This window comes from Sphingobacterium yanglingense (assembly GCF_004363245.1).
In the GTDB taxonomy this organism is placed as follows: Bacteria; Bacteroidota; Bacteroidia; order Sphingobacteriales; family Sphingobacteriaceae; genus Sphingobacterium; species Sphingobacterium yanglingense.
In genome coordinates, this window is record NZ_SNYV01000017.1 from 230,687 (window position 1) to 288,357 (window position 57,671).

Below are 57,671 nucleotides of genomic sequence, written 5' to 3' on the forward strand. Positions count from 1 at the left end.
CAATAACACCTGGCTTTGAAGGTGGATTAGCATGATGAATATTGTAAGTTAAAATTTTCACCGTCTGAGCTTGCAGAAAAAAGACAGTAAGTAGGAATAGAAGGGTAACTAAATAGCGCATAATTCGATAATTTATGTGAATATAGTTATCTTTAGTTGGAAAGACTAAACTAATTTCAAACCGAAGAGCTAAGCAATAACCAACATATTAGATTAATCGCATCAACAAGAAATAGGTATAAGAAATATTAAAAACAACACAAATAAACAAACCCATACATTATGATCAAACATCTTTGGCTATTTGTAGTCGTTTCCTACACCATGGTAGGTTGCAGTACGCCACAGCGCACTCATAATCAAGATACACAAACTTTCAAAAACGGAGCTGTAGTTACAGCCCATCCCCTGGCCTCAGCTGTAGGGGTAGAGATATTACAAAAGGGAGGTAACGCAATAGATGCTGCTATTGCAGTCCAATTTACACTAGCTGTAGTGTACCCCAATGCAGGAAACATAGGAGGAGGAGGCTTTATGGTATACCGTGACAAAAATGGAGAAGTAGCAGCGTTAGATTTCCGCGAAAAAGCACCTGCTAATGCTAGCAGAGACATGTATCTAGACAAAGACAATAACCCTATAGTAGATCTGAGCCTATATGGTCAACTGGCAGCTGGTGTCCCTGGATCAGTGGCAGGAATGGACGAGGCCTACAAAAAACAGGGTAGCTTACCCTGGAAAGAACTGTTAGCTCCAGCAATACGCCTAGCAAAGGAAGGATTCCCTATTACGGCTCAACAAGCGGGCGAATTCAATCGCTACAAAGAAAGGTTCCAACGGCACAACCAACAAGGAGCCGCCATCATCAAAGAGACGGAATGGAAAGAAGGTGACCTATTTGTTCAAGTACAGCTAGCGGAGACCATAGAACGTATTGCCCAACACGGTCGTGACGGCTTTTACAAAGGTCCAACTGCCGACTATATCGTAGCTGAGATGAAACGAGGAAATGGTATCATCTCTTACAACGATCTCGAGGATTACCAAGCTATTTGGCGTACTCCTATAGTAGGTTATTATAAAAATAACAAAATCATCTCGATGCCTCCTCCATCAAGCGGCGGGATAGCCTTACTAGCGTTGTTACAATCCGTAGAGAATTATCCTTTAAAACAGTGGGGATTCCAATCCGATAGCACAGTGCGTGCTATTGTTGAAGCGGAACGCAGAGTCTACGCAGACCGTGCGACCCATTTGGGAGACCCCGACTACTATAAAGTCCCTGTAGCTGAGCTTACGGATGCAACTTTCAATAAAAATAGAATGGCTAGAGTTTCATTAGCCAAAGCAACAGATAGCGAACAGATTAAAGCAAGTATATTCCCGGGATATGAATCCGAAGAAACAACCCATTTCAGCATCGTTGACAAAGATGGAAATGCTGTTTCTCTTACTACCACGATAAACGGATCATATGGATCTTGTGTATGGGTCGACGGTGCAGGTTTTTTATTAAACAATGAGATGGATGACTTCTCCGTAAAACCAGGTTCGCCAAATATGTATGGCCTATTAGGGGGGAAAGCAAATGCCATAGAACCAGGCAAACGTATGCTCTCGGCTATGACTCCCACCATTGTAGAAAAAGATGGAAAGCTAAGGATGGTGGTAGGTACTCCCGGGGGATCGACCATCATCACTTCGGTATTGCAGACTATCCTGAATGTACTAGAGTTCGATATGACCGCGCAGGAATCGGTAAGTGCGGCACGTTTTCACCACCAATGGAAACCGGATTATATCGACGTTGAGGAACAAGCAATTGACACAAAAACCCGTGCTAGCTTAGAACAAGATGGATACAAAATCAATAAACGCGGTGCGATAGGACGCGTAGAGAATATTGTAGTACTGCCTAATGGGCATCTACAAACAGGAGCAGATCCTAGAGGCGATGATAAGGCTATGGGCTATTAATTTAGCCCTCACCTAAAAACCGTTCGTCGATTTGCTTGTTTGCTTTAGCACCTAGGACTTTTAGGTTCTCAACCTTCCGGACTATATTCCCTGGTCCGGAGGAAAGTTTACGCATAGCCTCATTATGCTTTTCAGAAGCTTTATCTAGATGGTTTTGTATCTGTTCCATATCCCCCAAAAATCCGACAAATTTATCATACAGTAATCCTGCTTCTCGGGCGATATCCAGGACATTTCTATTCTGGCGTTCCTGCTTCCAAATAGCTGCAATAGTACGTAAAGTCGCCAACAACGTCGACGGACTAACAATTACGACCCTTCTATCCCAAGCATCCGAAAACAGGTCTGGCTTATGCATTACCGCCACACTTAATGCGGACTCTATAGGCATAAATAGCAATACAAAATCTGGCGAATGTATACCATAAAGGCTATGATAGTTCTTGACGGAAAGCTCACGCACATGGTTCTCTACCGATTGAACATGCGCCTTGAGATACAGCGCTCGCTCTTCATCCGTATTTGCATTCACAAATCGATCATAGGAAACCAGCGACACCTTGGCATCCACCACTAGCTGCTTGTCATCAGGCAGATCAATTACGGCATCTGGTTGTAAGCGTCTCCCCTGCTCATCAGCAAGAGCGACTTGCATACGGTACTCTTGATCCCGATTCAAACCAGAGCGTTCCAATACCCGTTCCAAAACAACCTCTCCCCAATTTCCTTGCTTCTTAGAGTCTCCTTTTAATGCTCGTGCAAGATTTCCAGCTTCATTCTTAATTTCCAAGCTCTGCTGCATCAATTGCTCAACAACCCCTTTCAGCACATTACGCTCAGCAGCTTCTTGATTATAGGTCTTCTCCACCCGCTCCTCAAAACTCTTGATTTTATCTTTTAGCGGATCTAATAACTTACCAAGCTGTTCCTGATTATAAGCCGTAAATTTCTGTGTCTTTTCTTCTAGAATCCGATTAGCCAACACCTGAAAATCAGCATTAAATTTCTCTTTGATTTGGGCTATTTCTTCTTTCTGCTCCGCATACTTTTCTTGTTGTGCCTGTAGGTACGCATTCGTCCCTTCCAACGTTCGCTCCAGCGCCTGTCGCTCTTGACGTTCTTTCTCTAATAAACTTTTTAGCGATTGCGTTTCAACGGTCAACAGCGATACATGATGCGCTGCAGTCGAAGCTTTAACTTCCATTTGCTGTCTCGCGACGAGCGCCTCCTGATAATCTCCTGCCGATACGGCTCTGCCATTACGCCATATCAGATAAGCACAGGCAATAATAAGGACTGCTAATATAAAAAACAAAATATACTCCATAGTATCAGAAATACAAATAGCTATTGTAGTTTTTGATGAGTCCGCCACCAAAGATCGGGCATCTCCCCAGCTACCGCAAGCTGGTAATCTTCATAGCGGCAAGGCACCAGATAATAACGTTCATTGATCGATTTAGTACCAAAATAAGGAACCTGCATCCACCAACGATCCGACTTTTTACTTTTCACAAAGACCAACTCATGCTCTTCGTTTTCTAACTGTGTGCGATAAATGATATAAGCTGACTTTGGAATCAGTGGAGCATCATTTTTACGGTTATAATAACCGTCTACAAAGCACCATATCATTTGCGAGACCAACATTGCTGTCTGTTCCATAGGATCAAATGTAGGGTTGAATTCATAGAAACCAATTGAACTACATTTGTCGGACATTCCAGCGTATCGCGCCAATTGACAGGCTTCGTCGCCAAACAGTCCATTAGGCACTGCATTGGCATTACCAGGAGCCTCAGAAGCGCGAATCGCACCGATATCAAAGCTTATAAGGTCTGCCGCTCTGATAATAGGTTCTGCCTGATCCAGCTTACCTGCAATCATGCCGACCCGCTGTGCATTAAAGAAGAGTTTATCGTACATATTAATAGACTCTTTACTAACCAAATAAGTCTGATAAGCCACATTATTTAAATTGAACAGGTAATCTGGCTGATGTAAGATAATATGATTCAGGTAAGTCTGTGAGTTTAATGGTGTCTCCTGGGTACTCGCCTGATCAAGGTCAAACTTTGCATCTACAATAGCTACCTCCACACGTTGCTCCAAATCTTCATAGCCCCTATACTGCGCATAAGTGAGATCCTGTCCTCCTCCAATAATGATCGGAACAATATCAGATTTAACCAGTTCTTCTACAACCAACCGAAGAGCGGCATAGGTATCTTCCACCCGGTTCCCCGGCTTAATATTCCCTAAGTCCGCAATCGCTATCGGGTAATCACCTTGGTACAACTCATATAAATGCTTCCTTACCGCATTAGGAGCCTTTGCCGCTCCTTTGTTACCAATGGATTGCCTATCTTCCTCAACCCCTACGATAGCAAGATGTGGTCTGCTTTCGGGATTGTCCAACACCGGAAACTCATCCGTATATGCCTGGATGGAATGCCCAAATTGAGAATTGAAATATTCGCCGTTGACTGAAAAATCAGTAATAGTGAGGGGAGAGAAAAAGTCTGCTAATGACATAGATTTAAGTGAAAGATCAGAAGTAAAAGTATAAAACCACATGCATTCTGCTGCAATCAGGTCTAGCTAAATCTCGCTATATTACAAAAATGCATTAATTAATATAGGAAATGGCTAAAAAATATCCACAAAATGTGGGAAAGTTGATTAATTTGCATAGGAATTAGCAATGGGTTATCTTTGAGAACATCAAGTATTTCAACAATAAAATAGCACGTGATATTAGTAACAGGAGGAACAGGTTTTTTAGGCTCGGCAGTGATAAAACGCCTGGTTGAAAAAGGAAATGCGATAATAGCCCTAAAAAGGGAAAGCTCATCTATCCCCGATAGCCTGAAAGCATCATCCCTGATTGAATGGATAGACGCTGACATTACCGACTATTTCGCTCTAGCGGACATCTTCAGTCGGGTTACCCATGTCTATCACTGTGCTGCCAAGATTTCCTATCAGAAACAAGATGCCGAACAAATGCTTCATGTCAATGTGCAGGGTACCCAACATATTGTCAATCTATCATTAGAATATAAAGCCAGACTGGTCCACGTCAGTTCAATAGCTGCATTAGGCACAAATAAACTCGGCAGACCCGTAGACGAAGAGGACAAATGGGAATATGACATCAACATGTCCAACTATTCTTTATCAAAATATAAAAGTGAACTTGAAGTATGGCGCGGTATTACTGAAGGGCTAGATGCTGTAATCATAAACCCTTCTGTCATCATGGGGGTCAATCCAGCTAAATCTGGCTCTGCTGTCATTTTTGACTTGGTAGACAAAGGAATCAAGATCTATCCTCCCGGTTCTGTAGGGATTGTGGATGTAGATGATGTTGCAGACATTATGATCCTGTTAATGGAGCGTACGGACATCACGGCCCAGCGATATGTATTAAACAGTGAAAATATCTCCAATAGACAATTGTTAACAGAAATAGCAGAGCTACTTGGGAAAAAAGCTCCAACAATAGCTGCAAAACCATTTATGCTCCAGATTGCATGGCGCGCTGCAAAACTCCTGGCTAAACTAAAGGGAAAGCAACCTACGTTAACAAAGGAATCTGCGTATGCCGCGGCAGCAAAGCTAGCCTACTCCAACGCAAAAATTGTCAAAGAAACAGGATATACCTTCAAACCTTTGGCCCAGACACTGCAAGAAATAGCAAACACATATTCATAAAACACATACAACAACCTAAACCCAATGAGACCTAAAGGAGTTTAGTCAACAGGCACCTAGAGGTATCATTCTAAAACCGTTTATTGCAATGAAAGATTATTACATCATTGATTTTGACAGTACCTTCACACAAGTAGAGGCTCTTGATGAGCTTGCCCGGATATCTCTGGAGGGTGATCCCGAACAGGAAAAAGTATATCGGGAGATCGAACGCTACACCAACCTGGCTATGGAAGGTAAGATTTCATTCCGCGAAAGCCTAGCTGGTCGTATCAGTTTACTGAAAGCCAATAAAGGCCACCTGAACAAGCTAATAACCCACCTTAAAAAAAAGGTTTCCAAATCATTTGATCGCAATAGAGAATTTCTAAAGAATAATACGGACACCGCATGGATTGTCTCTGGTGGCTTTAAGGAATTCATTACCCCTGTCGTATCCCCTTACGGAATAAAAAAAGAAAATATCTATGCAAATACGTTCCTTTTTGACGATGAGGGTAATATCATAGGGTATGACGAGACCAATCCCTTATCAGATGAAGGAGGAAAAGTCAAACTCCTTCAGGAACTTAAAATTCAAGGACGCCTTTTTGGAATAGGCGATGGCTACTCTGATTTCCAGCTCAAAGAATCTGGTTTGATAGAGAAATTTTTTGCCTTTACAGAGAACATATCTAGACAGAGCGTGACTGAAAAAGCTGATCATGTAACCCCAAGCTTTGATGAATTCTTGTATGTCAACGATCTCCCCCGCGCGATTTCCTATCCTAAAAACAGGATTTTATGCCTCATTGTTGGCGATGTACCCGAAATATCAAGCCATATACTAAAAAGAGATGGCTTCTCCATTAGAGTCAAAGACACCTTTGAGGAAAAGTATACAAAAGATGTAGGGATGTTATTGCTGGGTCCAGGAATCGATATTGCGGACGAACAACTGGAAAGAGCGGCAAAACTAAAGACTATAGGTTACTTGGGAGATGTAAAAGGCCACATGAGTAAGCACATCTGCAGCCAAAAGGGCATTGTTGTCTTTGATGACAAAAAAAACAAAACCCACAATGCGGAGTTTATTCCAAGACGTATGGCCGAATTTATCAATAATGGGGATACGGACCAAAGCCGTAATTTCCCTAACCTTATACTTCCCAAAAAGATAAAAGGTCACCGTCTGCTTCATATCCATAAAAATGTACCGGGAATAATGGCACAGCTCAACAGCGTTTATGCAGAAAATGAAATCAACATTTTAGCTCAATTCCTGATGACCCGAGGCGATATCGGCTATGCTGTAACGGACATTGACACGAATTACGACAAAGGTCTGTTAAAACAATTAAAGCAGATAGACGACACTATTAAATTCCGGGTGTTATATAAATAGCTAGCTACTTTATGCTAGCTATACGACTATTTACATTAACATGATTACATCCATGTGAATTGAAGAAAGTTTTTTTGTAAATTCACATCAACAATTAACACTAAAAACATTTGTATATGAACAAGATAATTCTTTCAATAGCAACAGCAGCATTGCTTTTTCTTGGAGTAGAGCAAAGCACTGCGCAGGTTAAGCTACCTCCATCAAGTAGTAGTCAGACTATTACCCAAGGGCTAGGTATTAAAGACATCGTATTGAGCTACCAGCGTCCCAATAAAAACAACCGTGTGATTTTTGGAGGACTTGTTCCTTACGGAGAGGTGTGGCGTACCGGAGCCAACAATATTCCTAGTATTACATTTGCTGAAGAAGTATCTATTGAAGGGAACAAGGTTCCAGCTGGTACGTATGGACTATTCACAATACCTAACAAAAATGAGTGGACGATTATCCTAAGCAAGAATGTAAAACAGTGGGGCGCGTATCAATATAAAAAAGAAGAAGATTTACTTCGTTTCAACGTCAAGCCACAGGTCCTGACAAACAATGTAGAAACGTTTACAATTGCATTTGAAGATGTAACAGTAAAATCTGCAAAAATCACATTAGCTTGGGAAAAAACGAAGGTAGGCTTTAACATAACGACCGATCAGTCAAAAGAAATCCTTGCGAATATCGACCAAGCGATGTTGGGCGAAAACAAACCCTACCTCCATGCCGCACAATACTATCTGAACAATGGTTTGGATATCAACAAAGCGGTAGAGTGGATCAAAAAGGGGGACGAAGGAAACACTTCTGCTCCACATTTAAAATATTGGAAAGCTAAAATATTAGATAAAGCAGGTGATAAAGCAGGTGCACGAAAAGCTGCACAAGAAGGCATCGAAATGGCAACTAAATTAAACAACCCGGAGTACGTTAAAATGAACACGGAGGCTTTAAAAGCTATTAAATAAACTATCGCATATAGCTTATTTGACGGTCATCGTATTATATTCATACGATGACCGTTTTTTTACTAAACAAGCGCTTGATATAGTACTTCGATAGGATGCACAGCACTGACTCCTGTACCATCTTTAATCTGATGTCGACAGCTCGTTCCTGGTGCGATTACAATCTCTTGCTCTTCTTTTCGATTTACTGCAGGAAACAGGACTAGGTTTCCAACCTGCATCGAAAGGTCATAGTGCTCGCGCTCATAACCAAACGAGCCAGCCATACCACAACAGCCCGACGGTATTACTTTCACCCTTGCTCCTTTCATAATCTTCAACACGCTTTCCGTATAACCTTGCAACTTCCATGCTTTTTGTTGACAATGCGTATGGAGCAAAATATGACGCTCACTTTCGTCAAACACTTCCGGAGAAATATTTCCCTGCTCATACTCCCTGACGAGAAATTCTTCAATAAGCATCGCATGCGGAGCAATACGTCTAGCATCAGCTTCCAGTTCAGGAGAAACCAAATCTACATACTCATCACGGAAAGTCAGTATTGCTGAGGGTTCTACCGCCAACAACGGCGTATCTGCCGACAAGCGGGAGGAAAATATCTTAACATTTTTATCAGCCAGTTTTTTAGCATCGCGCAATAACCCCTTGGATAGTAGCGCCCTTCCACTCGGCTCGTGAGGAATAAGCAACACCTCATACCCTAGTTTTTCCAAAAGCAACACCGATTTCTGTCCGATTTCTAAATCATTATAATTGGTAAACTCGTCACAGAAAAAATATACGGTTCCTTTTAACTCATTTTCTTTCCGCGATGGTTTATCTCTGTTCAGAAACCATTTTCTCAGGGGTACTTTTCCAAGTAAGGGTAATGTTCTATCTGTAGCAAAACCTATCATACGTTTGGCCAGCTTTCCAACAATAGGATTCTGAACAGACCAATTATAAAAGCTCGGAACATAAGCCATCAAGCCCATCATCTTATCCACATTCCCAATCATCCGACTACGCAACGGCACACCATGTACATCGTGATATTGCTGCAGAAAATCAGCCTTCATCTTGGCCATATCAACGCTAGAGGGGCATTCAATCTTACACCCTTTACAGCTCAGACATAAGTCCATGATCTCTTTTATCTCCGGGTGATCAAAAGGATTGTCCTTTGTTGAATGTGTCAAAAACTCCCTCAGGATATTCGCACGTGCACGCGTGGTATCTTTCTCATTCCGACTCGCCATATAAGAAGGGCACATGGTACCGCCTGACAATTCCGATTTTCGACAATCACCAGAACCGTTACACTGCTCTGCATGCCCTAATATATCTTGACCTGGATATCTGAAAACCGTTTTCAGCGTTTTGCGTACCGCCCCCGGTTCATAACGCAGAAATGTATTCATCGCAGGGGAATCCACAATCTTACCCGGATTGAAGATACATTGGGGATCCCATTTTTGCTTAATATCTTTGAGTAATTGGTAATTGCGATCACCGATCATATAAGGAATAAACTCACCACGTAACCGTCCATCTCCATGTTCGCCACTCAATGAGCCTTTAAATTTCTTGACCAATTTGGCAATCTCCAAGGCAATCTCTCTAAAAAGTCTATTCCCCTCTTCAGTCTTAAGGTTCAAAATAGGGCGGAGGTGCAACTCTCCGGTTGCTGCGTGCGCATAATGCACAGAATATAATCCATATTTTGCCAAAATGGTGTTGAACTCTGCAATATAGGCAGGGAGGTCTTCGACAGCCACAGCTGTATCTTCAATCACAGCAACAGGTTTCTCATCCCCCGGCATATTGCTCAATAGGCCTAAACCTGCCTTGCGCAAATCCCACACCTTCTTTCTATCGCTACCAAAAATAACCGGGAAATAATACCCGACTCCTGCGTTTCGCATAGCAGTCTCCACTGCTGTTACTTTTGTACGGATATCCTCCTCATTCTCTCCTTCATATTCTACAATCAAAATAGCCTCGGGTGTCCCCTCTACAAAAAAACGGTTATGGCGTTGTTCCAAATTACTAGCCGTACATTCCAAGATATAGTGATCCATGAGTTCACTCACCAATGGTTTATGCTCTAATGCAATCAGGTTGGCCCGCAACGCCTGATCCAATGTCTCGAAATGAACACATAATAAACCCGTAGGCCGCGTAGGTAGTTTATCAACATGCACCTTAATCTCAGTCATAAAGAACAGAGTACCCTCAGAACCACAAATAAGCTTACAGAAATTAAATTGATCCCCGCCAACGGTAAATGGATCAGTCTCGAGCAATAGATCAATTGCATAGCCTGTATTCCGTCTATTGATACTTGGCTTTGGGAATTGAGCCCGTATCTCCTCTTGATTATTATAATCGCCCAATATCGTTCGGACTTGCCTATACACCTCCCCCTCCAACGACTGTAGATTACATTTTGCAATAAAATCATCAAAAGACAAGGCTTTGAAAGAGGTTTTCGTACCATCCGAAAGAAAACCGTGAACCTCCAGCGTATGCTCCCGTGTGCTGTGATAGATCAGTGAATTCGAACCACAGGAGTTATTTCCGACCATCCCCCCTATCATAGCCCTATTAGCTGTTGACGTTTCTGGACCAAAATAAAGCCCCAAAGGCTTTAAGAATATATTTAGCTCGTCCCGAATCACCCCGGGCTGTACCCTCACCCATTGTTCTATAGCATTCACCTCCAAAATATTGGTAAAATGCTTGGATACATCGACAACAATGCCAGCTCCTACTACTTGCCCAGCCAAAGATGTTCCTGCTGTGCGCGGGATAAGCGACGTTTTATTCGCTAGTGCAAATTCAATAAGATGTCGAATATCAGCTTCGCTCCGCGGCAATGCTACGGCAAGGGGCATCTCTCTATAAGCTGAGGCATCGGTAGCATAGAGCGTACGCATCATCTGATCGCTATACAGCTCCCCCTCCATCAAATTCGCTAATTCCTGCAACCTCTCTTCCACAATCAAATTTCTTAAGATCCTTTTATCTGTGTTGTATATGTACTTTCGAAAATCTTATCCGCATTATTGGTCTCGAATCCATCTCTGCGGTGTACGGGACGAATTTCTCCTTTGGACAATCCCTTAAACTCAGGCAACACGCTACGCTCGGCAAACTCGACATAACTACCGGCTATCTCCAACGTTTTTGCATCAGAGAACGTGGCTTTATACAAAGCAGACACCGTACTACTCTGTCTCAACAAACCATCATCGCTCGTCTTGATAACCCCTCCTGAATTATTTAACTTCACACCTATACTCGTCAGAAATGCGTTGAACTCTTCCAAGGTGTTATACCCGTCTTTAAGCTCATGAATACTGATGGTATAATGATTTAAATAATATCTGTTATAAATTACCCAAGCTGCGTACTCACTCTCCGCTAGCAATAATTTATAGTCCTCTGAAGTCGGCAAATCCCATAAAGGTTTCTGAAGAAAATCCGCTACTTCTTGTCCATTCTCTAGGTTGATCGAATCGACGGGGTCTTCGACAATAGGTGAGGTATATTTTTGAATAACTTTCTGTACCTCGGGGCTCAGATCCTGAACACGCAACTCGGAAACGAATATTCGTGGATATCCTTCCTGGGGAGGGGCAAACCAATAAGCGTCCAACTTTTTACCCTCAAAATAGAAATAATCTCTTTTCTGATAGCCAAAAGCCAAAAAGATCTTTTCAAAAGATTTGATTCCCAAATGAGGTACACCTAATGTCCGAAAAGCAATATGGTCATTGACAATATCATCCTGAGAGCTAACAACTCCTTTTTCTAATAAGGCTTGGGTGATTTTATTGACATCTGAAACATTTTCTCTATAATGATCGAATAGATCATTCAACACAACATCTAGCGGTTTATTTTCATCAAAATGCATATGATCAAAATTTAAAGTTTATACTACAGTAAATTTAGCAAATAGATTCTAATAAATCACGAGAACAAAAGATTTATCGAACAAAAATCAGCAATATCAATATTTCTTAGAAAAAAATTCTAAAAAAACAACGTAAGGCAGAACATTACAATTCTTCCTTCAAGAGTTCTTCTAATTCTTCCGGGCTCAGATTCATATTTACATTTCCGTCTTTAGCAAATGAAATCTCTCCGGTTTCTTCAGAAACAATCACAGCAATGGCCTCAGAAACCTCTGTAACGCCGATTGCTGCCCGATGCCTTAACCCAAACTGAGGGGGAAGATCCTCACTATCTGACAAAGGTAACACCGAACTGGCTGTCATAACACGAAAATCAACAATAACTACAGCACCATCATGCAAGGGACTGTTCTTAAAGAAAATACTCTCCAGCAATCTTTTTGAAACCGGCGCATCGATGTACTCTCCGCTGGATTGATAATATTCTTCATCAAAATACTTCGAAAAGACCAGCAAGGCTCCTGTCCGTGAGCGGGACATACTTCTACAAGCATCAATGATAGGTTTTATTTTTTCAGAATGGTCCTGTTGTGCTGTTTTCTTGGCTCCTAGAAAAGTCCAAAAAAACTTCTTTCTACGCATGGATATATTTTTACCTACATGGAGTAAGAAACGTCGTATCTCCTGCTGGAAAACAACAATCAGAGCTATGGAACCTACCGAAATAAATCCCCCAAATATCTCCGTCAAAAGACGCATTTCCAGCTGCTTGACAACGAGGTATATTCCATAGAACAATCCCACCCCCAATAGGATATTGACAGCTATCGTACCCTTTATCAAGCTATAGACATAATAAACAATGACAGCTACCAAAAAGATATCGATGATATCCAATAAGCGAAATCCTTCTAGGAGATTAAAACTTAGTCCTTCCATTTGTAATGCAATTTAAAAAATTTAACCTAAGATTTCTTGCTATTCTATAGTTTTATAAAGATAATGCCTCGATTTCCATCGTCTGATCCTGATATCGTGTAAATATTAGGGAGTTTCTTAAAAAAGAACAATCTGTCAATAGTAAAGAAAGAATTTTCTTTTGCGCCTCTATGCCGGCGCAGGGCATGTTACTTTTGACCGTAAAAGTAACCAAAACTCCTCGCTCGAACATTTTGGCTGTAAGGGTAGTGCTTCCTCCTGCTAATGCCAAAATCTTCACAGGCGAGATTTAGCTAAGATGTGCATTTTATGCCTATAGTATTGGAGCTATTACTTTTGTAGACAAAAAGTATGAGCCTTATGGTGGCTAAAGCGACAAGAGATGTGTTTAGCATAAACCTTCCTTTTTTAATTATCTTTGTACTAAACATACATGGCAACCATGACAAAACTATCTGTAAATATCAATAAAATAGCGACCCTTCGTAATTCACGAGGCGGTAACACACCTAATGTACTTTCAGCGGCTTTAGCCTGTGAACGTTTTGGCGCCGAGGGGATCACTGTTCATCCACGTCCTGACGAAAGGCACATACGTTATCAAGATGTCTATGACCTAAAAGCTGAAATCCAAACCGAATTCAATATCGAAGGCAACTGTCAAGAACAAAAATTCATTGACTTGGTTTTAGCCAATAACCCAACACAAGTAACCTTGGTTCCCGACGCAACTGGACAATTGACCTCTAACCACGGGTGGGATACGATTACACACAAAAACTACCTCAAAGAGATGGTCGGCCTATTCCAGAATGAAGGAATACGGGTCTCTATATTCGTAGACCCTGTTGTAGAAATGATAGAAGGAGCGGCAGAAACAGGAACTGACCGTGTAGAGTTGTACACGGAAGCGTACGCTGCGGAGTTTGGTTTTGACAAGGATAAAGCTATAACACCATATTACCAAGCGGCAGTAAAGGCACGCGAACTAGGCCTAGGTTTGAATGCGGGGCATGATCTGGATTTAAATAACCTTGCTTATTTCAACCAACACATCCCTAACCTACTGGAAGTAAGCATAGGACATGCGTTAATCTCTGATGCTTTATATCTCGGTCTAGAAGAAACAATCAAACGTTATCTCGCGGCGTTGAAGGCGTAATAAATAAAACCCTGCAAAAGCGTAAAAAAGAAAAGCCGTAAAGATATCTAACGAAATCTTTACGGCTTTTTTATCTAACTCTTCTTTAACTATTTTATTCCTCTAAAGATTCTGTTCCAACGGATTTTACTGAAGAACGTTCCATCTTTATCCCAGCTTAACCAGGTGAACAAAGCTTTACCAACGACGTGATCTTCTGGCACAAATCCAAAGTCACGAGAATCGAGCGAATTATCCCGGTTATCTCCCATCATCCAATAATAGTCCATTTTGATTGTATATGTATCTGATTTTACACCATTGAGATATATACCGTCAGCCTGTTTTTCAAGTTTATTACCTTCGTATACCGTGATTAAGCGTTGATATATAGGATAAGTTAAGTCGTTCAACTGAACTACATCTCCTTTCTTAGGTACCGTAAGCGGTCCAAAGTTGTGAAAATTCCAATTATACTGTGCGTCCTTCGGAAATGCAGCGCTATCATTATTATAAGGTACAACCTCAGTCACTGTAGACCAACCTTTCACTTCTTCAATCTCTTCCTTCGTGACATGTAGCAAATAAGCAACAATACGCCCATTTTCATCTGGCAGTTCCATATATTCAAAACGTTTGTCCACTAGAATATCTGGATTCAGACCGCGCTCATCTGTATACACAATATACGCTGACTGTACATCCGCAGATCCAAAGCCAGGTTTACCATTCACCATCAGATTGCCCCCTTTCATTTCGACTACATCACCAGACACACCAACGGCACGCTTGATATAATTCTCACGCTTATCTACGGGACGGTTGAAAGGAGCATCTGCTTCCATAGGGAAGTTAAATACCACCACATCATTGCGTTCTATTTTTTCAAATCCAGGCAATCTTTTATACGGTATCTTAATCAATTCAGAATAAGCCTTTCCTCCCGTAACTGGCATGGTATGGTGTGCAAACGGGAATGCCAATGGTGTATTGGGAATACGTGGTCCGTAATTCAACTTACTCACAAAAAGGAAATCACCAACCAACAGGCTGCGCTCCATAGATCCTGTTGGGATCATATAAGCCTCAATCAAAAAACCTCTAATCAACGACGCTGCTACAGTAGCAAATATAATAGCATCGGCCCATTCCCTCGCCACAGTCTTTTTGTACGGATACTTTTTCTTAAACTCCTCCGTGTTAGATTGCCCTAAATACTTTACTGTGGTATCTCTTCCCCACATCGGAAGAACGATAAACGGAACCAGAACCGCAGCTGCATTTTCCCAAAAACGGCGCTTACCAAAGGACTTGATCAGGTCAAGGTAAAAACCATAAAATATAAATATATTTACAATAGGTATAAAAAGCCAAACAATCCACCATGTGGGTCTGCCTACCAATTGTGCCATCACATACTCTCTGTAGAATGGGACTATCGCTTCCCATCCTTGCTTCCCTGCTTTTTTAAACAATAGCCATAATCCGTAAAGCGAAATGACTGTTAGTAATCCAAAAATGATATACCACATAATAGTAAAAAATTAAAAGTCAGAAATTAAAAACCCGACCGAAAGCCAAAAGTTATTATCATGACTTTATTATATGTCGACCGATCAATTTATATGTTACAGTAATAATCGTTATTTATTAAAATCAAAGATCTCTGTGACTTGAAAAAAGCCTTTGCGGCCCTTAAGCCATTCGGCAGCCACGACAGCCCCTAACGCAAAACCATCTCTGTTATGCGCGGTATGTTTGAATTCAATCTGATCTACTTCAGAGCTATACAATACAGTGTGTGTCCCAGGAACCTCTTCTATTCTAAGACTCTCGATTAATAATTCGTCAGGCTTATTGATGAGACCGGTATCCTCCCCCACCACTTCATTTACCCAGGAAGACTTAGAAGAACTATTTTCGATAATCCCCTCTGCAATGGTAATAGCTGTACCGCTAGGTGCATCCAATTTGTGTATGTGATGGATCTCTTCAACCTGCACATCATACTGCTTATACGGATCAACTGCTTGAGCTAAAAGCCTATTGACATGAAAAAAGATATTCACCCCTATACTGAAATTAGAGCCGTACAACAGGGATTGTCCTGCTTCCAGACAGGTGTCCCGCACTTCCTGCATATGTTCATACCAGCCCGTAGTTCCCACTACCAGCGGCAAGTTAGATTCAAAGCAAAGGCTGATATTAGACAAGGCTGCCTCAGGTGTACTGAAATCAATTGCGACATCGGCACCCTCTAGATCCTCTGCCGTAATACTGTCTCTATTATGAGCATCGACAATAAGAATAATCTCATGTCCTCTCTTGAGCGCAAACTTCTCAATAAGCTGCCCCATTTTGCCATATCCGAGTAAAACAATCTTCATATCTTATGGTTTAATAATTGCCAAATTAGCATTAATTATTTAATAGTAAGGGTCAACTTCACCCCTGGTGTAAAATAATTTGTAAGATTAGGTTGATAGGCCATTGTCGGCACTGTAGGCATCAAGGTTGGTGTTATCTTAAGGCCCAAGTCATCTCCGATATTGTAACGATTACGCAACATCGAATCACTATATGCTTCCACGACATTACCGACCCACCAAACGGCTGTGACCAAAATAGTCATATCGCGGTTCCGTCTAAAATTATCCTTTTGCCGGATTATTCCTTCTGTACTTAAGGTTAATAGATCGGGATTATCTTTCCCACCAGAATGGTCTATACGATATGCTGCCTCCTTGGCAAACATCTTATAATAGTAATTCCAATAATCGAATACAAAATAAGCTGTGATGAATCCTCCATAAATAATCGGTAGCTTTACCCAGACCCAACGGCCACCATTGGTTATTTGCCCCCAGCCTGGTGCTATCGCCGAGCGTCTCCATGCGACACGCGAAATATGCTCGATGGCTAGACGCGTAGAATCTTTAAGTATGTCTTTATAATAGTACTTAGCCCGTTCCTTTTCCGCTTTTTCTCTTTCTTTACGTTCCTTCCTTGTTTCCTTTTTCACCGAGTCCTGAGCTGCAACAGCATCTAGACTCACTTTTGTTGAATCTCTGAGCTGCTGTAAGGAATCTATCTGAGCATAGCTCCCTTGTATTGACAACAAAAAAAATATAACGACTAAGATTTTAGGCATTACCAATCAAGTAATTCTAATATACGACTTAAATCATCCTCGGAGTCAAATGGAATCTCAATTGCCCCCTTGCCACGACTATTTTTTAAGTTGAGGCGCACTCGGGTAGAAAACCGTGATGCCAGGTCATCTTCTATTTTTTGGTACTGGAAATCCAGTTGCTTACCCACATCCTGATTCTTTTTGGGCTTCAATTGCTCCTGGATATTGCGCACAAGAATCTCAGCCATACGCACTGAAAGTCCTTTATCTATAATCTCCTGGAAAACATACAATTGCTTATCTACTTCACCCACGTTAATGAGCGCACGTGCATGGCCCATAGAAATCTGTCCGTCCCGGATACCAGCTTGAATTACTGGTGGTAATTTCAACAAACGAAGATAGTTAGTTACGGTAGAACGATTTTTAGAGACCCGGTCACCAAGTTCTTCCTGTTTCAAATTACACTCTTCAATCATACGTTGAAAACTCAATGCCACTTCAATCGCATTAAGATTCTCCCGCTGTATATTTTCGATCAGCGCCATTTCCAACATCTGTTGGTCATTGGCCGTACGAACATATGCAGGTATATCTACAATACCTGCTAATTTTGAGGCACGTAAACGACGCTCACCACTAATTAATTGATATTGATTTTTACTGACCTGACGTACAGTAATAGGCTGTATTAACCCCTGTAATTTAATCGAGTCCGAAAGCTCTTGCAACGCCTCCTCATCAAAATCTGTACGTGGCTGAAACGGATTGACAGCGATATGTTCAACTTTAATAAAGTTGATACTTCCCGCTGCTGCTCCTCCTAAATCGGCAGTCTCTTTTTGTGACGATGCCGACGAAACACTCATTTCATCCTGCAACAAAGCACCTAATCCCTTGCCTAGCCCTGTTTTACGTTGTAATGCTGCCATTTCTTATACGATCGCTTTTTCTTTATTCTGTTCTACTAAACCATTTTTCTGTAATATCTCACGAGCCAGATTCAAATAGTTCACAGCTCCCTTACAGGATGCATCGTGCATAATTACAGAAATACCAAAACTAGGAGCCTCACTCAAACGGGTATTCCGCTGAATGATAGTCTCAAAGACAAGCTCTGTAAAGTGTGTACGCACCTCTTCTACCACTTGATTAGATAGGCGTAAACGTACATCATACATCGTGAGAAGAATTCCCTCGATTTCTAAATTGGTATTTAGTCTATTTTGAACAATTTTTATAGTATTCAATAATTTACCGAGTCCTTCCAGAGCGAAATACTCACACTGTACAGGAATGATTACAGAATCAGAACCCGTAAGTGCATTAATCGTAATTAATCCCAGCGAAGGAGAACAGTCAATGATGATAAAATCATAGTCATCTTTGATTTCATCCAACATTTTTTTCATTTTGTATTCGCGTTCATTGAGATTTATCATCTCAATCTCTGCTCCTACCAAATCAATATGTGCCGGCAAAAGATCTAAAAAAGGAGTTTCCGTCGCTTGGATTGCCTCCCGAGGAGGTAAATCATTGACTAAGCACTCGTAAACGCTAGCCTTGATATTACGCGGATCGAAACCAATTCCAGACGTAGAGTTTGCTTGTGGATCAGCATCCACTAGAAGCGTCTTATACTCCAAAACAGCCAAACTAGCCGCTAGATTTATCGAAGTAGTTGTTTTTCCTACGCCACCTTTTTGATTTGCAATTGCAATTATTTTTCCCATGAGATACCGAACCTTTTACAATTTTTGTTTACAAGTAGTGTCCTCCATCCAAAAATACATTTCCATTGCTAAGGAAATGCTTAAATGATGTTAAAATTACTAAATTTGAGAACTTCCTGATACTATTACTCAGGATGCTAAGATACAAAAAATTGGTTTACGATTTGACAAACTCGTTCATTGATTATTATAAGTAGCAACATTACAATGAATTTAATTATATCAGGGACAAATCGACTGGGTAGTAACTCATTAAAAGTCGCAGAATATTATAAAAAAGAATTGAACAAGAAAGGTGAAGACTGGCGAGTACTATCACTAACTGATCTACCGCACGACATCTTATTCACAGACCTGTATGGCAAGCGATCTACAGCATTTGCACCTATTCAGGAATTGGTCGCTAAGGCCCAGAAATTTGTATTTATTATCCCTGAATATAATGGCAGCTATCCGGGCGTACTCAAGACATTTATAGATGCCTGTGCGTATCCCGTCTCATTCTACCACAAAAAGGCTGCACTCGTTGGCGTTTCCACAGGAAAATACGGAAATATTCGGGGAGTAGATCATTTTACAGGGGTATGCAATTACATGCGTATGCATGTAATGCCCTTAAAAATCCATATCCCAAGTATACAGGGAGAGTTAAATAACGAAGGAAATCTGCAAGAGGACAGTACCTACAAGTTCGTGCAGGAGCAACTGGAAGAGATTATCCGTTTTTAAGAAGAATTTAACGGCCCACTTTAATGCGGTCCAAGATACTATCTAGGGTATAGGACAAAGGAGACTCATGCAATGGGTATTTACCCAATCTATCCTTCTGCTCTTCATAATGGAACATCGTCCATTCCTGATTGTGGTATTCTAGCGCGGAGAGATTTTCAATCCAGTCACCGGAATTCATATACACACATTTGCCCTTTTTTGTCTCAACCGTACGGATCTGTGGCTGATGGATATGTCCACAGATTACATAATCATAATGACTTTCTATTGCTAACTCGGAAGCCGTCTGCTCAAAATCACCTATAAATTTAACCGCTTTCTTGACCGAATTTTTTATCCTTTTCGACAAAGAGTACTTTTCACGCCCCATCCTATTCAAGCCCCAATTAATAAGGTTATTTACCCGGATCAGCATATCATATCCCCATCCTCCCAATTTGGCAAGCCATTTAGAATGTTGTACGGAAGCATCAAAAACATCCCCATGGAAGAACCAGGCTTTTTTGTCCCCTAAATGAAGTACCAACTTGTCTACCAATTTGATATTACCAAAACTGATATCGGAAAACTTGCGCAACATCTCGTCATGATTTCCGGTAATATAAATCAGCTCTGTCCCCTGATAGGCCATATCAAACAGATATTTGATAACACGGAGATGCTGGTCTGGAAAATAACTTTTCTTAAACTGCCAGATATCGATTATATCCCCATTCAGAATCAATTTTGAGGGCTTTATCGAATACAAATAATGTAGCACCTCTTTGGCTCTACACCCATAGGTTCCTAAATGAAGGTCGGACAAAACGACCAAGTCTACTTCTCTCTTCATAGCTGATATAATACAAATAAAAAGAACGAAGATTAACTTATCATTTTCAGATAGTTAAGAAAATTTTAATTATAACACTATTTAAACAAGTTCTACCGTTGCTTTTCCACTTCGGGGACGGCGTTTCTTTTTAGACTTCTTTTTCTTTCCCCACCATACATAAAAACCTGTAATCGGTAATGAAGCACAGATCAGACTCGCTATAAAATAAAGTATCTTAGTCCATATACCACCGATAAATCCTGTATGCAATGCATAGTTTGACCGTGATATCCATTCTGCAGTTCCTGCTTCACGGACAGGCTTCTGCGAATTTGGTAAAAGCTCAATAGTATTTCTATCGAATCGCAAATCTCTCCACCTTCCAGAATGCATATCTGTACAGGCATATATCATCTCCTCTCCCTCTTCAGGAATGTGAATAATGACCGCTTCCTTATTCAACAAGGCTATCTCTTTACGCACCTTGTACCATATCTTATCTGCGACTACAAGCGCATCCTGTAGTACAGGATCTGTCAATACAGGTTCAACCTTTTCCACCTTAGGTCTTGGAGGCATACCACCACTAAGCCACATCACAGATTTACGCATCCAGGGGAAGGCCATAATGAGCCCTGTCAGTGCCATCAATAATGCCAACAACAAGGAATAGAAGCCGAGTACATTATGCAGATCATAATTCACTCGTTTCAGTTTTGCCTTCCAGTTGATCATAAAACTTTGCTTTGCCGCGCGTCTTGTCCATCTTTTTGGCCACCATAGGACGACACCTGACAGCGTCACCAAGAAGAAAACAAACGTTCCCCAGCCTACAATCTGCCTTCCAAGCTTACCCTCTATCCATAAATGCCGGTGTCCCTCATCCATGAAATGAAATATATCCTCGTGATCTACCTCTGCCAGAACCTGACCTGTATAGGGATTAACGTAGAGTAAGGTATCACTATGATCAAGGCTTACCTTTATAGACTTATCTAGCCCATAATACCAGAGACTGGACACCTCAGCATCAGGAAACGACTCCTTTATCTTTTGATGAATTACGCTCGGTGGCAATTGAGCATCCGATGCCTGGGCCTCCACAGAAATATAATTAAAGACCAAATCTTTGATATCATGTTCAAAGACAAGGACACAGCCTGTAATGGACAAAATAAAAACGATAATCCCTGATACTAATCCCAACCAGAGGTGTAACCAAGCATTTATTTTAAGCAAAAAAGATTTCATATATAGGAAAGTAAAATGACAAGTATGGTCTAGAATTGAATCGTATATCTACAAAATACATCATAGACATAAGCTGAGTTCAGTGCTTTCACCTGAACCCTAAAAAATGTAGTCTTACAAATGAACAGACTAGGAGTAAGAATAAATTCCAACAACATTATTTAGATTAATTACACATAAGTATGTAGCTTATCTGCAATTAAACCGAAGGCGGTCAAGAAGAAAAAGGGAAATTTATTTTAGAAAACCCAGACGAAGAATATAACTAGCTGAATTAGACACAGAAGATATTCTCTCTACTTGTCCATTATCAATGGCATATCTCCATATTTCGTGTTTATTACCCTCACTATCAATTGCAAAATAAACATCATTCCCTTGGACCAGAACATTCTCTTTACGGGTCCCTTTATCCAATGGGATGTTTATTTTCTCTAGCTTTTTTGTGGAAAGGTCCACAAGGTAATATTCGAACTGAAAAGTTAAATGGTGATTTGAAAAATCAGTATATAGATTCCGTTGCTCACTCCTTATGATTGCTTTTTGGTCGCCAATGTACCAAAAACCATAAGCATGATTATGAATGATGCTGGAGATATCCAACATATATGAGGTATCGACCTCATGCATTCCTTTTTTCTTACGAAAAATAGCGGTAGGTTTTGTTAGATTATTACCAAGTGCTACGCCAGGGCAGCTCATAAAATAAAAATCTCCCTGCTCATTCCGGGCGCTATAGCTTTGTACCGTGTTGATCCCCCCGGGATAAGAAGAGCGCGTATCCTTCTGCAGATTCAAGACTTCCAATGAAGAAAAATCAAGGGTAGCATAATACATTGTATCTGATGTCGTGTAATCGTCGGCCGTCAAAAACTTTGAGTAGCAATAGGCAATCCATAACTTATCATCGACAAAGTCGACCACCCCAATACTCAAAAGGTTAAAATCCACTATGGAAGAAGGAAACGGCAACGGTTCTTCCCTTAATAGGGTAAAATTTTTGGTATCCACTACATACATCCGAGCATGAGCTGTAGTTTTCTTCTCTACCGTAAAAAGCAATAGGGTATCTGTATCGTTTTTCCAAAGGTAGTTCTCCAGATAGCCATCCTTGAATAAAATAGAATCTGTCGCTACCATCTGATTGTTGGCATCGAGCTGATACCGGATGAAATAATCGTTCCTCTCCTTAAAATGATAGAAAATTCCCTTTTTTTGGATATACTCTCGTGTAAACTCTTTTGAAGGCACGTCTATTTCGAGACTCTTTCCTGTATCCTGTAAGCTCTCCTTCAGAAAAAATGTATTAGATCCATCTTCATTCAAAAGGTACAAAGCATATTCAGGCAAAATTTCTTTTGAAGAATCTGGAGATACACACGAAAAAAGCAGGCCTAAAACAGACAGCAAACCAAAGTATAAAGAAGGGCGGAAAAGCTTCATGAATAACTAGGAAATATGAAATTGTTGCTTAATTCTACGTTGCATAACTGGTGGCAAAAAAATCATTTCCCGTTTTGACAAAATAATGAGTTTTTTCTGTTCCTCACGCTCTGAGACAAAATACACCTCGCCCTGTTTGAAGTTAAAGGACTCGTTACTCCGTCCATCCTGCAGCACAAAATCACGTTTAGGTCGCAGTATAATATTCCCTGTCAAAGAGATATTTCCTGATTCGAAATCAATATTCGCTTCGCTATTGGGGCTTAGCACAACATCAAAATGGTCTTTGGAAAAAGAAATCACATCTGGCTCCACATTGGTTGCCTGAAACACGGCAAGGTCCTCTTCAGGCGAGTAATAATAACCTCCTATTATCGCAACGATACAAGCTGCGGCAACAGTAAGCCAATATTTTTTAATAGTAGATATCCGAGGGGTCGACAACACAGTCTGAGCTATTGGTGCAGTACCTACAGATGACGAAATATCAGCCCACATTCCATCCTTGATCGCTTCATTAACATCCTTCTCCATATCCAGATCCCCCCAATCCTCAGCATCTAACCAGGCATGGACAGCAGCAAGCTCTTCGTCATTACATTGACCAAGTTCATATTTTTCCAAAAGTGCTTTATTGATATCCATTTTTACCTTATATGCAAAAATACAAAATATAAAACTATCCTGTTAATTATCTATTGTTCTGTCACTCCTGTTCTGCAAGATTGGTCCGTAATACAAACAAGGCTTTACTAATATGATATTCCACTGCGCGTTCAGAAATAAGTAGAATTTGTGCTATTTCTTTGTTAGTTAGTCCCTGCTCTCTACTCATTTTAAACACATTTTTACATTGCTTAGGCAATCCCTCAACGATAGCATTCAATTTAAAAGCCAGTTCCTTAACCTGTAGTTGTTCATCTTCATACATAACCTGAGACTGTGTCTGTATCACGTCGTGATGGCGTTGCCGGGTACATTTATTTCTAATGTGCTCCAACGATTTCAATTTGACAGATCTTAGCAGGTATCTTTCGACATCTTTAATGTTTAATGTCTCTTTTCGTTCCCACAACGATTTAAAAACATCCTGAACGATCTCTTTCGCTTCATCCTCATCTTCCATGGTTTTTAAGGCAAATACATACATCCTTCTCCAGTATTGCTGAAAAAGAAGCTCGAATGTCTCTGCATTGATCGATATACTTGTATTGCTATGAGGGGGTTCCAAATCATCGCAAATATACATTTATTTAGATTTATTATAAATAATATTTACGATTCAATTCCATAGCTGCCACTATTGATCCTAAAATATTTTCGTCGCTCGGACGGCCGTGTTTCACTCACAATAATTCCCTTTTGCTTCAAAGTCCGCACACTATGGTATACTGCCGCATAGCTATAACATTTACTTGCTGGATTCAACAACAAAAAAATCTCCTCTACATCCATAAAGATGTCTTTCTCTTGCAACAATGCAATTACTGCTTTTTCTGTTTTACTCATACTCTATCGAATTTCCGTCCACACACACTACGCTCCAAAGCGATAGCTAAGGGACAATAAAACCTTTCTATTATCAGGATAGCTTGAATGGGTCATTATCAGATTGTCATATATACTGGTCAATCGAGGATTTCCATTTCGAATAAGACCATTGACCGCTAGCTTGATCATAGCCCGATCTCCCAACAGCTTTTTTTCGACCCCAAGATCAACTCCATAGGTAGCTTCCTTACGCTGTACTCCAGTCGTCACCCCTGAGTTATAATACCCCAACATTTCCGATCTCATCCCCCATTTCAACTGTAGGGTATGTTTTGAATTGAATGCCCAACTAGCCCCCTTTGAATCCAGATCAATTCCATCTACCTCACCTGTATACTTATTGTGAAATATATTGACATAATGGCTGCCTGACCACCATGAGGTAAATGAACTATTGTACATCACACTCGCACTATAATTAATGAAACGGCCTATATTTTCTGGAGTACTAAAGGTCACATTTTCGTCCTCAGCCGCTCTAGTTATCCATGTAATCACGTTCTTGCCATAACTAGTCGACAGTGTCGTAAACAACTTATTCTTAAATCCATGCCCAACCTCAACAATATAACTTCTCTCCGGCTCTAAATCAGCGTTCCCTTCATAGTAAGAGAAAGCATTCTCATACACCCGAAAAACGTTTACATCGTGATCTCCCGGTCGTTCTATACGACTTCCAAAAGAAGTCCTTAAAAAATTATTGGCATTGAAATGATATAGCGCAAAAGCATTAGGGAAGACATCCATATAATTGTTTCGATTCTTCTTATCTAAAGTCTTCTGTACAGTTTCTATATAGGCATATTCACCACGCAATCCAGCTTGATATTCAAATTTGCCACTCTTACCAGAATAGATAAAATAAGCTGCTTGCACATGCTGTGTATATTGAAAATCGTTAGAACTATTATTGTCAACAGTCCACTTATATTGATCCAGCGTATCGTTCTGAACACTATTATCAATAAAGAAATGAGTGAACTTATAACCTAGCTCTAGCTTAGAGTTAGCATAGGGCTTACTGTAATCCATACGGGCTGTGTAAGTCGTATTACTTAGATCCTGGACATTCTTCCTTGCCGATATCTTTTCTGCCGCTCCAGCATGATTCAAAAACTCTGTACGGTACATATTGTCATACCTATTCGTATGTGGTGCATAGTCAAGGTTTACCTTCAGAAAATGATCATCACCTGAATATTTCTTATTGTAGTTAACATTAAACGTGAGGTTATTGTACCCTTCATCAAATGTGTTTGAAGTTTGAGCATCAGTAGTTACACCTACAGCCTCAGTCCTAGTGTTCACGGCTGAGTTTGAAATAAACGTTCCCTTAATCCAATTTATACTTGCCTCTATGGTACTATTCGTGTCAATTTCATAGGTTGCGCCTGTACGTACGCTATGATATCTCCCTGGTGATAGTCTTTTTTCCTCTTTCTGGGTTTGAATTCGAGTCAATTCGCCATTACTATAGAACCTATTTTCAGTGACGCTGTTCTGTTTAGATTCTTCCCTTCCCACTGATGCGCTGAAAAAAGTATTAAGTCTATTATTTTTAAAGTGGATTCCGCCGCCCAAGCTGCCCTCCGGTCTGCGTGACTGCCCCGCTCGGGCAAATAAATCACCTCCAAAACCTAACCTGCGATTTCTCTTGGTTACAATATTAATAGAGCCTGCTGTACCAGAAGCATCCTCTTTCGACGAAGGATTGGCCATCAGTTCCAATTTAGCGATATCAGAAGCCTGCATCCCACGTAACAAAGCGGCAAGCTGCGTTCCAGAAAGGTAAATATCCCTTCCATCTATTTTCACTTTTGCACCAGTCCTTCCTTGGATGGAAAAATTACCTTTACCATCCGAAACAATCCCAGGGGTCTTTTCGAGAAGCTCCAGCACATTGTTACCCTCACTGACTACACTCTCGGCAACATCAACCACCATCTTATCGATGTACTGCCGAACAGCAGGAGCCCTCCCTTTGACAGAGACAGCGTCAAGTTCTACTGACTGAAGTACAAGCATGACTGGAATAGCCGTAGCTTTTTCTCCTGACACCAATCTATAGTTTTTACTCAATAAAGTTTCATAACCAACGTGCGAATAGCGTAGTGCATAATCACCTGGCTTATTCAGATTAAAAGAGAAGGCTCCGTCTTCGGTAGTCTTCCGTTCCATAAAAATGGAAGAATCCGGCAGGGACAATAATTGCACATTCACCTGATCCAAAGCTCTCCCCTGAAGGGAATAGACTTTGCCTGATAAAGATACCTGAGCCGTAAGGTTCGAAGAATAGATAAAGGATAAAAGAAATAAAAGATAAAGCCTCATGTAGCAAACTAAAAGTCTTAAATTTAGACTGAGTATAAATTAACTGTTTACCTATAAGTTGCTCAGTAAGGTCTTTACCGAACCTTTTCAAAAATTATTCCTTCAAAAAACATTGGGTGTTTATTATTCTAACAGAAAAGGAGCATGGGATTTCAGAAGTCTTTTCCCGACGTCATTGCCAGAGGTAAGTTTTTTAACAAACACAGAGGAGGTTTGATGACGGTACGTAACTTTAATCCGTCTTTGCGAGGATCCAGCCAGTAGGCGGAGACGAAGCAATCTTAAAAAGGGCTTTACGATATATGGCTCATAGATCGGTTTGCTAAGCATCTGCCTTCGGCGGTCGTAGGCTCGCGATGACGGCATCGTTTGTAAACCGAGCTTGTGAGCTCATCATAGGTAATCTGTCATTGGTAGGAGAAAGAATGACAACAAAGCAATCTGATCATATCAAAGCGAGATCAACAATAGTAGTAATCCAGTGTGACTGAATAAAGAATATATACGGTAAACATAGAAAGAAAAAATTGGTCAATAATAAAAAAGCACCAGTAAACTGATGCTTTCAAATCTTGTGGGAATTACTGGGCTCGAACCAGTGACCACTCCCGACTAGTCGGGATGCTCTAAACCAAACGTACGAATCAGCTTTTCAATAAGGACACGGCTCTTCCAACTTTTAATCTCTTTCTCTCGACCCATGGCGGTCGCTTTATCTTCATAAACTTCACGATACACAACGCACCAATCCTTAGCACGACCGGTATACCCCTTAGAATATGAATTGTGCCTACGCAAGCGATCTTCGAGATTAACGCTAAACCCAACGTAATAACTATCCAAAGTCGAGGAATAAAGAATATATACGGTAAACATAGAAAGAAAAAATTGGTCAACAACAAAAAAGCACCAGTAAACTGATGCTTTCAAATCTTGTGGGAATTACTGGGCTCGAACCAGTGACCACTCCCGACTAGTCGGGATGCTCTAAACCAAACGTACGAATCAGCTTTTCAATAAGGACACGGCTCTTCCAACTTTTAATCTCTTTCTCTCGACCCATGGCGGTCGCTTTATCTTCATAAACTTCACGATACACAACGCACCAATCCTTAGCACGACCGGTATACCCCTTAGAATATGAATTGTGCCTACGCAAGCGATCTTCGAGATTAACGCTAAACCCAACGTAATAACTATCCAAAGTCGAGGAATAAAGAATATATACGGTAAACATAGAAAGAAAAAATTGGTCAACAACAAAAAAGCACCAGTAAACTGATGCTTTCAAATCTTGTGGGAATTACTGGGCTCGAACCAGTGACCCCTACCTTGTCGAGGTAGTGCTCTAAACCAACTGAGCTAAACTCCCGGTAAAAAAAAAGCATCAATCACTTGATGCTCTATGTGGAGGATACTGGGTTCGAACCAGTGACCCCCTGCTTGTAAGGCAGGTGCTCTGAACCAGCTGAGCTAATCCTCCGGGCTTTGGTGGAGAATACTGGGTTCGAACCAGTGACCCCCTGCTTGTAAGGCAGGTGCTCTGAACCAGCTGAGCTAATTCTCCATTGTATTATGTTTAAGAATGAAGTAACTCTTTTACCAGTGACACTTCCGACAAGTCGGAATGCTCTGAAGCAGCTGAGCTAATTCTCCATTTTTAATTTTTATCTTCTCTAAGAACTCACAATCTCTTTCCCTGATTGCGTGTGCAAATATAGGTCTAAATTTTAATTTTCAAAATATTTAAGCAATATTTTTCATCAACACTATCACAATATACTATAAAACAATCAGATAATTTTAATCATAAAATTTCCAGGAAACCCCAAATCTGAAATTGGCAGGGTTCATAGGGTATCTTCTCACTGTATAATATCCTTTAGGCGCTATGTACTGATTTGTAAAATTGCTACTTATAAACAAGTTTACACGTTGGATATTCGCGGTGATCCAAAAATCCACAATCGGGTACGTTGAAAATTCAATACCTGTATTATCATAATAAAACTGTCCTGCATTTATAGCATAGGAAGGGCTTCTGAACGGCGTATTAAATCGAACATCCGTACCGATCCTAAAATCCAACACATTATACCAAAAACCACTATAGTACAAACTATGCCACGTATACAACTCTGGAGTCATCAATACCGCCATTGCATCAGATTTCTGATACACGACTTTATTATCCAATGTAAATTCTCCGAATTTAAACTTCTGGGCAGCAGTTACTTTTAATAAATTCAAGTTTCCTGATTGAGTAGGTTCGATAAGTCGGTCCAAGCGTTCATTATTTTCCGGGTTGTCTACTTCTTTAAAATACAGATACTTATTCATCAGAAAGTACTCAACTTTCCCACTGAATCCTAGCACTTTATTACTATACATAAAAGAAAGATTCTGCGTTTTAGTCTTATCAAAGTCGTGTGACCACTGATGATAAGTGTAATTCATCCGATTGAATACCATTTCTGGAGACTTATTCTGTGTATAAGCCCCTAATGAAATCACACCTATCTTATCTCCCATAGCGATATCAGCATTTGCTTCATACAAGAAATCGCCAAAGTTCTTGCCCACTACAATCTGATCCCCAGACACCCTTACATCAATACGGTCGCTAAACTTATAAGTCAACTCTCCCTTTATCGTACTATTCTGAAAAAAATCACTTGTCAAGCTATCCTTATACCAGATTAAATCATTTTGAAATCCCAGATTCAATTTAGCCTCATTTTTCAATAACGATTTATTTCTAAGGTAGAAAGAATAAGTAAATTCATTGCTTATCGTTGTGATACTGGTCGTATCATTTACAAGCTCTGCATTCCCGAACGGAAATGCCTCGTTTCTATCCGTTTCATTCTTAAAAAAAGTATATTTTCGCTGGCGAAACGAAGAGTTATGGGCAATTGCATTCGTAGGATGTATCTCCATCTCTGGCTGTCCCTTATGCAACGTATCTAAACGTCCTAGATAATAAGATTGCCTCAAAAACAAACCATAGTCCGTCCATTTCGTATAAGGTCGATTCTTCTGTTGGCCAGTAAGACGCACTGGCACACTGTATAAAGCCCCAACTTTAGGGTCCCTAAATAAGCTATCGTTAGTTACCGAACCGTTTTCTGTAGCATCCAATTTATTGAATGTAAAGTTTGTAAGCATATTATAACGCTTACTGGGCGACTCATACCAAGAAAATACGGCACCTTTCCTATCAGCATAGTTTTGGTTCATGTAATACCCTTCTGTATTCGCGGCATGATACTCTGCTCCTATATTCCACTGTGGATTTATGTTCTGCGCTAATTTGGCTCTAAAAACCTGATCATCAAAGAAGAACCCGACAGCATACAGCTCCGAATACCTGGCCCTGGCACGATAATAATTTACAGAATCTGAGGTGATAAGATACCGCTCTAGCCCATGGAAACCAGGTTGGAAACCAATACGCTTATCCGGGGTAAACAACAGATCCCTTGTCGCCAATCCATACGACCCGAGGTTTATGCTTGGATTCCAAGGAAGGTTCTGCTTATTGAAATATTGAAAATTATGATGTGTAGTATCGATTTGCTTCGTGTAGGTTGCATACTTCAACATATCAAGCGTTGCGTAGCGCACATACTTAGCCGAAAATACAACAGAGTCCTTTTTATTATCTTCTAAAGCCCTCGCCGAGTCTAAAGCACTACTAAACCCTTCTTCCTCCTGCGCGACGCCCCTGAAACTGAAAGCCAAGAACATCAAGACAATAAAAACACTACGTAGACTACTATTCATGAATACTTTTTAAATATACCTGCAAAAATAAAGGATAAATTAGACTTTACTGCATGCCGATTAATTCTTTTAGAATAGAAGTCATTTTTGGTTCCGCCTCTGCAGCTACCCGAACAATTTCCTGAAGCGAAACAGGCTTCAAATCCCTATGAAACCCCTCATCGGTGATTACAGACAGCGCAAAAACGGGCAATCCCATATGGTTAGCTACGATAACCTCAGGCACCGTACTCATTCCCACAATGTCTCCTCCTATAATACGCATATAGCGATATTCAGCTCTAGTCTCCAAATTCGGCCCGAGAGTGGACACATATACCACTTTATGCACCCTAGCTCCAAGTTGTGCCGCAACTTTTAGGCCTTGCTCCACCATCATTCTATCATAGGGTGCACTCATATCCGGAAACCGTGGACCAAAGCTAGCATCATTTGAACCGCGCAATGGATTATCAGGCAATAGATTGATATGGTCATCGATAATACCGATATCCCCTTTTCTAATGTCAGGATTCAAAGATCCCGACGCATTCGACACAAACAGCTTTTTTATACCCAGTACTTTCATCACCCTTACCGGAAATGTTACCTCCTGCATACTGTACCCTTCATAATAATGCAGTCTACCTTGCATTGCTACCACATTTCTTCCATTCAACGTACCGAATATGAGTTTGCCAGTATGAAATTCTACTGTTGATATCGGAAAATTAGGAATATTAGCATACATAATCTGATGTACAATCTCAATTTCGTCGACCAGGCCTCCAAGACCTGTTCCCAATATAATTCCAAACTCTGGTGTAAAATCTCCAATTTTGCGGCGAATTGAAGCAACGGTGTCGTCAATCAAATGATACATATCGTATAATATAACAGTTAATATAGAATAAAGATACTTATTAAATCGAAGTTTTCTTTGTTGTACATGTTATTTAAGGTTAAAAACAACCTCCGTTTACTACATCCCCCGGCTAAACAAAAAAACCTTCAAAAGAAGGCTATGATCGCCACCTTTTGAAGGTCTCTTATATCCCTAAATGAGATAAACTATTTGTGTGAAAGCGCTTTCTCGCTTGCTTGTCCCGGTGATGTTACGAATAACAGCAAGAACGTGATCAACCCATTGTGGATAATTAAATCCAGCCCTATCACATAGGAAGTATGCACTGAAATCACGTAAGTATTAACCAAGAACAACAACAAAGGTGATATGATACAGATGTAAGGCACCAATTTATCATTTACCGCTTTCTTCGTCAACATTCCGAATGCGAACAAACCTAATAGAGGTCCATAGGTATAACTTGCCGCAGTAAATATTGCATTTACAACCGAATCGTTATTGATAAGTTTAAACACTAGTATGACCAATAACATCACTACCGAAAAACCAAAATGCACATAATTTCTCTTCTTGACCAACGCTGGATCGTTAGGGTTTTCCTTCTTGTTAAAGTTTAAGAAATCGATACAATACGAAGTAGTCAATGCGGTCAAAGCCGAGTCTGTCGTCGCAAAAGTTGCCGCAGTCAATCCCATCATAAAAATAATAGCAGGTAATACTGCGAGATGATTTAAAGCAATCTCAGGATATAAGTAATCCCGCGTAGCCAATGCCGAAATATCAATACCATTCTTCTCTGCATAGATATACAACAAAGCTCCTACAGCTAGGAAGAAGATATTAATTACCACAAAGACACTGGTAAACGTAATCATGTTTTTCTGCGCTTCCTTTATGGTTCCCATCGACAGATTCTTTTGCATCAAATCCTGATCTAGCCCCGTCATTGCAATGGTAACGAATATACCGCCCAAGAACTGCTTCCAGAAGTTGGCTTTACTTCCTACAAAATCCTCCCAGAAGAAAATCTTAGAATAAGAGCTTTCTTTTACTGCTTCAAAGGTATCCACGACACCAAAATCAAGACCTTTGGCCATAAAATAGATCGAAAGGATAACCGCAGTAATCAAGAACGTAGTCTGAAGAGTATCTGTCACAATAATTGTTTTCAAACCTCCTTTATTTGTGTACATCCAGATAAGCACCAAACAGATAATCACTGTTACCGCAAAAGGAATATTCCAAGCATCAAAGATAAAATGCTGTAACACGATAGCAACAAGATACAGACGAAACGCCGATCCGATTGTTCTTGACACCAAAAAAATAGCAGCTCCTGTCTTATAGGTCATATGCCCAAATCGTTCTTCCAGATAGGTATAGATCGACGTTAGGTTCATTCTGTAATATAGCGGCAATAATACATAGGCAATAATCACAAAGCCTACTGCATTTCCTAGTACAAACTGAAAGTAGCTAAAATTAGAAGCTCCTACAGCACCTGGCACCGAAATAAAGGTCACCCCGGACAAGGCTGTCCCAATCATACCGAAAGCAACCATATACCATTTCGAATTGCGGTTTGCAACGAAGAAAGTAGAGTTGTCGGACGATCCTTTTGAGGTAAAGTGAGCCACCGCCAGCAAGACGCCAAAGTAGATCACTAAAAAAGATAATAAAATAATAGGTGACATAGTTTAGGTTTTTAGAGCTGCTGTTTTACTTTAAAGGCTTCGATTGCTTTGCGCACATTACCGAATTCCTCAAGCAATGTTGTTGCAGTTTCTTCACTTGCTCCCGTCTCGGCCATTACCATACGTACACCTCTTGCTACCAATTTGTGGTTAGAAAGCTGCATATCTACCATCTTATTCCCTTTCACTCTTCCCAACTGAATCATCACCGAGGTACTGATCATATTCAACACCAATTTCTGTGCAGTACCTGCTTTCATCCGGGTCGATCCTGTTACAAATTCCGGTCCTACGATTACCTCTACAGGGTACTGCGCACGTGCTGCTATTGGAGAATTTGCATTACATACAATACATCCCGTAGCAATTCCCATCTCATTTGCTTTTTCCAAACCTCCTATGACATAAGGCGTACCACCAGAAGCTGCTATACCAATCACGACATCATTTTCGTTGATCGCATACTCCTCTAGATCAATCCAAGCCTGCTCCATATCATCTTCGGCAAATTCGACTGCTTTACGTATTGCAATATCTCCTCCGGCGATCAAACCAATGACCCAATCAAAAGGCACACCATAAGTTGGAGGACACTCCGAAGCATCCAATATCCCTAAACGGCCACTAGTACCAGCACCTATATAAAATAGGCGACCACCTTTTTTCATACGCTCTACTGCTACCTTCACAAGAGCTTCGATCTGCGGTATCGCCGCTTCTACAGCTAAGGGAACAGTTTTGTCCTCTTTATTGATATTATTAAGTAACTCAAGAACCGACATTTTGTCTAGGTCTTGGTAGTTAGAATCTTTCTCTGTTGTATTTATCATCGGTTCCGAAAATATATTATCACTTGGTAACATTTCGTAAATATGCTACTTTTTTGAAAAACATGCAAAAAAACGCAGTTATAATTTTTCCAATGTCACGAATTTATAGCTTTTTGATTGAATCTCATCAATAAATTCTTCCAGTCTGTTATACAATTTATCCTCACGTCTGGAATCCGTTCCAATATGCATCAAAATAACATACCCATTAAGATTGTTAGCACGTTCATAGTCCCATAATTGATTCATAATCTTACTTGCAGACCAATACCGATCTCCCATTCCAGGAAAAGTATAATCGGCAGGTGTCCTCAATCCTGGAGTATAGTTATAGACTTTTAGTCCCAGCTCCTCAGCCCACTGTACAATCTCCACGTTATACCATTCATAAGGCGGAATAAACGCCTTAATATTCTTCGCTCCCAGCCCTTCCAACCGCTTTATATTTTTTTTGAGATCTTTAGTAAACCTCCTTTTACTTAAAAGTAATTTACTACGATCCCCCCATGGCATATATAACAAATGTTCATCAGAATGAGGTCCTACATAATGTCCTTCTTCTATTAATTGCCGAACTAACTTGGCACTAGCTTCGTCTTTTAAGAAATTTCCGGTAATAAAAAAAGACGCCTTTATCTGCTTTTTACCCAATACATCTGCAATAACAGGCAGTCCTTCCCTAAATTCATCGCCCGTAAAAACCAAACTCACCTGAGCTTGTGTACTATCTCCTTGTACAATCGCTCCATATTTATCAGATACCTGTTGTTTTTCAGATGCTACTTTTCTTTTTTTTTTACGGCTTTCTTAGCTGAAGCTTCTTTAGCTGACATTAGGTAGATCAAGGAAGCAGTTCCATCCATTGTTGGTTCATTGGTACTATAATCTCCAAAATCATCATGATAAACCACCAAATCACTCTGAAATTCGGCATAGTCATCCGGTTTTGTTAATGTAATACCTATTAAGTTTTTATACGTGTTAGTATATACAGGTCCATCAACAAGCCCACCATCAATAGGGAAGTTGTGCAAATACGTGAAAGCAGAATGCGGGTCGATAGGCGTATCGCCATCCGCCGGCAAACCATACACCATACTCGTACCCCACGGATTTACACCAAATAGCCAATCAAAATTGGCTTGCTCCAACTCTTCGTACCTCTTGTCTCCGGTAAGTTCCCTATACCATAAGCATTGAATAACAAAAGAGGTAGTCAGATTATTACTACACCAAATAAAAGGTACACCACGGTAAAACACATTTTCTTTAGCCCTCTCCCATACTTCGTCAATACCCTGACGATAATACGCTGCAAGTTCCTCCTTCCCTTTCTTATCTGCTACTTTTGCCAACTCGTAGTGTCCTAGGTTTATAAATGGATAATATTGATAATGATTTGCCGTATCCCGAGTCATCCAAGGTGTCACGGGTTCTTTTCGCGCATAGTCCAAGCCCCGCTTCAAATGTCGATTATCCGTATTCAGCCTATACATCCAGGCTTCTGCCAACTCCATATCATCTACCCAATTATCTTCAGCATAGATATAGGGAGACTTTACAGATACTGTCTGTGTTACACCCGGTATAATATGCGCATAATCATAAGCCGTCTTAGCTTTGGATTTCAGTATTTCAGCATAGTCCTTGTCCTTCTCATAGAATAAATCAAATCCAAGTCCGAATGCACTTGCAAACTTTGCCGCCGTAGAGCTCGTCCCGGTGGTATTATTCATAAACTTTCCACGCTGTTGGGGTTTTCCATCAATAAAATACACAGGACGTTCGTGCCCTCTTCCATACAGCGAGTCCTGCCCTGGAAGCCGCAATGTAGTGTGATCTCGATCATCAGCAATCTGATTGAACATCACATGAGGTTTGGGATGCATTTTAAGCAGCCAATCCAGTCCCCATTTTGCCTCATCCAGCACATCAGCGATACCATTTGCTCCTTCCAAACCATTTGCTTCTTTCTCATCCTGAAATACCTCTGGAAAATCCCTATAAGCAGCCAAAAGATGATAAGTAGCATTAGCCGAAGTTGTGGCATATTGCAGATAATCAGAAGCATCGTGCCATCCACCCGCTACATCAATGCGCGTACTATCAGGCATACCTACCGAAGAAGCATACATCGTAAATCCATCGTGCGTATGACAACTATCTTTTAGATAAGGATTAAATAATGTTCTTTGCTGCCGCATGTATCGTAACACAAAATCTGCTGTTCCTTCATAAACTCCTTTGTGTATTTTAAAACGAGGGGACTCTGTCCCATCATCCGATCTCAGATAATACTCTCCCTCGGTATTAAATTTAGAAAAATCAATCCGATACCCCTTAGAAAATGACCCATAAGAGCCAAACTCCTTACCTGCTTTACTTTTAAAAATAGCTTTGCCAGAATTTGCTTCAATTACCTGAAATGATCTTATGCTTTTTTTCTCTTTTGTTACCCATACTGCGATTTTCTTACCATCAGGAACATAGCCGAGCTGGTTTATCCGTATCCATGCTTTTTCTGTCCCTATCACGGATAGGGACAGAAGAAATAGAAAAAAAGTTAAATTAAAAGCTTTCATCTTATTCTCATCTATTATTTATTACCTAATATTGGAGCATAATTATCTTTCCATCCATGGTACTGGCCACAACTCTATCTTTCAGCACCAAGGGAGGATTTATCATGCCGTTAGAAATCTTATATTGCCACAGCACTGCACCAGTCTTAGGCGAAACTGCCGACAACAATCCGGAATGACTCGGTACAAAGACGGCTACCTTATTACTATATATAGCGGTCGGTGTAAGTTCATAAGGTAGTCTCAAACCCGATTTCCAATCCACACTCATCGTTTCCTTCTCTGTCGATACTCCTATCAGCTCACCATCCATAGTCTTAGCATACACCAATTTACCATCCAAAGAAAGCCCCATTGACTCCCTCACCTTCAGATCAGGCTTTTTCTCACGCCATAACTGCACACCAGTTTTCAAATCCAATGCAGTCATAAAACGATCTGGTGCTACTATAAACACCCGGTTATTAGCGACCACAGGATAACACGCAGCAGCCGAGAACATTCTATTGGTAGCACCACTATTCCAATCCCAAACTTTTTTACCAGTCTTTAAATCCAATGCATAAAACCCATTTTGCCAACTTCCAAAAATCACTTTACCATCTGCTATAGTTGGCTTTGTCGACACATACCCTTTTACATCACCGAAAGTCCACAGCTCCTTGCCGTCCGCAACCCGTATACAACGGAATACTCCATCCGAGCCACCGATATATGCATTCCCTGCATCTATCACAGCAGTTCCTAAAACAGCTTTGTCTGTTGCAACTTTCCACCTTTCTAGGCCGGTCTTTGCATCTATGCCATAGATGTAATGATCAGACGAACCGACTAGCACTATATCCTTGTAGACTTCGGGAGTACTGTACACTTTACCAGCTGTCCTAAAAGACCAAATCCGCTTACCGGTATTGAGATCCAACGCATAGACTTCGCCAACCGTATTTGCCGTAAACAATCGTTGCCCATCCGAACTGATTCCTGCACCAATATCTCCATGATCTTCGTATTCCCAAATCAATTTCGCTTTTGTCGCTCCATTTACAGCATAAGACGGACGTGGGTATCGATTTTTAAAGCTCACTTTTTGAAGGGGCAACTTTAACCAATAGTCTTCTGTAGTGACATTCGGTTTACGTACCTGAAAAAATACAGAATCGCCCGTCATTGTTATAATATTATACCCCCCTACTTCTTCTTTTGCACGCAGATTAGAACGCCCCATCACTCCCGGGATATCATCCCAGTTGTAAAGCTTATTAATATGTCCGTGCCCACATAACGCAAGCTGTACGTTCCGTTGTTGTAAGCGATCTACCAGTTCAAACCAATTGTTCAACGACGAATCCAATGGATAATGGTTTATGGATATCAATGGTTTACTCTGATCAGGATTTGCTTTAAATACAGAGTCAATCCACACCAGATTTTCACGTGGAATCTGTCCAGGACTCATCCTCATATTAGGGCCTGAGGTTGTCCCTATAAACTGGTAGCCTTTATGTTCAAAGAAAAAAGTTTCTCCTCCAAATACCTTACGAAAGGAGTTAGCTCCGCTCTCCGACCAGTTGCTATCGTGATTACCAGGAATTACGTACAGCGGAAGGTTAAGACTATCCAAAATCTGCTTAGCCAACTTCAATTCTTCATCCGAACCAAATTCAGTTACATCACCGGATAGAATCACAAAGTCAATCCCCTTTTGTTGGTTAAGATCTGCTACCGTTCGTCGAAGGTCGTCTGCACCGGTATGTCCCCCCACATGTGTATCCGTCACCTGAGCAAATTTGAAAGGAGTTTGAGCGATTGCCGCTACCACTGTAAACCAGCAAAACACAAACACTCCCAGTTTAAAACAATTCATAATTATGGTTATTAATTGATAAAAAGGGAAGTTATAATGCTATAACTTCCCCTATTTTTTTAAAATTCATCAATCAAAATTCATCTTCTACTGACTGACATCATATGCCGCTTTAATCAATGAATTCACCCCTCTAGCATCTTGCCCATATTCCCAAAACATCACACCATTGCCTTTCAATTTCGCTAACTCCGTCTTTGCCTTGATAGTAGGAATACCATTATAATAATACACAACACCATTCACAGCGAACTCATCATTTATAGGATCGGCCCCGCTATTTAACAAAGAGCTATATGTCATTGAAGAATTCGCTGTATTTTTACCGTAAAGAGGCAGACCAATAATTGCCTTCTCTTTAGGTAATCCTTTATCCGTAAGCCAAATATTTAATACCTTTTCAGCCATATTATAAGTAGCATGATGATTAGGATTCAGTGGATCTGTATTAATCCCATCGTACGCCATTAAGTTCACAAAATCAACCGCATCAATAGCTCCTTTTGTGATACCATCTTTAACAGGACCTGCATACAAGCCTGCTGTTACCGCCATACTTAAGTATTTATGCCAAGAATGGAGCTCTGCAGCTAACTCTTTCGTGAATACTTCAAAAGTGACATCCGAACCATAGTTTGCACGCGGATATTCCCAATCCAAGTCAATACCATCTAGATTATAACGGACTGCGAAATCTACAAGGCTTTTCACCAACCGTTTTCTCGTTTGCTCATTTGCGGCAATAGTTCTAAACATCAGTTCATTCCCCTGAATGGAAATAGCTGTTTTGACTTTATATTCCTTAGCTAGTTTATTATAATTCTCAAACGCCGTTTGGTTAGTTAATGCTTGCAAAGTACCATCCTCTTTCGGGTTCAAAAACGCGAAATGTAAATGGGTAATATACTGCAACTTAGTCGTATCCATTGTGGCTAAACTTGCATTATGATAAGCATAAGAAATACGCTTAAAAGACTTATCGGACACATATTCCCCTGTAGGCTTTTCTACCTTCGAAGCACCATAACCATCTGGCACCCAAACTATCTCTTTCTTACAGGAATTAAATAATCCGACAGCAGCTATACATAATATTAATATTTTCTTCATCATGTCAATTTTAGTAAGAGCTTTCTCGCCAGTTTAAGTCGCCGAGAAAGTTCAAAATTTATCGTTTTATCTGATCAATAGCTATACCGTAAGGAGCATAACCTTTTAACAAGAACTCAGCCGGCTGATTGCTACCTAATTTATATCGTTTAATACCGGAGTTAGCCGCTGAACTTCCCAAAGCTACCGGGTTAGCATTTCCAGAAATATCAGTAAAAGCTCTGTAACCGTAATACAAATATCCCTGACCATTGTCATCGACAGCCAGATCAAGTCCCATAACGTAAGTATATTCTCCTGCCGCCCCTTGGTTACTGAACCCTCCAGCACCTATCAACATACTTGAACTATTATCTATTGCAACAATATTCGATCCATCTAAATCTGCACGATAAATACCTTCTGTACGCCCAGCATCTGCCCGGTTTGTGGCGAAATATATATGTCCATTAATTTTATCCACGACAAAAGAGCGAATAGCATGGCTTTGTATTGCTGTTGTGAATTTACCAATATACGTACCATCATGCTTAAATTTATAGATTCCTTTACCTGTAGTACCAGCATAAGAAATCCACATCTCATCCCCAACCTCTTTTATATCCGATGCAAAATAGGTTGCCACCCCTTCACCGGCATGTGTGGCTGTTACCCTAATCTTAAATTGATTTTCGTTCGTAGGATAAGGCAATTCAGAACCAGAGGCATTTAGTACGAAAGCTCCATAATTACGAGTTGTCCACCAAATATTTCCATTCTTATCCACAGTATTCTTCCACGGGTCCATACGATAGTCTATTATCGCTGCATTAGGTACTGGTTTAGAAATAACCGTCTCACCTGTACCGTCGATATTAAATGATTTCAAAATACCATCAGCTGTTGCCGCAACTCCAGATGAAAACGTTATACCTAAACCGGTGGACGAGAGATAAACTTTATTTCCCTGGACTGTTAATCCATATGGGTTATATCCTGTAGCAATATTCAACGTTTCTACCGATGAAACTGTCTGACTCGTCAATTTTATCTTATATATATTCCTTGTAAAAGCATCTGTAAAATAAAGTGTACGAGCCAATTCTCCTTGTACGTTAACCAGCGCTTCCGTCGTCAATGTCTCTTTACCATCGTTGATCGTTAACTTAACCAATCGAGGTCCTTCTTGCGTAAAGGTAACTTTAGGGTTAGCATCGGTAGAGGTAATCCCTGAACCAAAATCCCAATTATACGTTACTGTCTGTCCCGGATACTGAAATACCTTAGCGGCAAAAACGACCTCCAAATACACCCCAATGTTTTCCGGAACAACAATCAACGGTTGTTGCTTCTCTACAACAATTTTCTTACTGATCTCTTTCTGTTGCCCATCTTGCCACGTAATCAGTTTAACCGTATACTCCCCAGGTAATTCATAGTACGCTGAATCTGGCACCATTTTTTCTGAAGGTTCATAATTTATCGTATCACCCTGAGAAGTAATACGCTTAGCCCCCGAAAAATCCCATAAAAATTTATTGGCATTTTTCGATCTATTCGTAATTCCGACCTTACCTGGCGCATAAACCTTTACTGTCGGAAAATCAAAATTCGCTATATAGTCTCCCTGCTGACCAATCCCTAGGATTTCATTTTTGGCACATCCCGCAAGGAAGACACCGATAATTAGCAGATAAAATAACTTAAATCCTTTCATGATGTTAGATTGTATTTTCAAATAAACGTGACGGCACAGAAGTAACCGCTCCAGTTGGCGTTTTCACACTCGCATCGATAGTAACATTGTATGTACCTTTTTTATTCAAAGATTTAACAATACTTTTTAATTGTTCCCTTGTCAAATTGTCTCTCAAATTGTCCATTCCTTTCGTAGTAAGCACATAAGTACCGCCTGTTGTAAAATGGTCTGCAGGTGCCGATGGGAAAAGCGTTAGATAATCATCTTTTGTGATCCCATACGCTAATAAACTCTTTAAAACGCCAAAATCGACATCAGATAAGGCACTTATTAAATTCGCATTACTTGGATACTTGCCATCAATACGTTCCACTTTATATTGGGCACGGATAACGTAATTATTAGATGATGTTACCCAGTATTGATCCAAATCCTTGGCCAAAATGGTATTCCAAACCTCCTTACTCTTTATCGTATCCGATAAGATCAATGTCGAGTAAGGATTGTTATTAATCTGTTGATCTTTAGTATCAATAGAAGTTCCTTTGTTCAATCTCAACTCAAGTCCGAACGATTCAAAAATAGTCTGATAAAACTCAACTTTATCAAATTTATCATCCCGTTGCCATGTTTGAACAGTCACAATAGTTGAGTCCCCAATTAATGGCTTCGTATTGCTATAACTGACACTTATATTGGCAGAAAACTCGCCATTGGTATCACCTAAATCCGTGATAGGATCGTTTTTCTCACAACTACTTAATCCGAAAGCAGCGCCGATCAAAAGTGTATATATTAATCTCTTCATTATTTCTACTTTTAATTCTACTTACCTAAAGTCGATTTTTCTGCCCACCATAACTTATTAAAAACCCAATCTCTCACTTTAGCACCCAGGCGTTCTATCTCTTTAGGGTTGTAAACATATTCCGTCTGCGGATCGTAAACAAATCGCTGTATATAACGTCCACCCCATTCTGCCAAAGCAAATTTCGGGTAATATAAATCTGGGTAGGCAATCTTACTGTAGTTATATCGACGCATATCTACCCATGATTCGGCTTGCAAATACAACGCCACCCATTTTTGCATCATAATATCGGAAACCGTCAATTTACTTGGATCCTGAACGACTTTCGTAGACCCCATAAAATTCACAACTTGTCCGTCGTCTACGCCTAGGCGAACCATATTAGCCTGAATACCATCTCGATAAGATTTCCATGCACCATCAAGGTCATTCAAATAGTAAAGTGCTTCCGCTTTGATAAAATACAACTCCTCTTTAATCATATAAGGGTATGCGGAACTATCAGCTGTCCAATAACCATTATTTAAATTTGCAAAATCCTGATAAACGGTACCAGATGGTAGCCCTAAATCCCGTAAACCTTCAGACATTTTTGCACCCAGATATTTCTTATTTGCTCCAGGTGTGGTCAATTTATACAAACGAGGGTCATATACCCCCGTAGCAGCATCTACCGTCAGCGCCTTCATGAAGACATCAGTAGGGAGCGATGTTTCTAAATCATTGCGTATATCTGCAAACTGCCATTCAGGATTGGGTCTACTTGGTCCCCATAAATTTTTCTCATACGTTAAATCACTTTTTCCAGGATACTTAAACACCGCATCATCAAACCCATTCAAAGCCTTATTCACGGTTGTCAACAGATCCTGGTAATTGTTTGTAAAATTAGCCGTATGTAATTTCATCCGTGCGCGCACACCTTCTGCCAGAGCTATCCATTTCGAGTAGTTACCTGCATATATCAAATCTGCTGTAGCGTTCATTGATCGCGCGGAAGAAGATACATTTTGAAGCTCTACAATACCCTCAGAAAGCATTTTATCAACACCTTCATATATCTTATCTTGCGTATCGTAAACAGGATTAAACGTTCCATTGTAAGCCTGTTCAAGCGGCATATCTCCAAATACATCCGTTGCAGAAAGATAACTCAAAGCCAAAAGAATTTTACCAACGCCTATATAATTGTTATCTCCGTCTTCTTTTGCTCTGATAAACATCCCAGCGGGACCAGCAATATTAGACCCTACATCAAAAAAGTGCCAGCGCCACGCCCCCATACGGTTAATGTTATTATAATTCCAGGTATCTGTCTGCGCATTCGAATTACCCGCACGTGTTGTCACATAATAGCTATGGTAAGACGCAAACCTCGCTTGCGAATACAACGAATAAGCCAAATTAGCCTGAATCGCGGGAAGTCGTTGACTGGAAGGCACTGTAACCGGTTGAACCGGATTATAATTTAAATCGAGTTTATGACATGAAGTCAAAGCAAAAACTACGAATATTATTGAAAATGTTTTTATAATTGTTCTCATGACTCAATTTTTATAAACTAATATTTACACCAAAGGAGAATGATCTTGGCAATGGAATAGCACCATTATCAACCCCCATAGTACTTGCTCCACCAGCTCCACCAGCATTTGGTCCAGCACTGTTTACTTCTGGATCACCTCCTGAATAATTTGTAATAACAAATGGATTCTGAGCTGACAACTCCAACCCTAGTCGTTTGACGCCTAGTCGTGTTGCGAAACTATTGGGTAATGAATAATTTAGAGTAATATGACGAACACGCGCCCAATTTACTTTCTCTACAAAATTAGTCCCTACCTGATAGTAATTGTTCGCAAAATAACTGTAGTTCAATACAACTGGTTTCTCATTTTTAATATAAGAACCGTCACTCTGCGCAACCACACCATTAAACACGAATTCCTTATCACGCCATTGACCAATATCGTAGGCTATACCTGTAGACATCATACCTTGACGGGATGCATTCAAGATATCTCCTCCAAAACGGAAATCCCACATAAAGGAGAGATCAAAACCTTTATAGCTAAACTTATTTAGCCAACCAATATTAAATTCAGGCTCACGATTACCTATGGTTTTTTCAACCTTATCCATTTCTGGATAGCCATTCGCATCAATAACCATATAGCCTTCCTCGGTCCGCTTATAATCCGTACCGGAAATACCCAATACATGTTCATCCAAAGCTGAAGAAGCTTTTCCGGCATTCAACTGTGCATTTGTATAGGGAAAACGAACAATATCACCTGCAAATTTCAACATCTTTGACGTGTTTTTCCAGGCATTTACGGTAGTACTCCATGTAAAATCTTGTGTTTTAAAAGGTATCGCATTTACGGAAGCTTCAACCCCCTTGTTACGCAAAGATCCAGCATTGAACGTCATGATCACAAATCCCGACGGCGTAGGTACCCTTGGTGTCATAATCATATCTATACTTTCCCGTTGGTAGTATGTAAGATCTACATTCAATCGACGGTTTAAGAAACCAAGTTCCGTACCGATCTCAAACTCAGCAGTACGCTCAGGCTTTAGATCAGGATTACCTCCCGTGGCGTCCACCACAAAACCACCACCTACAGTAGCAACCTGCTTTAAGTTTGTGTTCGTTTTATAAATAGGCGCATCTTTACCCACCTTAGCATAACTCAGCCTTAATTTACCATACCATTGATCCGGATTTATAAGCTCAGAGTAGGTAAAACTTCCGGAATAAGATGGTGAATAGAATTGCCTATGTTGAGGAGATAATGTTGAAGTCCAGTCATTACGTCCAGTAACCCCCAATGTCACCAAATTTTTATACGAAACATTGAAATCACCATATACGGCATAGCGCTGTCTTCTAGGTAATGACTCGGTCAATAAAATACCGTTTCTCTCGATCACGTTTGGCGAAAAAATATCAGGCACTAAAAAAACCTCTCCAGTATACGCAGGACCTCTTGACTCATAATAATCACTATTCGCTCCTAAAATCAAAGAGAAATTAAAATCGTTCCAAAACTTCTTCTGCATGGTTGCATTAAAAGTTGAGGTTAGATACCTTGAATTTGAATTAGATTCCGTGACGCGACCATTGAAATAAGTACCTGGTGTACCAGGAGTAGTAACCGTTCGGTACCTCGACGAAGTATAATCCTGTCCTAGTCTATAATTTAAAGTCAGCCAATCCAGTGGTTTGTAGTCTATACTACCATTAACAATAAAGCGATCTACATCATTATTCCTTGGGTTACGCATTACTCCCCACATTGGCGAAATTCGAGCATCTCGTTCCTTACCCTCTTCTACATAGGCGTACCAAGGTTCGCCGTTAGGTTTTTCGTATTGTAAAATATCGTATTTAAGAGGAAATCTCAAGATACTATTAATCCAACCTCCCTCACTAGCGCCACCTAAACCTTCCTGAATATTGTTCTGCACATAATTAGCAGAAGCTGTTACACTCAGTTTAGAACTCAATTTAGCTGTTCCTTTTATCAAAAAATTGATTTTATCTTGATGCGTATTAGGAACCATAGATCCAGCCTTACGATAACCACCGGACATGTAATATTGAAGATTCTCCGAACCTCCATTAATATTTACATTGGCATCATGCGTTAGAGCTGTTTGAAAGAAACGTTCCACATTATTATAAATAGTCTCATCGTAACGGAACTTTCTACCCCAAGAAGAACCAGAAGATTCATCATAAGTACCTCCCGTTCCTGTTGTATATATCTGTTGCTGACGCGGTAATCTTCCCATCGTTTCCACAAAAGCCTTGTAAGTACCAGCTACTTGCATCACTCCAGCTTTACCCTTCTTCGTCGTAATAATAATCGCTCCAGACGCCGCATCAATACCGTACAATGCTGCGGCTGCAGCCCCTTTTAGTATTGAAATATCTTCAATATCAGCAGGGTTTATGTCAGCTACCCGATTCACTGTTCCGTTTGACGAAGAGTTATTCACACGAATACCATCAACAATCATCAATGGCTGATTATCACCGGTTAAGGTAGAAGATCCACGTAATATAATTTCAGTTGGTAGACCAGGAGAACCGCCCGAGGACGATATCTGTGCACCGGCAACTTGCCCTTGTAATGCATTCAAAATATTACCCTGATTTGAGGCCCTTAAATCGTCTCCAGAGACGTTTTGTACAGAGTAAGTTAAGTTCTTTTTATTTCTTTCAATACCAAGTGCCGTTACCACAACCTCTTCTAAAGCATTATCATCTTCTTTCAAGATCACATTTAGCGTATTACCCGCTACCTTTACATCTTGGGACACATATCCTACACTGGAAAAACGCAATGTAGCACCTAATGCCGCAGTAATCTTAAACTGTCCATTTGCATCTGTCCGGACGGATCCCGAAGCACCTACGACAGAGACTGTTACCCCAGGCATAGGTCCATTTGCATCAGACACAGTACCCGTTACTGTATTCTGAACCAACCTATTGGACGAATAGGCTGTCGCTGCAGCTAGGTTGGAGGAGTTTGACACCTTCGAAGTCTTCGCTTCTACAGATGTCACCACCAGTCCTAATGCAAGAGAGAATAGTAAAGTATTTCTCATATTTAGCATATTAAAATAAACTTGTTTACGTAATCATAATTCAGGAAGATCTACTTACCTAAAAGCAGACCATATCCCATAACCTTATTCAAAATCTTTATAGAGCAGATACTTCTTACGCATCTCCTTATATTCGGTCAACTCCTGTTGCCAGGAAGCTTTAATTTCATCTTCGGTTTTGCCAGCAATAATTTGCTTTCTTAATTCGTCCGTACCTGCCAGTTTATCAAAAAACTCCGCTCTGGTAAAGAATTTCGATTTATCTGGCATCTTCTTATAAAAGTCTAACACATACTTAAGAGTAAATGTTTGCTTGTCTGCATTCAAGCTGCGTAGATCCAGTCCGTACATTGTTTGCCCTTTTCCTTCTACATGCTTCTTCATACCCGCTTTCTCTCCCGGTATATACTGGAAATCGCCATATACCGGATTGTCGTACCCCACGACCTGAAAAGGCCACTCCGTACCACGCCCCACAGAAATCTCCGTACCTTCGAAAAGACAAAGTGAAGCATACAATCTTACAGAAAGATGGTTCGGCAATGACGGAGATGGAACAACAGGTAGGTCATACATCTTAGCATGGTCCCAATTCTGTACGGGCACGACGGTAACCTTACATTGGCGGCCTTCTTCCAGCCACTTCTCGCCATTGATCATATTTGCCAGCTCACCTATTGTGAGTCCATGCACCATTGCAATTTTATGGTAAGAGACATTCGATTTAAACTTATCATCCTTGCGGACAGGACCATCCACCTGATCCCCACAGGGATTTGGCCGGTCTAAAACAATAAGCTCTTTATTATGCTTTGCACACAACTCCATTACACGATGCAATGACGTGATGTAGGTATAGAATCTTGCACCCACATCCTGTAGATCAAAAATCATTACATCAATCGATTGCACAATAGAATCCTGCTTTTCGTTTCCACCGTACAGTGTATATAAGGGCAAACCAGTTTTTGCGTCTTTATCATTACTCACTTTTTCGCCACGCTCAATATCCCCACGAAAGCCGTGTTCCGGAGCGAATCCAAATTTCAAGTTCACCTTTTCACGCAACAATACATCCACAAGATGTTCGTTATCAGGACCGACTACTGAAGTCTGATTCCCCATTAATCCCACTCTCTTTCCTTCCAACAAAGGCAAATACGCTTCCAGTTGATCAGCGGCGGGAACAATTGCCTTGCTTAGTTCAGCGCTCACCACAGGCTTTGTATCTCCACTGACATTACTTGACTTTGGACCACTACAGGCTATCAAAGCAAAGCCCAGACACAGAGAAAATCCAAGCTGTAAAAATTTTATATAAACAGAATTGCTCATCTATAAACTTGCGTTATTATCAATAATCTAGATTAAATCGGATAAAAATAACACAAAAAACGCACAATAAAGCAATTAAAAGCGTTTTCGATACACAAAACTGCATAAAACCGTACACACATCGAAGTATGCCGCAACGAAAACCTATGGTGTTTTCAAGCGTTAAATATTGTTAAATCATCATTTTACCTTTATACACCTATAAAACAGTGTCAAAAGAACACTTTATTGTAACATTTAAGATACAATAAAAGAACAAATAACCCCAGTCCAATACAAAAAGAAAAGACCTTGCATTTTCATGCAAGGTCTCATTCGTTCAAAACGTATCTTTTCAGATTACCATCCTGAGTTTTGTGTCAATTCCGACCCGTGATTTTTATATAATGTAATCTGGTCTAAAGGAATAGGTTCTAAATAATACTTACTCGATACAGTTCTCTTGGTTTTGTTCGAAGGAATAATATATCCTTCATTTGTACCATCGATAGTAATACCGTTTAGTTTTTCCGGCGCATAATCTGCTTTCACAATATACGCTCCCCTATTTATTGTAGGATTCTTCTCTGTATCTGCATAATCCAATTTCGCCCAACGACGAAGGTCATCTAGCCGCAATCCTTCAAACATCAACTCCGTACGACGTTCTCTTCTGACCTCCCAAAGTAGCGCAGACACCGTAGCATCACGAGCTGGGTCATCATATACCTGACCATTTACAGCGGGCTGATTTCCCAGCACCTGCAGTTTTGCTACAGCCACACCTTTTCTCGCCCGTAGTAAATTTATAGACTTATCTACAGCCGCCTGATCCAGCATGCCCAATTCAGCTGCTGCCTCCGCGTAATTTAATAACACCTCGCCGTAACGAATTATTGGCGCATCTGTGATATTTAACTGACCCGTTCCCACTTTTTGATCCTTAAGACTTTCATTCAGAAACTTACGAGTTGCATATCCAGAAACAGCGTAGTTTGGAAGCGCATTCATCATCCTTAATTGAGGAACGGCAGTCTGCCCCATACGTCCATCACGGTCAGCAAACAGATCAGCAATGTTTTTGTCTCCTTTGTAAAGAGGCGACAATCCAATCGGAAGACCGTCTGCCATCAAGTAGCTATCCATAGCATTTTTGGATATACCCGCCTGCGGCTCCAAATTGTTAAAGGACATTAAACTATGTTGCAATACACCATCAACATATTCTTTAAACATGATGATTTCCGTGTTACCTTTCAAAGATTCTGAAGTAAACAGACCTCTATAATCAGAAGCAAGAGAGAACGCTCCACTTTTCATCACCTCTTCGGCAGCCCATTTTGAAGCCTCTAGATATTCTTTAGCCTTTGCTTCATCTATCTTATGATACCTCAACCAAGTGCCTTCGAAAAGAAATATGCGAGACATATAAGCCAATACGACATATTTATTAACAGCCTGCTGGCTCGGTCCGTCTGTAGGGCGGACATATTGTGCGGCGAATCTAAAATCTTCTAGCACCTTGTCCATTACATACACACGTGAATCGCGTTTTCTATAAAGATCAGGATCTGTCTCTGAAAGCACACGGTCGATGTACGGGACATCTCCAAATTTATTCACGAAACTAGCATACTCCAAACCTCGGAAAAACCGACCTACGCCCAACCAATGGTTCTGTACATCTTCCGCCAATTTCGCAACAGGCACACTCGCTATAAAGTGATTGGCCTTGCGTATACGAGAATAATAGGAACTCACAGTAGCTGGATTCTGGTTAGTAGGTAACGCTGGAGACCAGCCTCCACCAGAAGTAGGTATATTCTGCGTAAATTCTGTGACAATATTTTCAATAGGGGACGCAGGCGTATGATCATCGTTGATAAACTGCCCTGCAAAATAAGTCCCCCAACTGAATCCCTTACCATAACCTTTAAAATAGTAGTTATAGAAGCCGTAAGTATAGGTACGGATATTATTTTCTGAAGACCAGAATGCGGGATCGGTCAATTGGTCGATAGGGTCTTTTTCTAAGAACCCATCTCCTAAAAAATCTTTTGAACAGGACGAAAAAGACAACGCACCTGCTAAAGCTATATATTTAAATATTCTCATGTCTAAAATGTTAATTGAAGTCCTAGTGAAAATGTTCTGCGGTAAGGATATGATCTACCAAAAGTATTAAGATCACTCTTCGCCTGCTCTGTATAATCTGTTTCTGGATCGATAGGAACCTTCAAATTATCAAATTCCAACAAGTTTTCACCTGAGAAGAACACTCTGAATTTAGAGATTTTCGCTTTTTCCAATACCGAGCTTGGCAACGAATAACCGAACGTCAAGTTTTTCAATCTCAAATAAGACATATCCAACAGATATCTCGTCTGCGGCATATGATTCATCGTGGTATTACTTTGATTTTGATTCGTCGGCCTGTAGTAGAAAGCATTCGTATTTTCCGGTGTCCAGTAATCCATCTGATGCGAGTACCAAGCTTCAGCAGGTCTCCATCCCGGTACAGTCAAATCACCCCCAACCCAAGCATCTCTACGCGCAACACCTTGCAAGAAAAATCCTAAGTCAAATCCCTTATAATCAAAATCTGCACGGAATCCATATTGGTACCTTGGATTAGAATTACCAATAACCCGACGGTCTCCTGCATCCAAAACAGTACCTTCGCCAACACCAATCACGCCATCGCCATTCAGATCCTTATACTTGATATCGCCCGGACCAAATTTAAATGTCGTTGTTTCATAATAAGATTGCGAAGGAATACCTTGTTTCAAGGTATAAGAACCGTCCGCATTTTGGTTAAAGTCATCAACCTGGAAAAGGCGATCTGTTTCATATCCCCAGATCTCACCAATCATCTTCCCTTTATAATCATTAGATGTTCCATCCGCTTTAACAAGTCCGATTCCATCAAATTTACTGATCTTCTCCTTGTAATCTGACAATTGACCAGACAAACGCATATTAAGACCATTATTGAAGCTATGATTATAAGCCAATTCCAGCTCCCAGCCATTCGTCTGCATCTCTCCATGGTTACGCAATGGCGAAGGAGCGCCAAAGTTAGCAGACAGGACCTCACCACCTGTAATCAGGTCAGAAACAGATCTTCTGTAACGATTGAACGTCACGTTGAATTTATTGTTAAAAAATGCGGCATCCACACCGATTTCCTTTGTCGTAACAGTTTCCCAGGTCAGGTTTTGAGACACTATCGAAGGTGTCCCCATCGTATTCTGATTGATTCCACCTACAACCCAGTCAGAGTTTGCTTGCGCCAGAGTAGATAGATACAAGCCGCTCGGCACCGTTTGATTTCCTACACTACCCCAAGAACCACGTATCTTTAAGAAATCCAGATAAGGTTTCGACCAATCCATAAAATCTTCCTGTGAGATTACATAACCTGCAGACATCGCCGGGAAGAAGCCCCATACATTGTCTCTGTTGAAACGTGAAGAACCATCATATCTAGCCAGCATCTCGACAATATACTTGTTCTTGTAATCGTAGTTAACACGGCCAAAGAACCCCAAAGTAGACCAATGCGAAGCTCCAGAACCCGTTGTCATATCACCATTCGCAAGTCCCAGCTCTGGGTAATTCGGATCTAAAAGCCCCAATCGTTGCCCCCAAACTTCATCCTTCTGGAACAACTCGGCATTAGCTCCAGCCATTACTTTAAAGTTGTGATCCTGGATACTTTTGTCATAAGTTGCATAAATATTCGCGACATGTCTATCGGTCATCTTGCGATCTTTTCTAGCACGGTTGTGAGCTGCTCCAGTATAAGTCACATAATCAAAGTCGGTTTTATTCCAAAAATCCCAACCTGTCACTGAACCTCCATTGATATTATCCTTATTTATAAATTGTGAATACGTATAGTCTGCATCCAACGTTAATCCCGGCATAATCTTCGCCTGACCTCCAAAGGTAAAGCGCGCCATATTAGAATTCTTCGAATTCATGTTTGCCTGCTGCACATCAGTAATAGCATTACGCATAGGCAATCCATCTATCGTACCATAAGGGAAGTTACGCTGCCAGCGGTATAGGTAAAATATAGGTTCGAAGACATCCCCGTTATAAGAATAAGGCTTACTTACATCCGACGCCGTATACAACACCTTGGCATAACCTGTCAACCAATCGGTAATATCCGCATTGATCCCTAGATTAAAGTTATAACGGTTGAATTTATCTGTATTATCCTTCAAAACCCCTGTCTGACTGATCAAGCCAAATCCGGCATTAAAGTTAATCTTTTCTGATCCTCCAGAAATACTCAAGTTATGGTTCTGTTGTGGTGTATATTTCTTCATGAACATATCCTCAGCATCCCACGAACGGTGAAAATAAAGGAATCCATCTTTCACCTCATAGTCACGCCCTTTAACCATTTCTAAGCCTAAATCCTGTCCACCATACAATCTTTCCCACTCTTCCATCTTCTCGATAGCATACTCATCATAGCGTGTACCCAAATTATTATACCCTGTCAGCGAAGGATTCGTCCTTTGCATAGCCAAAAGACCTGCTCTGGCTCCTTCTGCCGCACCAGCAATTTGTGGTGTAGCACTCAATGACTGAAGCGCAAAGTTGTTAGAGTAATTTATCGCAGTCTTTGTATTACGCTTACCAGACTTTGTCTTGATCAACACTACCCCCCAGGCTGCTCTTGCTCCATAGATAGCGGCCGAAGCATCCTTGATCACGGACATACTCTCGATATCCGTCGGATTTATCATCGAAAGACTAGGTACTTCTACTCCATCCACCAAAATCAAAGGAGATGCACCTCCATCTGTTTTCAACGATCCACTTACACCACGTAGACGGATTTTAGGATCCCCGCCCAGATCTCCACTGGCTGTCGAGACTGACAGTCCTGATACCGCACCCTGCAATGCCCGTCCAACATCAGTCACTGGACGTGTTTCAAAAGTCTTCTTCGTATCGACCGTAGACACTGCTCCGGTCACATTCGTCCTCTTTTGAGTACCGTAACCGACAACAACAACTTCTTCCAAAGCATTGTCTTCCGACACCAATACAACATTAATTGTATTCTCACCTACCTTGACATCTTGCGAAATATAACCGATACTGGAAAAACGCAATGTAGCACCTAATGTAGCTGAAATCTTAAAACTACCGTTAGCGTCGGTCGTTGTAGCCCCAGGAACTCCGACCACCGACACCGTAACACCTGCCACAGGACCATTTTCATCCGATACAGTACCCGTTACCGTATTCTGGACCAACCTATTTGATGAATAGGCCGTTGCCGCAGCAAGATTGGATGGACTCGAGACTTTCGAAACCTTTGCTTCCGCCGTCGTCACTGCCAATCCCAATGCGAGAGAGAATAATAATGTACTTCTCATATTTAGCATATTTAATAAACTTGTTTTACTTGTAATCATAATCTAGAAAGGCCTACTTAAAAAGTAGACCTAATCCCATAACCTTATTCAAAATCTGTATACAGCAGATACTTCTTGCGCATCTCCTTATATTCGGTCAATTCCTGTTGCCAGGAAGCTTTAATTTCATCTTCAGTTTTACCCGCAATAATTTGTTTCCTCAGCTCGTCAGTACCCGCCAACTTGTCGAAGAACTCAGGTCTCGCGAAAAACTTTGTTTTATCTGGCATCTTATTATAGAAATCCAAAACGTATTTCAACGTGAATTTTTGTTGATCGGCATCCAATCCACGTAGATCCTGTCCATACATCGTTTGCCCTTTCCCTTCAACATGTTTTACCATCCCTGCTTTTTCACCTGGAGTATATTTAAAATCACCATATACCGGATTATCATACCCCACGACCTGGAATGGCCAGTCCGTACCACGTCCTACAGATATATCTGTCCCTTCAAAAAGACACAATGCGCCATATAAACGAACCGACAAGTGGTTTGGCAACGATGGAGAAGGCACAACCGGCAACTCATACATAGTACCATGATCCCAATTTTGCACTGGTATCACTGTCACTTTACACTGACGTCCATTTTCCAACCATTTTTCACCATTGATCATATGCGCCAGTTCACCAACAGTAAGACCGTGTATCATGGCTATTTTATGCAATGATACGTTTGACTTAAATTTGTCATCTTTACGCACAGGACCATCGATTTGATCTCCACATGGATTAGGGCGATCTAGCACAATAAGTTCCTTATTATGCTTAGCACACAGTTCCATCACACGGTGCATAGATGCGATATAGGTATAGAAACGTGCTCCGACATCCTGTAAATCAAAAATCATGACATCTATGGATTGTATAATAGAATCCTGCTTATCATTCTTACCGTATAGTGTATGCAAAGGAAGTCCTGTCTTGGCATCTTTGTCATTGCTGACTTTTTCGCCACGCTCGATATCCCCACGAAAACCGTGCTCTGGAGCAAAACCAAATCTTAGATCCACCTTTTCACGAAGTAACACATCGACGAGATGCTCCTTTTTCGCTCCAACAACCGATGTTTGATTGCCCATCAGGCCCACTTTCTTACCTTTCAACAAAGGTAAATAGGCCGCTAGCTGATCAGCTCCAGTCTTAATTTCATTATTTACTATAAAATCTGATTTCACAGGTGGTTCAACAACATTGCTTGCTTGACTGTTAAATCCACAAAAGAAAAACATCGAGCCTATTAAGCCAGATGCTACTAAAGGTAAAAACTTCATATATACAGCGTTATTTATTTGTGTCTATCGTGCGTTATTTGTCAACATTAAAGTTTAATTCGCTAAAAATAACATAATAAAACGCACAATACCGCATAAATAACAAAACAAAAAGCAATACTATAAGGTTTTATAGCTAAAAGTATGCATAAAAACGAATTCAAATAAATAAGAACATAACAAGAAATAGAATAAATTTATACGTTAAATAAATGTTAAACGCAATTTCTAGAGAAGAACATCTCTTAGTGTTAGTGTAACAAATACACTTTAAAGTAACATTGATGATACATGCATAGGCGATTATGCCAAAAAAGCCCCCTACAAAAAACTGCAGAGGGCTTAAAACATATTGTAAAGAATAAAACTATTCTACGATATCCCACCAAACAGGTGCAGATATGATACTTCTAAGATTGGCTTCTGGATGGGAGGCTTTCCAGTTCTCAGAGTTATAATTGCGCTCATGACTACATTGTTGAATACGACGAGGCCAATATCTCACGTCAGAAGGTGATCCACCAGGATAACACTCTGCAGCTGTTGCTGAGGCAACTTCAAATGGTCTAGCAAAATCAGGATAAACCACTCCATATTTAGAATCCGGAGCCGAGTAATTAAAGCGTCTCATATCATTCCAGTTTTGCATAGTTAATGACATAGCGATTTGCTTCTGTTGCATTATTTTGGCCATGGTTAATTCTCCAGCACTTTGCGCCACTGCTTTACTTAACAAGAATGCATCTATTTCAGCCCCTGAAATCACTTGCTTACCATATTTACTTTGATCATAGCTCTTTAATTTCTCATTCATAGCTTCCATATGCGCCTTTATACCATCTTTATAGGCTATCAACGCACTTCCTGCATCCCCTTTACGAAACAAAGCTTCAGCTTTTATAAAACACATTTCATGGTATGCTAGCAGATGAGCAGGGGCATCTGCACGAATATAGAAACTACCGGTAGAGTTTATATTAGCAGTACTTGCTCCGAAATTTGGATTGACCCTCGTAATACCATTATACCTACTCGCTATATAATGATCATTCTTAGTATCAGAGTCCTTCCTTGGCTCTAATATTGCAGCTATCCAATCTTGGCGATCAGAATACACTGACACATATACAGAATCCCCTTGTCTCGCAGGCGTTGCATTAGTGGTAAACCATCTATTCGTAAAAGCAGATGTCCCAGCCTCGGCCGCACTTCCAGCTCTTACATAGCCTGATGGGTGCTTCGTTTCAGGATCCCGCTTAGTTGCCATAATTTCATAAGCAACTGGTCCCCCTAAGGTTCTTATATTTGAATTAATCAAATCAACACCTTGTGACAATCTCCATTCTTTCTTTCCAGACACAGCATCGTAAAACTCTGCACTTGGGATGATACGTGTCGCTCTTGGATCTTGCACCCCTGAGCCTCCACTAAACTTATTCGTTAATAAATCTGTATACCATTTGGAGACCCTGTTTCCAGTGCCACCTAAATTGCCATGTTGCATTGAACGTACAATTCCCGAAATACTAGTTTCTTCTGTATTAATGGCATCCATCGTTGTATTATCACCGTTTGATTGAGGAGCCTTTTCTAGAGCGGCTAAGACTGCATCTGGATCATAAAATGATTTCTTAGTAAGATTATTCAGCCATCTTGCCTTTAGGCCGTATGCCAGTTTAATCCATCTTTGCGCATCCCCTTTGTTCCAAATATCTCCCCCTGAAAGTGGTGTAGCGGCAGCTCCCTGCTGTTTCGACAAATTCACAATCGCCTTGTCTAACATATCTAAACAGCCATAAAATATAGTCTTGCCGTCATCATATGCCGGTGTTACATCTGATCCCAAGGCATTAGTATATGGCATTTCACCATATAAATCGAGCATTAGCATAAATCCCCAGGCATGAATAAGCTGAGCTGCGCCGACATAATGCCAAGCTTCCTCTTCTGTTGCTTTCTTTATCAATGGTTCTAAGTTTCCGGCTGTATAAACGAACCAAGCCTGATACGGCCAGGTCGTAGATGCTAAAGGAAAATCCCAACGAGCAATTAAGTCATTATTCGTATTTCCACCAACTTTGGTGATGTTTTGCGTCATCCAAGAAGCTCGAGTTCCTGAAGACTCGTACGCGTCCACAAATTGCATTTGTATAGATCTTAATCTCAAATCCGGACTAGGCACCTCATCATTTGCTTGACTTGGATTTTCATTAACATCCAACCATTTTTCACAAGAGGTCATATTTAACATTAATATTGCCCCTATTATAAATGATAGTTTTTTCATTTCAGTAATTTTTAAAAAGTCACATTAAGACCGAAGGTCACACCAGACATAGCGGGAACACCGTTATAATCAATACCTACAGAACTAGAACCTACTGCTCCAGAACCAGCAGCTGAGGTTTCTGGATCCATACCTTTGTAGTTTGTCCATAACAAAAGATTAGTCCCTGTCAAAGTTGCAGTAAGCCCTTTAATTGCTTTGACTCTACTAAGCGTGCTTTTAGGTAATGAATAAGCTAGAGAAATAGTACGTAGCCGCAACCAATTTGTATTAGTCATATAATTTGCCGACTCTAAATTATATGCTCCCCCCTCTTGATAATAACTATTTATAATTTCCTCTCCACTTCTATCTTGATTACCGACCTTATACATCTTTCCAACCTCATATTCAAAAGTCTTAACATCTGAATAAATAGGAGTCTTATCAGGATTCTCTCCAGTCTTTACGACTCCATTAAGTGTCAACTTTTCACGATTCATTGAGCGATTACTCATTCCCATTGTGGTCA

The 57,671-nt window shown here is 40.5% G+C and carries 45 protein-coding genes and 3 tRNA genes (2 of these 48 running past the window's edge); 6 read left to right on the plus strand and 42 right to left on the minus strand.

The genetic code is table 11. The annotated features are described in order from the left end of the window. Positions 1-121 carry the beginning of an endonuclease/exonuclease/phosphatase family protein gene (locus CLV99_RS19030; protein WP_133586100.1) on the minus strand. 638 nt of this gene lie to the left of the window's left edge, so the window shows 121 of its 759 coding nt (coding positions 1-121); its start codon is at positions 119-121; its stop codon lies off the left edge, out of view. Between the two features lie 203 nt (positions 122-324). Here CLV99_RS19030 and ggt point away from each other — a divergent pair, with 203 nt between their 5' ends. Then, positions 325-1,977: a gamma-glutamyltransferase gene (ggt, locus tag CLV99_RS19035; protein WP_133586241.1), complete on the plus strand. Its 1,653-nt coding sequence runs from the start codon at positions 325-327 to the stop codon at positions 1,975-1,977. Between the two features lies 1 nt (position 1,978). On the opposite strand, the gene rmuC is transcribed toward ggt, so the two are convergent. Both rmuC and CLV99_RS19045 read right to left on the minus strand, forming a co-directional pair. Then, positions 1,979-3,304 (minus strand): DNA recombination protein RmuC, encoded by a 1,326-nt coding sequence (gene rmuC, locus CLV99_RS19040; RefSeq protein WP_133586101.1) that lies wholly within the window; start codon positions 3,302-3,304, stop codon positions 1,979-1,981. 20 nt (positions 3,305-3,324) lie between these two features. Further along, a complete protein-coding gene (locus CLV99_RS19045) occupies positions 3,325-4,512 on the minus strand; it encodes a formimidoylglutamase (RefSeq protein WP_133586102.1) in 1,188 nt (395 codons plus the stop codon). Positions 4,513-4,728: 216 nt separating this feature from the next. On the opposite strand from CLV99_RS19045, the gene CLV99_RS19050 reads away from it, so the two are divergent. The 3 genes from CLV99_RS19050 (at position 4,729) to CLV99_RS19060 (ending at position 8,037) form a co-directional block, all read left to right on the plus strand. Next, positions 4,729-5,694: an SDR family NAD(P)-dependent oxidoreductase gene (locus CLV99_RS19050; RefSeq protein ID WP_133586103.1), complete on the plus strand. Its 966-nt coding sequence runs from the start codon at positions 4,729-4,731 to the stop codon at positions 5,692-5,694. Between the two features lie 88 nt (positions 5,695-5,782). After that, positions 5,783-7,078 carry an HAD-IB family phosphatase gene (locus CLV99_RS19055; protein WP_133586104.1) on the plus strand — a complete coding sequence of 432 codons (1,296 nt, stop codon included), beginning with the start codon at positions 5,783-5,785 and terminating at the stop codon, positions 7,076-7,078. A 116-nt stretch (positions 7,079-7,194) separates the two neighbouring features. Next, positions 7,195-8,037 carry a DUF2911 domain-containing protein gene (locus tag CLV99_RS19060; protein ID WP_133586105.1) on the plus strand — a complete coding sequence of 281 codons (843 nt, stop codon included), beginning with the start codon at positions 7,195-7,197 and terminating at the stop codon, positions 8,035-8,037. A 62-nt stretch (positions 8,038-8,099) separates the two neighbouring features. Here the strand turns inward: CLV99_RS19060 and CLV99_RS19065 are convergent, their stop codons facing one another. The 4 genes from CLV99_RS19065 to CLV99_RS19080 form a co-directional block, all read right to left on the minus strand. After that, positions 8,100-11,021, minus strand: a complete 2,922-nt coding sequence (locus CLV99_RS19065; RefSeq protein ID WP_133586106.1) for an FAD-binding and (Fe-S)-binding domain-containing protein — start codon at positions 11,019-11,021, stop codon at positions 8,100-8,102. A gap of 11 nt (positions 11,022-11,032) precedes the next feature. Further along, positions 11,033-11,941: a DUF1338 domain-containing protein gene (locus tag CLV99_RS19070; protein WP_133586107.1), complete on the minus strand. Its 909-nt coding sequence runs from the start codon at positions 11,939-11,941 to the stop codon at positions 11,033-11,035. A 145-nt stretch (positions 11,942-12,086) separates the two neighbouring features. After that, entirely contained in the window at positions 12,087-12,881 is a 795-nt protein-coding gene (cdaA, locus tag CLV99_RS19075; protein WP_133586108.1) for a diadenylate cyclase CdaA, read from the minus strand. A gap of 52 nt (positions 12,882-12,933) precedes the next feature. Next, the gene (locus tag CLV99_RS19080) at positions 12,934-13,161 is read right to left on the minus strand and encodes a hypothetical protein (RefSeq protein WP_133586109.1); all 228 of its coding nucleotides are present in this window, start codon (positions 13,159-13,161) and stop codon (positions 12,934-12,936) included. Between the two features lie 162 nt (positions 13,162-13,323). Here CLV99_RS19080 and CLV99_RS19085 point away from each other — a divergent pair, with 162 nt between their 5' ends. Continuing rightward, a complete protein-coding gene (locus tag CLV99_RS19085; protein ID WP_133586110.1) occupies positions 13,324-14,043 on the plus strand; it encodes a pyridoxine 5'-phosphate synthase in 720 nt (239 codons plus the stop codon). Positions 14,044-14,132: 89 nt separating this feature from the next. Here CLV99_RS19085 and lepB read toward each other — a convergent pair whose 3' ends face one another. From lepB to CLV99_RS19110, 5 genes are all read right to left on the minus strand, one after another. Next, complete coding sequence (lepB, locus tag CLV99_RS19090) at positions 14,133-15,554, minus strand: signal peptidase I (RefSeq protein WP_133586111.1); 1,422 nt, start codon at positions 15,552-15,554, stop codon at positions 14,133-14,135. Positions 15,555-15,665: 111 nt separating this feature from the next. After that, positions 15,666-16,409 carry a 4-hydroxy-tetrahydrodipicolinate reductase gene (gene dapB, locus CLV99_RS19095; protein ID WP_133586112.1) on the minus strand — a complete coding sequence of 248 codons (744 nt, stop codon included), beginning with the start codon at positions 16,407-16,409 and terminating at the stop codon, positions 15,666-15,668. A 35-nt stretch (positions 16,410-16,444) separates the two neighbouring features. After that, positions 16,445-17,173: a DUF5683 domain-containing protein gene (locus CLV99_RS19100; RefSeq protein WP_133586113.1), complete on the minus strand. Its 729-nt coding sequence runs from the start codon at positions 17,171-17,173 to the stop codon at positions 16,445-16,447. Next, positions 17,173-18,087, minus strand: a complete 915-nt coding sequence (locus tag CLV99_RS19105; RefSeq protein WP_133586114.1) for a ParB/RepB/Spo0J family partition protein — start codon at positions 18,085-18,087, stop codon at positions 17,173-17,175. Before CLV99_RS19105 ends, CLV99_RS19100 begins: the two co-directional genes overlap by 1 nt. Positions 18,088-18,090: 3 nt before the next feature. Next, complete coding sequence (locus CLV99_RS19110; RefSeq protein ID WP_133586115.1) at positions 18,091-18,888, minus strand: ParA family protein; 798 nt, start codon at positions 18,886-18,888, stop codon at positions 18,091-18,093. Between the two features lie 207 nt (positions 18,889-19,095). On the opposite strand from CLV99_RS19110, the gene CLV99_RS19115 reads away from it, so the two are divergent. Next, positions 19,096-19,617 (plus strand): NADPH-dependent FMN reductase, encoded by a 522-nt coding sequence (locus tag CLV99_RS19115; RefSeq protein WP_133586116.1) that lies wholly within the window; start codon positions 19,096-19,098, stop codon positions 19,615-19,617. Positions 19,618-19,624: 7 nt separating this feature from the next. Here CLV99_RS19115 and CLV99_RS19120 read toward each other — a convergent pair whose 3' ends face one another. From CLV99_RS19120 to CLV99_RS19260, 30 genes are all read right to left on the minus strand, one after another. Then, a complete protein-coding gene (locus tag CLV99_RS19120; RefSeq protein WP_133586117.1) occupies positions 19,625-20,452 on the minus strand; it encodes a UDP-2,3-diacylglucosamine diphosphatase in 828 nt (275 codons plus the stop codon). An 81-nt stretch (positions 20,453-20,533) separates the two neighbouring features. After that, positions 20,534-21,685: a PepSY-associated TM helix domain-containing protein gene (locus CLV99_RS19125; protein ID WP_133586118.1), complete on the minus strand. Its 1,152-nt coding sequence runs from the start codon at positions 21,683-21,685 to the stop codon at positions 20,534-20,536. A 234-nt stretch (positions 21,686-21,919) separates the two neighbouring features. Next, positions 21,920-23,128 carry a hypothetical protein gene (locus CLV99_RS19130; RefSeq protein WP_133586119.1) on the minus strand — a complete coding sequence of 403 codons (1,209 nt, stop codon included), beginning with the start codon at positions 23,126-23,128 and terminating at the stop codon, positions 21,920-21,922. A 6-nt stretch (positions 23,129-23,134) separates the two neighbouring features. Next, positions 23,135-23,773 carry a hypothetical protein gene (locus CLV99_RS19135; RefSeq protein ID WP_133586120.1) on the minus strand — a complete coding sequence of 213 codons (639 nt, stop codon included), beginning with the start codon at positions 23,771-23,773 and terminating at the stop codon, positions 23,135-23,137. Between the two features lie 61 nt (positions 23,774-23,834). Further along, positions 23,835-24,377: an RNA polymerase sigma-70 factor gene (locus tag CLV99_RS19140; protein ID WP_133586121.1), complete on the minus strand. Its 543-nt coding sequence runs from the start codon at positions 24,375-24,377 to the stop codon at positions 23,835-23,837. A 26-nt stretch (positions 24,378-24,403) separates the two neighbouring features. After that, on the minus strand, positions 24,404-24,637 hold the full coding sequence (locus CLV99_RS19145; protein WP_133586122.1) for a transcriptional repressor: 234 nt from the start codon (positions 24,635-24,637) through the stop codon (positions 24,404-24,406). A 27-nt stretch (positions 24,638-24,664) separates the two neighbouring features. Beyond that, on the minus strand, positions 24,665-27,010 hold the full coding sequence (locus tag CLV99_RS19150; protein ID WP_133586123.1) for an outer membrane beta-barrel protein: 2,346 nt from the start codon (positions 27,008-27,010) through the stop codon (positions 24,665-24,667). 612 nt (positions 27,011-27,622) lie between these two features. Continuing rightward, the gene (locus tag CLV99_RS19155) at positions 27,623-27,940 is read right to left on the minus strand and encodes a GIY-YIG nuclease family protein (RefSeq protein WP_246032808.1); all 318 of its coding nucleotides are present in this window, start codon (positions 27,938-27,940) and stop codon (positions 27,623-27,625) included. A 43-nt stretch (positions 27,941-27,983) separates the two neighbouring features. Continuing rightward, positions 27,984-28,301 carry a GIY-YIG nuclease family protein gene (locus CLV99_RS19160; RefSeq protein WP_246032808.1) on the minus strand — a complete coding sequence of 106 codons (318 nt, stop codon included), beginning with the start codon at positions 28,299-28,301 and terminating at the stop codon, positions 27,984-27,986. A 6-nt stretch (positions 28,302-28,307) separates the two neighbouring features. Beyond that, positions 28,308-28,382: transfer RNA gene (locus CLV99_RS19165), tRNA-Val, on the minus strand. 36 nt (positions 28,383-28,418) lie between these two features. Further along, positions 28,419-28,493, minus strand: a tRNA-Val gene (locus tag CLV99_RS19170). A 6-nt stretch (positions 28,494-28,499) separates the two neighbouring features. Next, a tRNA-Val gene (locus CLV99_RS19175) sits at positions 28,500-28,577 on the minus strand. 236 nt (positions 28,578-28,813) lie between these two features. Then, positions 28,814-30,796 (minus strand): putative porin, encoded by a 1,983-nt coding sequence (locus CLV99_RS19180; RefSeq protein WP_133586124.1) that lies wholly within the window; start codon positions 30,794-30,796, stop codon positions 28,814-28,816. Between the two features lie 46 nt (positions 30,797-30,842). Further along, on the minus strand, positions 30,843-31,658 hold the full coding sequence (locus CLV99_RS19185) for a purine-nucleoside phosphorylase (RefSeq protein WP_133586125.1): 816 nt from the start codon (positions 31,656-31,658) through the stop codon (positions 30,843-30,845). A gap of 188 nt (positions 31,659-31,846) precedes the next feature. Further along, on the minus strand, positions 31,847-33,337 hold the full coding sequence (locus CLV99_RS19190) for a sodium:solute symporter (protein WP_133586126.1): 1,491 nt from the start codon (positions 33,335-33,337) through the stop codon (positions 31,847-31,849). A gap of 11 nt (positions 33,338-33,348) precedes the next feature. Further along, positions 33,349-34,167: an N-acetylmuramic acid 6-phosphate etherase gene (murQ, locus tag CLV99_RS19195; RefSeq protein ID WP_133586127.1), complete on the minus strand. Its 819-nt coding sequence runs from the start codon at positions 34,165-34,167 to the stop codon at positions 33,349-33,351. Positions 34,168-34,245: 78 nt separating this feature from the next. Then, on the minus strand, positions 34,246-34,878 hold the full coding sequence (locus CLV99_RS23425) for a polysaccharide deacetylase family protein (protein ID WP_246032809.1): 633 nt from the start codon (positions 34,876-34,878) through the stop codon (positions 34,246-34,248). Positions 34,879-34,946: 68 nt separating this feature from the next. Next, entirely contained in the window at positions 34,947-36,749 is a 1,803-nt protein-coding gene (locus CLV99_RS19200; protein ID WP_246032810.1) for a glycoside hydrolase family 9 protein, read from the minus strand. 25 nt (positions 36,750-36,774) lie between these two features. Next, complete coding sequence (locus CLV99_RS19205; RefSeq protein WP_133586128.1) at positions 36,775-38,613, minus strand: outer membrane protein assembly factor BamB family protein; 1,839 nt, start codon at positions 38,611-38,613, stop codon at positions 36,775-36,777. A gap of 87 nt (positions 38,614-38,700) precedes the next feature. Further along, on the minus strand, positions 38,701-39,726 hold the full coding sequence (locus tag CLV99_RS19210; RefSeq protein WP_133586129.1) for a glycosyl hydrolase family 18 protein: 1,026 nt from the start codon (positions 39,724-39,726) through the stop codon (positions 38,701-38,703). A gap of 55 nt (positions 39,727-39,781) precedes the next feature. Next, positions 39,782-41,419, minus strand: a complete 1,638-nt coding sequence (locus tag CLV99_RS19215; RefSeq protein ID WP_133586130.1) for a PKD domain-containing protein — start codon at positions 41,417-41,419, stop codon at positions 39,782-39,784. 4 nt (positions 41,420-41,423) lie between these two features. Continuing rightward, positions 41,424-42,209 carry a hypothetical protein gene (locus CLV99_RS19220; protein ID WP_133586131.1) on the minus strand — a complete coding sequence of 262 codons (786 nt, stop codon included), beginning with the start codon at positions 42,207-42,209 and terminating at the stop codon, positions 41,424-41,426. Positions 42,210-42,226: 17 nt separating this feature from the next. After that, positions 42,227-43,756, minus strand: coding sequence for a SusD/RagB family nutrient-binding outer membrane lipoprotein (locus CLV99_RS19225; RefSeq protein ID WP_133586132.1), 1,530 nt, complete (start codon positions 43,754-43,756; stop codon positions 42,227-42,229). A 10-nt stretch (positions 43,757-43,766) separates the two neighbouring features. Next, on the minus strand, positions 43,767-46,835 hold the full coding sequence (locus CLV99_RS19230; RefSeq protein WP_133586133.1) for a SusC/RagA family TonB-linked outer membrane protein: 3,069 nt from the start codon (positions 46,833-46,835) through the stop codon (positions 43,767-43,769). A gap of 84 nt (positions 46,836-46,919) precedes the next feature. Then, positions 46,920-48,170: an exo-beta-N-acetylmuramidase NamZ family protein gene (locus tag CLV99_RS19235; RefSeq protein WP_133586134.1), complete on the minus strand. Its 1,251-nt coding sequence runs from the start codon at positions 48,168-48,170 to the stop codon at positions 46,920-46,922. A gap of 339 nt (positions 48,171-48,509) precedes the next feature. Then, positions 48,510-50,264: a RagB/SusD family nutrient uptake outer membrane protein gene (locus CLV99_RS19240; protein WP_133586135.1), complete on the minus strand. Its 1,755-nt coding sequence runs from the start codon at positions 50,262-50,264 to the stop codon at positions 48,510-48,512. A gap of 2 nt (positions 50,265-50,266) precedes the next feature. Beyond that, on the minus strand, positions 50,267-53,557 hold the full coding sequence (locus CLV99_RS19245) for a SusC/RagA family TonB-linked outer membrane protein (protein ID WP_133586136.1): 3,291 nt from the start codon (positions 53,555-53,557) through the stop codon (positions 50,267-50,269). A gap of 83 nt (positions 53,558-53,640) precedes the next feature. Continuing rightward, positions 53,641-54,873: an exo-beta-N-acetylmuramidase NamZ family protein gene (locus CLV99_RS19250; protein ID WP_246032811.1), complete on the minus strand. Its 1,233-nt coding sequence runs from the start codon at positions 54,871-54,873 to the stop codon at positions 53,641-53,643. 367 nt (positions 54,874-55,240) lie between these two features. Next, the gene (locus CLV99_RS19255; protein WP_133586137.1) at positions 55,241-57,160 is read right to left on the minus strand and encodes a SusD/RagB family nutrient-binding outer membrane lipoprotein; all 1,920 of its coding nucleotides are present in this window, start codon (positions 57,158-57,160) and stop codon (positions 55,241-55,243) included. Between the two features lie 11 nt (positions 57,161-57,171). Continuing rightward, positions 57,172-57,671: the end of a SusC/RagA family TonB-linked outer membrane protein gene (locus CLV99_RS19260; RefSeq protein ID WP_133586138.1), read on the minus strand. It continues 2,680 nt past the right edge of the window; 500 of the gene's 3,180 nt are visible here — the last part of the coding sequence; the start codon falls outside the window, past its right edge — the gene reads right to left on this strand; it ends in the stop codon at positions 57,172-57,174.

Coding starts and splice junctions, on each gene's coding strand:
- CLV99_RS19245 (WP_133586136.1), bottom strand. CDS start 53,557: ATGAGAAGTACATTATTATTCTCTCTCGCATTGGGATTGGCAGTGACG.
- CLV99_RS19085 (WP_133586110.1), top strand. CDS start 13,324: ATGACAAAACTATCTGTAAATATCAATAAAATAGCGACCCTTCGTAAT.
- CLV99_RS19130 (WP_133586119.1), bottom strand. CDS start 23,128: ATGAAGCTTTTCCGCCCTTCTTTATACTTTGGTTTGCTGTCTGTTTTA.
- CLV99_RS19110 (WP_133586115.1), bottom strand. CDS start 18,888: ATGGGAAAAATAATTGCAATTGCAAATCAAAAAGGTGGCGTAGGAAAA.
- murQ (WP_133586127.1), bottom strand. CDS start 34,167: ATGATAAATACAACAGAGAAAGATTCTAACTACCAAGACCTAGACAAA.
- CLV99_RS19150 (WP_133586123.1), bottom strand. CDS start 27,010: ATGAGGCTTTATCTTTTATTTCTTTTATCCTTTATCTATTCTTCGAAC.
- CLV99_RS19060 (WP_133586105.1), top strand. CDS start 7,195: ATGAACAAGATAATTCTTTCAATAGCAACAGCAGCATTGCTTTTTCTT.
- dapB (WP_133586112.1), bottom strand. CDS start 16,409: ATGAAGATTGTTTTACTCGGATATGGCAAAATGGGGCAGCTTATTGAG.
- CLV99_RS19140 (WP_133586121.1), bottom strand. CDS start 24,377: ATGTATATTTGCGATGATTTGGAACCCCCTCATAGCAATACAAGTATA.
- CLV99_RS19070 (WP_133586107.1), bottom strand. CDS start 11,941: ATGCATTTTGATGAAAATAAACCGCTAGATGTTGTGTTGAATGATCTA.
- CLV99_RS19045 (WP_133586102.1), bottom strand. CDS start 4,512: ATGTCATTAGCAGACTTTTTCTCTCCCCTCACTATTACTGATTTTTCA.
- CLV99_RS19120 (WP_133586117.1), bottom strand. CDS start 20,452: ATGAAGAGAGAAGTAGACTTGGTCGTTTTGTCCGACCTTCATTTAGGA.
- CLV99_RS19115 (WP_133586116.1), top strand. CDS start 19,096: ATGAATTTAATTATATCAGGGACAAATCGACTGGGTAGTAACTCATTA.
- CLV99_RS19055 (WP_133586104.1), top strand. CDS start 5,783: ATGAAAGATTATTACATCATTGATTTTGACAGTACCTTCACACAAGTA.
- lepB (WP_133586111.1), bottom strand. CDS start 15,554: ATGTGGTATATCATTTTTGGATTACTAACAGTCATTTCGCTTTACGGA.
- CLV99_RS19230 (WP_133586133.1), bottom strand. CDS start 46,835: ATGAGAAATACTTTACTATTCTCTCTTGCATTAGGACTGGTGGTGACA.
- CLV99_RS19125 (WP_133586118.1), bottom strand. CDS start 21,685: ATGAAATCTTTTTTGCTTAAAATAAATGCTTGGTTACACCTCTGGTTG.
- CLV99_RS19235 (WP_133586134.1), bottom strand. CDS start 48,170: ATGAGCAATTCTGTTTATATAAAATTTTTACAGCTTGGATTTTCTCTG.
- CLV99_RS19225 (WP_133586132.1), bottom strand. CDS start 43,756: ATGAGAACAATTATAAAAACATTTTCAATAATATTCGTAGTTTTTGCT.
- CLV99_RS19180 (WP_133586124.1), bottom strand. CDS start 30,796: ATGAATAGTAGTCTACGTAGTGTTTTTATTGTCTTGATGTTCTTGGCT.
- CLV99_RS19255 (WP_133586137.1), bottom strand. CDS start 57,160: ATGAAAAAACTATCATTTATAATAGGGGCAATATTAATGTTAAATATG.
- CLV99_RS19210 (WP_133586129.1), bottom strand. CDS start 39,726: ATGATGAAGAAAATATTAATATTATGTATAGCTGCTGTCGGATTATTT.
- CLV99_RS19200 (WP_246032810.1), bottom strand. CDS start 36,749: ATGAAAGCTTTTAATTTAACTTTTTTTCTATTTCTTCTGTCCCTATCC.
- CLV99_RS19220 (WP_133586131.1), bottom strand. CDS start 42,209: ATGAAGAGATTAATATATACACTTTTGATCGGCGCTGCTTTCGGATTA.
- CLV99_RS19135 (WP_133586120.1), bottom strand. CDS start 23,773: ATGGATATCAATAAAGCACTTTTGGAAAAATATGAACTTGGTCAATGT.
- CLV99_RS19190 (WP_133586126.1), bottom strand. CDS start 33,337: ATGTCACCTATTATTTTATTATCTTTTTTAGTGATCTACTTTGGCGTC.
- CLV99_RS19185 (WP_133586125.1), bottom strand. CDS start 31,658: ATGTATCATTTGATTGACGACACCGTTGCTTCAATTCGCCGCAAAATT.
- cdaA (WP_133586108.1), bottom strand. CDS start 12,881: ATGGAAGGACTAAGTTTTAATCTCCTAGAAGGATTTCGCTTATTGGAT.
- CLV99_RS19105 (WP_133586114.1), bottom strand. CDS start 18,087: ATGGCAGCATTACAACGTAAAACAGGGCTAGGCAAGGGATTAGGTGCT.
- CLV99_RS19205 (WP_133586128.1), bottom strand. CDS start 38,613: ATGAATTGTTTTAAACTGGGAGTGTTTGTGTTTTGCTGGTTTACAGTG.
- CLV99_RS19215 (WP_133586130.1), bottom strand. CDS start 41,419: ATGAAAGGATTTAAGTTATTTTATCTGCTAATTATCGGTGTCTTCCTT.
- ggt (WP_133586241.1), top strand. CDS start 325: ATGGTAGGTTGCAGTACGCCACAGCGCACTCATAATCAAGATACACAA.
- CLV99_RS19145 (WP_133586122.1), bottom strand. CDS start 24,637: ATGAGTAAAACAGAAAAAGCAGTAATTGCATTGTTGCAAGAGAAAGAC.
- CLV99_RS19240 (WP_133586135.1), bottom strand. CDS start 50,264: ATGAGAATATTTAAATATATAGCTTTAGCAGGTGCGTTGTCTTTTTCG.
- CLV99_RS19250 (WP_246032811.1), bottom strand. CDS start 54,873: ATGAAGTTTTTACCTTTAGTAGCATCTGGCTTAATAGGCTCGATGTTT.
- CLV99_RS19100 (WP_133586113.1), bottom strand. CDS start 17,173: ATGCCTAAAATCTTAGTCGTTATATTTTTTTTGTTGTCAATACAAGGG.
- rmuC (WP_133586101.1), bottom strand. CDS start 3,304: ATGGAGTATATTTTGTTTTTTATATTAGCAGTCCTTATTATTGCCTGT.